Annotated in this window: 30 protein-coding genes, 1 pseudogene and 1 riboswitch (1 of these 32 only partly in view); of the genes and pseudogenes, 15 read left to right on the forward strand and 16 right to left on the reverse strand. The window is 72.0% G+C overall.

All coding sequences use genetic code 11. The features are described 5' to 3' along the window. The 5 genes from IEY56_RS18115 to IEY56_RS18135 all read right to left on the reverse strand — a co-directional run. A protein-coding gene (locus IEY56_RS18115) for a hypothetical protein (protein WP_189038246.1) crosses the window boundary here: on the reverse strand, positions 1-72 show its 5' portion. The gene continues 1,098 nt to the left of window position 1, outside the view; only the first 72 of its 1,170 coding nucleotides appear in the window; the start codon lies at positions 70-72; its stop codon lies beyond the left edge, outside the window. A gap of 100 nt (positions 73-172) precedes the next feature. After that, positions 173-1,030, reverse strand: a complete 858-nt coding sequence (locus tag IEY56_RS18120; RefSeq protein WP_189038247.1) for a hypothetical protein — start codon at positions 1,028-1,030, stop codon at positions 173-175. A gap of 477 nt (positions 1,031-1,507) precedes the next feature. After that, complete coding sequence (locus tag IEY56_RS18125; protein WP_189038248.1) at positions 1,508-2,794, reverse strand: VWA domain-containing protein; 1,287 nt, start codon at positions 2,792-2,794, stop codon at positions 1,508-1,510. After that, positions 2,791-5,445 carry a DUF5682 family protein gene (locus IEY56_RS18130; protein WP_229711982.1) on the reverse strand — a complete coding sequence of 885 codons (2,655 nt, stop codon included), beginning with the start codon at positions 5,443-5,445 and terminating at the stop codon, positions 2,791-2,793. Before IEY56_RS18130 ends, IEY56_RS18125 begins: the two co-directional genes overlap by 4 nt. Beyond that, on the reverse strand, positions 5,424-6,542 hold the full coding sequence (locus IEY56_RS18135) for an ATP-binding protein (RefSeq protein ID WP_189038249.1): 1,119 nt from the start codon (positions 6,540-6,542) through the stop codon (positions 5,424-5,426). Before IEY56_RS18135 ends, IEY56_RS18130 begins: the two co-directional genes overlap by 22 nt. Positions 6,543-6,675: 133 nt before the next feature. Here IEY56_RS18135 and IEY56_RS18140 point away from each other — a divergent pair, with 133 nt between their 5' ends. Together IEY56_RS18140 and IEY56_RS18145 are read left to right on the forward strand one after the other, a co-directional pair. Continuing rightward, the gene (locus tag IEY56_RS18140; protein WP_189038250.1) at positions 6,676-8,133 is read left to right on the forward strand and encodes an SWIM zinc finger family protein; all 1,458 of its coding nucleotides are present in this window, start codon (positions 6,676-6,678) and stop codon (positions 8,131-8,133) included. A 73-nt stretch (positions 8,134-8,206) separates the two neighbouring features. Continuing rightward, the gene (locus tag IEY56_RS18145; protein ID WP_229711984.1) at positions 8,207-9,916 is read left to right on the forward strand and encodes a DUF5691 domain-containing protein; all 1,710 of its coding nucleotides are present in this window, start codon (positions 8,207-8,209) and stop codon (positions 9,914-9,916) included. Between the two features lie 191 nt (positions 9,917-10,107). Here the strand turns inward: IEY56_RS18145 and icmB are convergent, their stop codons facing one another. Then, a complete protein-coding gene (gene icmB / locus IEY56_RS18150; RefSeq protein WP_045863122.1) occupies positions 10,108-10,518 on the reverse strand; it encodes a coenzyme B12-dependent isobutyryl CoA mutase small subunit in 411 nt (136 codons plus the stop codon). 840 nt (positions 10,519-11,358) lie between these two features. Between icmB and IEY56_RS18155 the strand changes: the two genes are divergently transcribed. After that, entirely contained in the window at positions 11,359-13,011 is a 1,653-nt protein-coding gene (locus IEY56_RS18155) for a M23 family metallopeptidase (protein WP_229711997.1), read from the forward strand. Positions 13,012-13,190: 179 nt separating this feature from the next. On the opposite strand, the gene pcrA is transcribed toward IEY56_RS18155, so the two are convergent. Continuing rightward, on the reverse strand, positions 13,191-15,800 hold the full coding sequence (pcrA, locus tag IEY56_RS18160) for a DNA helicase PcrA (protein WP_189038251.1): 2,610 nt from the start codon (positions 15,798-15,800) through the stop codon (positions 13,191-13,193). 232 nt (positions 15,801-16,032) lie between these two features. After that, positions 16,033-16,224, forward strand: a riboswitch (cyclic di-AMP (ydaO/yuaA leader). Positions 16,225-16,231: 7 nt separating this feature from the next. Here pcrA and IEY56_RS18165 point away from each other — a divergent pair. Then, entirely contained in the window at positions 16,232-17,317 is a 1,086-nt protein-coding gene (locus IEY56_RS18165) for a C40 family peptidase (protein ID WP_189038252.1), read from the forward strand. Positions 17,318-17,489: 172 nt separating this feature from the next. Here IEY56_RS18165 and IEY56_RS18170 read toward each other — a convergent pair whose 3' ends face one another. Further along, the gene (locus IEY56_RS18170; RefSeq protein WP_189038253.1) at positions 17,490-17,843 is read right to left on the reverse strand and encodes a hypothetical protein; all 354 of its coding nucleotides are present in this window, start codon (positions 17,841-17,843) and stop codon (positions 17,490-17,492) included. Positions 17,844-18,456: 613 nt separating this feature from the next. On the opposite strand from IEY56_RS18170, the gene IEY56_RS18175 reads away from it, so the two are divergent. Beyond that, positions 18,457-19,731 carry a hypothetical protein gene (locus IEY56_RS18175; RefSeq protein ID WP_189038305.1) on the forward strand — a complete coding sequence of 425 codons (1,275 nt, stop codon included), beginning with the start codon at positions 18,457-18,459 and terminating at the stop codon, positions 19,729-19,731. A 259-nt stretch (positions 19,732-19,990) separates the two neighbouring features. Continuing rightward, positions 19,991-20,530, forward strand: a complete 540-nt coding sequence (locus IEY56_RS18180) for a DoxX family protein (protein WP_189038254.1) — start codon at positions 19,991-19,993, stop codon at positions 20,528-20,530. Positions 20,531-20,588: 58 nt separating this feature from the next. On the opposite strand, the gene IEY56_RS18185 is transcribed toward IEY56_RS18180, so the two are convergent. Together IEY56_RS18185 and IEY56_RS18190 are read right to left on the reverse strand one after the other, a co-directional pair. After that, positions 20,589-20,927: a hypothetical protein gene (locus tag IEY56_RS18185; RefSeq protein ID WP_189038255.1), complete on the reverse strand. Its 339-nt coding sequence runs from the start codon at positions 20,925-20,927 to the stop codon at positions 20,589-20,591. Further along, complete coding sequence (locus IEY56_RS18190; protein ID WP_189038256.1) at positions 20,924-22,390, reverse strand: PspC domain-containing protein; 1,467 nt, start codon at positions 22,388-22,390, stop codon at positions 20,924-20,926. The genes IEY56_RS18185 and IEY56_RS18190 overlap by 4 nt, the downstream gene beginning before the upstream one ends. Positions 22,391-22,631: 241 nt before the next feature. On the opposite strand from IEY56_RS18190, the gene IEY56_RS18195 reads away from it, so the two are divergent. The 5 genes from IEY56_RS18195 to IEY56_RS18215 all read left to right on the forward strand — a co-directional run bounded on the left by IEY56_RS18195 (position 22,632) and on the right by IEY56_RS18215 (position 27,334). After that, positions 22,632-23,999 (forward strand): ATP-binding protein, encoded by a 1,368-nt coding sequence (locus IEY56_RS18195; protein ID WP_189038257.1) that lies wholly within the window; start codon positions 22,632-22,634, stop codon positions 23,997-23,999. Next, on the forward strand, positions 23,996-24,724 hold the full coding sequence (locus IEY56_RS18200; RefSeq protein ID WP_189038258.1) for a LuxR C-terminal-related transcriptional regulator: 729 nt from the start codon (positions 23,996-23,998) through the stop codon (positions 24,722-24,724). The genes IEY56_RS18195 and IEY56_RS18200 overlap by 4 nt, the downstream gene beginning before the upstream one ends. 117 nt (positions 24,725-24,841) lie before the next feature. After that, on the forward strand, positions 24,842-25,483 hold the full coding sequence (locus tag IEY56_RS18205) for a hypothetical protein (RefSeq protein WP_189038259.1): 642 nt from the start codon (positions 24,842-24,844) through the stop codon (positions 25,481-25,483). 185 nt (positions 25,484-25,668) lie between these two features. Then, a complete protein-coding gene (locus IEY56_RS18210) occupies positions 25,669-26,655 on the forward strand; it encodes a slipin family protein (RefSeq protein ID WP_189038260.1) in 987 nt (328 codons plus the stop codon). Positions 26,656-26,806: 151 nt separating this feature from the next. Next, a complete protein-coding gene (locus IEY56_RS18215; protein WP_189038261.1) occupies positions 26,807-27,334 on the forward strand; it encodes a DinB family protein in 528 nt (175 codons plus the stop codon). A 55-nt stretch (positions 27,335-27,389) separates the two neighbouring features. Here the strand turns inward: IEY56_RS18215 and IEY56_RS18220 are convergent, their stop codons facing one another. Both IEY56_RS18220 and guaA read right to left on the reverse strand, forming a co-directional pair. Further along, positions 27,390-27,983 carry a Uma2 family endonuclease gene (locus IEY56_RS18220; RefSeq protein WP_189038262.1) on the reverse strand — a complete coding sequence of 198 codons (594 nt, stop codon included), beginning with the start codon at positions 27,981-27,983 and terminating at the stop codon, positions 27,390-27,392. Positions 27,984-28,125: 142 nt separating this feature from the next. Continuing rightward, positions 28,126-29,670 (reverse strand): glutamine-hydrolyzing GMP synthase, encoded by a 1,545-nt coding sequence (gene guaA / locus IEY56_RS18225; protein WP_229711999.1) that lies wholly within the window; start codon positions 29,668-29,670, stop codon positions 28,126-28,128. A gap of 470 nt (positions 29,671-30,140) precedes the next feature. Here guaA and IEY56_RS18230 point away from each other — a divergent pair, with 470 nt between their 5' ends. Next, complete coding sequence (locus IEY56_RS18230) at positions 30,141-30,572, forward strand: chorismate mutase family protein (RefSeq protein ID WP_229711985.1); 432 nt, start codon at positions 30,141-30,143, stop codon at positions 30,570-30,572. 913 nt (positions 30,573-31,485) lie between these two features. Here IEY56_RS18230 and IEY56_RS18235 read toward each other — a convergent pair. From IEY56_RS18235 to IEY56_RS18250, 4 genes are all read right to left on the reverse strand, one after another. Beyond that, positions 31,486-33,333 (reverse strand): GMC oxidoreductase, encoded by a 1,848-nt coding sequence (locus tag IEY56_RS18235; RefSeq protein WP_189038264.1) that lies wholly within the window; start codon positions 33,331-33,333, stop codon positions 31,486-31,488. 117 nt (positions 33,334-33,450) lie between these two features. Then, positions 33,451-35,094: a succinic semialdehyde dehydrogenase gene (locus tag IEY56_RS18240; protein WP_189038265.1), complete on the reverse strand. Its 1,644-nt coding sequence runs from the start codon at positions 35,092-35,094 to the stop codon at positions 33,451-33,453. Positions 35,095-35,294: 200 nt separating this feature from the next. After that, positions 35,295-38,324, reverse strand: coding sequence for a serine/threonine kinase C-terminal domain-containing protein (locus IEY56_RS18245; RefSeq protein WP_189038266.1), 3,030 nt, complete (start codon positions 38,322-38,324; stop codon positions 35,295-35,297). A gap of 237 nt (positions 38,325-38,561) precedes the next feature. Next, on the reverse strand, positions 38,562-40,568 hold the full coding sequence (locus IEY56_RS18250; protein WP_189038267.1) for a serine/threonine-protein kinase: 2,007 nt from the start codon (positions 40,566-40,568) through the stop codon (positions 38,562-38,564). A gap of 460 nt (positions 40,569-41,028) precedes the next feature. Between IEY56_RS18250 and IEY56_RS28870 the strand changes: the two are divergent. The 3 genes and pseudogenes from IEY56_RS28870 to IEY56_RS18265 all read left to right on the forward strand — a co-directional run. Beyond that, positions 41,029-41,256, forward strand: a pseudogene (locus tag IEY56_RS28870) (hypothetical protein); the annotation flags it as partial. A gap of 62 nt (positions 41,257-41,318) precedes the next feature. After that, the gene (locus IEY56_RS18260) at positions 41,319-43,475 is read left to right on the forward strand and encodes a hypothetical protein (protein WP_189038268.1); all 2,157 of its coding nucleotides are present in this window, start codon (positions 41,319-41,321) and stop codon (positions 43,473-43,475) included. Beyond that, on the forward strand, positions 43,475-43,981 hold the full coding sequence (locus tag IEY56_RS18265; RefSeq protein WP_189038269.1) for a hypothetical protein: 507 nt from the start codon (positions 43,475-43,477) through the stop codon (positions 43,979-43,981). Before IEY56_RS18260 ends, IEY56_RS18265 begins: the two co-directional genes overlap by 1 nt. Positions 43,982-44,314: the final 333 nt, after the last annotated feature.

The raw sequence follows: 44,314 nt of genomic DNA on the forward strand, positions 1-44,314 counted from the left end.
GGTGGTGCCGAGGGCCCAGATGCCCGAGGCGGCGGCAGCGACCATGAGGGAACGCCGGATGTTCTTGTGCATGGGGAGAGTCCTTCGAATTCAGGAGATCTAGCGGCTTGGGCAGACCTGTCCACCCCCGCGTGGCAGGTCGCGGGTACTGCAGACGGGGTGGAGGTCTGCCCTAGCCGGGGAATTCGAGGACTTCGGAGGCGCGGTCGCGGGTCGGCGCACCGGCCGCCACGCTCACTGCTCCGGGCTGCGGGCGCCCGAAGAGTTCGACGTCGGTCAGATGACCGGCGAGCTTCTGGAGTCCGCCGCGCGGACCGTTGCCGTCGCTCGCGAAGTGCGAGGCGCCGGCGGACGGAGCGAGAGGGACCTGCTGGAAGGGGCTCTGGACGGGAAGGCCGTCACCCTCGCGGGGCATGCCGTCATGGGCCTCGGCATGGCGGACGGCGCTGTGCGCGGAGTCCGCGGCGCTACCACCGATGGGGGTGCGCTGGGCCAGCTTGCGGCCGGCGTCGCTCGACGCGTGGTCGGCGTCGCCGGCGGACGAACCACCGCCTCCGTTAACCGCCTCGTCGTCGCCGTCGTCCTCCGGGGTGCCGTCGCCCCCGCCGTTGCCGAGCTGCAGGCCCAGCCGATCGGTGAGGTCGCCCAGGCCCACGGCGTCACTGACGCCCCCGACGGCTTCACCGACGGGGCGGGTGACGTGCCCGGCGCCTTCGGCACCTTCGGCGACAGGGTCGATGACGTGGGAAGCCGCCTCGTCGGCGGCCTCCTTGGCCTCCTGCTGCTTCTCGGCCATCTCCTTCTCGGAGAGGGAGCCGCCGACAGGCTTCTCCGGCGTCAGCAGATCAGCGGACTGCCCCGGAGACTCGCCCTTCCCGCCGTCCAGCGCGGTGGCGGCACGGGCGTCGCTTCCGAAGAGGAAGGCGAGAGCCAGGAAACCGCCGAGGAAGAGCAGTGTCACCACGGCCCGCCGTGCGGCGGCCGAGCGCGGCGAGCGCGCAGCGGCAGGCACAGCGGAGACAGCTGACAAGGCAGGAACCTTCCCGGGGAGATTCGGAGAACGCCGGACACGGGCGGCTCAGAAGACGCTCATCGCGTCCTGGGCCCGGAGATCCGGACAGGAGAGATCTTTGCACGCCGCCCGGCCCCCGCCGCAACTGCCGTCACAAAGTGTTCACTTCTCCTTTCGCTCTCGCGCGGGAACGCTGCGGGACCTCCGTTTCCGAGGGGCTATGCCGTTCAACTCGCTTACAGCGGACGGGAGTTGCGACGCAGGCGGAGGATGGCGCCGTCTGAACGGGTGAGCGGGACTTGTGCAGGTGGGCTCCGGCGCGACCCGGTCCCCTCGCGCGTGCGGCCGCGTCGCTGTACTCCTCGATCGGCGTGCTGTCAGGTGCCCGTACGGACCGGCGCCGGCATCCCGGACGGGCGGCCCCGGCCTCCGCCCGTCCGGACAGCTCCGTGCGAGGGCCGGGGCCGGAGGCCGTCCAGCCGGGGTGATGTGGAGTCACGTCGCGGGCGGCACCGGCAGCGGCCGCTTCTCGATCGCGGCCGCCATCACCTCGGGGAAGTGGTCCGGGGTGCAGGCGAAGGCCGGGGCACCCAGCTCCGCGAGCGCGGTCGCGTGCCCGCGGTCGTAAGCGGGCGCGCCCTCGTCGGACAGCGCGAGCAGGCTGACGAACTGCACGCCCGCGCCCTTCATCTGGGCCACGCGCTTCAGCATCTCGTCGCGTATGCCGCCCTCGTACAGATCGCTGATGAGCACGACGATCGTCTCCGCGGGACGCGAGATCTGGGTCTGGCAGTACGCCAGGGCCCGGTTGATGTCCGTGCCGCCACCCAGCTGCGTACCGAACAGGACGTCGACCGGATCGTCGAGATCGTCCGTCAGGTCCACGACGTTGGTGTCGAAGACCACCAGCCGCGTCCGCAGCGAGCGCATCGAGGCGAGCACCGCGCCGAAGACGGACGCGTAGACGACGGACGCCGCCATCGAGCCCGACTGGTCGATGCAGAGGATGACGTCCTTCTTCACCGACTGCGAGGCGCGGCCGAACCCTATGAGGCGCTCGGGCACGACTGTCCGGTACTCCGGCAGATAGTTCTTGAGGTTGGCGCGGACCGTGCGGTCCCAGTCGATGTCCCGGTGGCGCGGACGCGTGACCTTCGCCGAGCGGTCGAGCGCGCCGGTGAGCGTCGACCGGGTGCGGGTGGCGAGCTTCTTCTCCAGCTCGGCGACCACCTTGCGCACCACGGCGCGGGCCGTCTCCTTGCTCGTCTCCGGCATGGCCCGGTTCAGGGACAGCAGCGTGCCGACGAGGTGGACGTCCGCCTCGACCGCCTCCAGCATCTCCGGTTCGAGCAGCATGGCGGACAGGCCGAGCCGGTCGATGGCGTCCCGCTGCATGACCTGGACGACGGACGAAGGGAAGTACGTCCTGATGTCCCCCAGCCAGCGCGCCACCTGCGGCGCCGACCCGCCGAGACCGCCGGACCGCTCACCCCGTCCCCGGCCGCGGCCGGCCGGGGTGCCGTAGAGCGCCTGGAGCGTGCGGTCCATGGCCGAGTCGGAGCCTTCGAGGGAGCAGCCCGTGCCGTCCGAGCCGTTCGCGTCGCCCAGGACGAGGCGCCAGCGGCGCAACCGCTCCTCCGCCGTGGAGCTCCCTCCGGGGCTCGTGTCCTCGGTCGTTTCCACAGCCGTGTCCTCGATCGTGTCTCCGGCCGTTTCCCCAGTCGTGTCCTCGGCCGTTTCCCCAGCCGTGCGGGTCTGCTCTCGTGTCGGGGTCCGGTTCATACGGCCGCCTCCTCACGCTCGGTGTGCGGCACACGGTCCGCCGGTGCGCCTTCGGTTCCGGTCCCGGGCCCGCCCTCGCCGCCCGTCTCCGCCTGGGGAAGCCCGCCCGGCAGCAGCAGCCGCAGCGTCGGCAGCACGGCGTCCGCGCGGGACACGTCCAGACCGGGGCCGAACCCGGACAGGCCCGCCGCCGTTCCGCCGGCTCCCTCACCTGTGCCGGTGTCCGCACGGGGCGCGTCCGGCAAGGTCCCCCGCCGGACGAGTTCGCCCACCGTCCGCCGCACACCCGGCTCGTACTCCGCGAACGTCCTGCGCAGCAGCGGCAGTACGTCCGTGAACGCCTCCGCCGGCACCTGGGCCAGCCAGCGGTCGACCAGGGCGAGCAGGCGCTCGTCGTGCACGAGCAGCATGCCGCCGCCCGCGAGGAAGCCCTCGATCCACGCCGCCGCATCGGCCGGAGCGGTGCCCGGAGAGAGCGCGAGGCCCATCAGCCTCGCCGCCTCCTCCTCCGCCAGCCGGCCGTCGTCCAGCAGCAGCCGGGCGCACCGGCCGCGGATCACGCCCGGTATCCGGTCACGGACGGCGAGCCGGTGAAGTACGGCGCGCCAGCGAGAATGCACCCCCGTCGCACTCTCGCCGCGCGCCTGTCCGAGAAGGGCCATCGACTGGTGCACCTCGTCGACATGGCCCCGCATCCGCGCCGCGCCGTCCGCGTCCAGACCCGCGCACGCCGGCGGAAGGCCCACGCACACGCGTTCCGCCAGCCCTTCGGCGACCCCCGCCAGCGCCTCCGCATCCGTACCGCGGACGTCGCCGTACCGCACCGAGCGCACCAGCGCGGGCAGCGCCTGCGCGAGGTGCCCGACGTCGGCGTCCAGCGCGGCCCGGTCGGCCAGGACCCGCATGACCACCGGCAGCGCGTCCGGCAGTTCCGCGAGGAGGCAGCGCTCGGCGAGCGCCGTGACATCGGCGAGGGCGGCCGCGTCGGCGGCCCGGGAGACGGCCTTCGCCGTCGCCGCGCCCAGGACCGTCGTGCCCCACACCCCGGCCTCCGCGATCTGCACCGACAGCTCCGGCTCCCAGCGCAGCCGCCAGCTCTCGCGGAACGTGCCGGTGCTCCCCGTACGGGACGCCGAGGGCAGGCCCCAGTCGACGCCGAGGAGACGCAGCCTGTGCAGCAGGCGGCTGCGCGCGGAGTCGGTCTCCTTGCGCAGGTCGAGCTCCAACTCCCGTTCCGCCGCCTCCGGTTTGAGCCTCAGCGAGCGCTGCAGGCGTGCGAGGTCCCGCTGGAGCGGCACGGCCGGGGCGCCCTCCGGCACCTCGCCCAGCACGTCCCCGATGACCAGCCGGTCCCGGACCAGGGCGAGCGGTACGTCCGACCCCTCGCACATCACGGCCTGAACGGCGTCGAGCGTCTCGCTCAGCCCCGCCAAGGGCCGGCCGCGCATCACGGCCAGCGACTCCGCCAGGCGGACGGCCTCTATGACGTGCGCCGAGGAGACCCCGTAGTCCTCCTCGCGCAGCAGCCTCGCCACCTTCGTCATCCAGCGCGCGACGGGGCGGTCCGGGGCGGAGAAGAGATGGCCGTACCAGCCGGGGGAGGCGATGCCCGCCCCGTACCCGCTGCGCCGCGCCAGGCGGCGGTGCGTCCAGGGAACCCAGGTGATCTCGGTCTTCACCTTCGGCAGGCCCTTGAGAAGCTGCCTGTCGTCGGAGACCTTCGCCTTCACGGTCAGCGCGGGGACGTGCCAGGCACCGCACACCACGGCGACGGAACCGGCACCGAACTCCCGGCACGCCTCGCGCAGTCGCAGCCGCATGTGCGCCTCGCGCACCCGGTCACGCCAGACCTCGCCGCCCGGCCCTCCCCCCGCACCGCTCTCGCCCCCGGCGTCACCGCTTCCCCCGGAGCCGCCCTCACCGCCGTCGCTCTCGTGCTCGCGGAGTACCGCCATGGCTTCGCCGAGGACCGCGAACGGCGCCTCGGGGCCGTCCGCGGAGACACCGCCCCCGCGGTGCTCCACCACGTCCTCCCACCAGCGCTCCGCGTCGTCGTATCCCGCGGCGTCGGCGAGCGCCGCCAGAGGGTCGATACGCAGGGCCGCGGCTGACTCCTGCGCGGGCCCTCCGTCCGGTTCGGAGTCCGGTGCCGCGCCGGGTGGGAGGCCGGTCGCGCCGTCCGGGGCCTCGCCACGCCCGTCAGCACCGTCGTGGTCCTCCGGGGCCTCTGGACCGCCGCCGTCCGCTCCCCGGCCGAGCGCCAGCGAATGCGCCGCCGGGAGGTCGATGAAGCGCACCAGAACACCCCGGCTCAGCGCCCAGCGGATCGCCACCCACTCCGGCGAGAACTCGGCGAGCGGCCAGAACCCGGCCCGTCCCGGATCGTCCAGCACGTGCGCGAGCAGGGCGACCGGGGGCCGCATCTCCTCGTCGCCCGCCAGCTCGACGATGCCGTCCGCCTCCGGCGGCCCTTCGACGAGCAGCACCGCCGGCTGCCGCGCCTCCAGCGCCGCCCGCACCGCGCGGGCGGAGCCCGGCCCGTGGTGCCGGACGCCCAGCAGAAGCGGCTGCGCGCCGCGATCTCCGGCTCCCGCCCCCGCGGGCGCCCCCGTACGCCGGGAGGCCGTCGTCACGCCGAGACCTCCCGGCATGCCCGGTAGAAGTCCTTCCAGCCGTCGCGCTCACGCACCACAGCTTCGAGGTACTCCTGCCAGACGACGCCGTCGGTCGACGGGTCGCGGACGACCGCGCCCAGCACGCCCGCCGCCACGTCGCCCGCGCTGAGCACGCCGTCCCCGAAGTGCGCGGCGAGCGCCATGCCGCCCGTCACGACGGAGATCGCCTCCGCCGTGGAGAGCGTCCCCGACGGGGACTTGAGCTTCGTACGGCCGTCCGCGGTCACCCCGTCGCGCAGCTCGCGGAAGACCGTCACCACGCGGCGTATCTCCGCGGCGCCCTCCGGAGCCGGCGGGAGATCGAGGGACCGGCCGATCTGGTCGACGCGGCGGGAGACGATGTCGACCTCGGCCTCGGCGGACTCCGGCAGCGGCAGCACCACCGTGTTGAAGCGGCGGCGGAGCGCGCTCGACAGCTCGTTGACGCCGCGGTCGCGGTCGTTGGCCGTCGCGATCAGGTTGAAGCCGCGGACCGCCTGCACCTCCTCGCCGAGCTCCGGCACGGGCAGCGTCTTCTCGGAGAGGATCGTGATGAGGCTGTCCTGCACGTCGGCCGGGATACGCGTCAGCTCCTCCACCCGCGCCGTCATGCCCTCCGACATGGCCCGCATGAGCGGACTGGGCACCAGCGCCTCGCGGCTAGGCCCGTTGGCCAGCAGCTGCGCGTAGTTCCAGCCGTAGCGCACCGCTTCCTCGGCCGTGCCCGCGGTGCCCTGCACCAGCAGCGTCGAGTCGCCGCTGACCGCTGCCGCGAGGTGCTCCGACACCCATGTCTTCGCCGTGCCGGGAACGCCGAGGAGCAGCAGCGCCCGGTCCGTCGCCAGCGTGCTGACGGCGACCTCCACGATGCGGCGCGGCCCCACGTACTTCGGCGTGATGACCGTGCCGCCGGGCAGCTCGCCGCCGAGCAGGTACAGCGAGACCGCCCAGGGCGAGAGCCGCCAGCGCTCCGGGCGCGGCCTGTCGTCCGCTGCCGCAAGGGCCTGAAGCTCTTCCGCGAACGCCTCTTCGGCATGCGGACGCAGTGCCTGCTTTCCGGCACGGGTATCCGTCACGAGTCCCCCTTCGCACATGGCGGGTCGATGTGCGTCACAGCCTGCACCGAACCACTGACAATCGCGGCCACAACGCCTCTGACCTGCACTGACTCGGAGTCCGAGAGTCGGCGGCCGGGGATTGTCAGTGCCTGCTCCTACCGTTTCGGTCATGACTGAGGTGGGGGCCCGCTGGACGGCGGAACAAGTGATGGAGCTCGCTCCTGACGCGGCGTCGGGCAGAGCCGGCAACAAGCTCGCCGGGGCCGGCCGCTGGCCGGAGTCGGGATCGGGGGGCGGCGCCGTCTGGGGCCTGTGCAAAGGCAGCGGCAGCAAGCCGTACCAGACGGTCGTGGACCTCCGCACCGAGGGCGAGCCGGGGTTCAAGTGCAGCTGCCCGAGCCGCAAGTTCCCGTGCAAGCACGCGCTGGGGCTGCTGCTCCTGTGGGCGGGCGGCCAGTCCGGCGAGGACGGGCAGGAAGCGCCCGATTGGGCGGGCAAGTGGCTCGAAGGGCGGAGTGCGCGGGCCGCGCGCAAGGCCGGAGGCGGCCGGGGCGCGCCGCAGGACGGTGAACGCGCCGCGGCGGACGGCACCGGCGCGGCCGCCGGAGGCCCGAGCGATCCGGAGGCCGCGCGGCGCCGGTCCGAGCGCCGCGTCGCCCGCATCGCCGCGGGCGCCACGGAGCTGGAGGAGCGCCTCGCGGACCTTCTGCGCGGCGGCCTCGCGGAGGCGGACAGGCGCGGGCGTGCGGTGTGGGAGGAGACGGCGGCACGGATGGTGGACGCCCAGGCGCCCGGCCTCGCCGCGCGCACGCGGGAACTCGGCGCCCTGCCCGCGTCGGGCGGTGGCGTCCGGCCCGAGGACCCCGGCGGGGGCTGGCCGGGAAGGCTGCTCTCCGAGTGCGCCCTGCTCCATCTGCTGAACAGGGGTTTCCTCGCTCTCGAGAGCCTGCCCGAACCGCTGGCCGCGACGGTGCGTACCCGGGTGGGCCTGACCGTCGACACCGCCGAACTGCTGGCGGACGAGAAGGCCCGCGTCAGGGACGAGTGGCTGGTGCTCTCCCAACGGGACACGGACGAGGGGCGTCTGACCGCCCGTCGCACGTGGTTGTCCGGCCGTTCCACGGGGCGTCCCGCCCTGCTGCTGTCCTTCGCGCCGTCGGGCCGCCGCCACGAGACCTCACTGCGGGTCGGCACGTCGGTGGACGCGGAGCTGGCCTACCACCCCGGGGCGCGTCCGCTGCGCGCCACTCTCGGCGAGCGGTTCGGCACCGCGTCCCCGCACGGCGCGGCGTGCGCGCCGGCGGGCGGCACGGTGACGGACGCGCTGGCCGGTTACAGCGCGGCACTGTGCGACGACCCGTGGCTGGACGCGTGGCCGTCGGTGCTGACGGACGTGGTCCCGATACCGGACGAGAACGGCAGCGTCGTCCAACTGGCCGACGCCGCAAGAGAGTTCGCGCTTCCGGTGGCTCCGGGCACGTCGGCCGCGGCGCTGTGGCGGCTGACGGCGGTCTCGGGCGGCCGCCCGGTCACGGTCTTCGGGGAGTGCGGTCACCGGGGCTTCGCCCCCTACACCGTCTGGGGCGGCGGCGAGGCCGGAGAGGCCGTCGAGGCGGTGCCGCTGTGACACACCGGTTCCGCAGTCCCGCTTCCGCACAGCCAGACCCGGCTCCGACGAACACCCCGGCGAAGGGGAGGGCATGACCACCACCGCACAGCAAGCGCAGCGCTCCGCGGGAGAAGTGCAGGAAGCGGAGATCCCCGCCTCGGGACGGAACTCCGCCCGCCCGCACGGCCCGGCGTGGAAGGAGCTCGTCGCCGCCGCGCTTCTCGGCACCGAACGCCGCACCCCGCCAGGGGGAGGAGGAGCCACCGAACTGCTGGACGCCGCGGCCGTCGAGACGGTACGCCGCCGAGCCGGGCTGCGGCCCGCCCGCGCCGGTTCGCGCCGCCCGCCCGCCCCGCTGGACACCCGGCCGCCCCTTCCTCCCGCCGCGTCCCGGCGCCTGGCGTCGCTGCTCGCCGCCCGCCCGGAGAGCAACGGCTCCGGCAGCGCCCGGCGCCGCGGACCGGACCCGGACCTGGCCGAGCTCCTCCCCCAGTGGCTGGCCCTCGCCTACGAGCAGGGGTACCGCGCTCCGGCCGCGCAGCTCCCCGCGCTGCTCGACGCGGCACGCTCCCGCACAGACCTGCGGACGAGGACGCTGGAGTTCGCCGGTCCCCGTGCCCTCTGGCTTGCCGAGACGAACCCGGACTGGAGGTTCGCGCTGCGCCACGGCGTGCGGACGGGCACGGCGGGCACGTCCGGGGCGGAGACCGGCGGTGAGGCGGCTGCCTCCCAGGAGACCGAGGAGACTCGACAGCTCTGGGAGGAGGGGCTGTTCGCCGAGCGCGTCGCCCTGCTCGCCTCGATACGCCGCCGCGACGCCGCGTCCGGGCTCGCCCTGCTGCAGTCCACGTGGTCCCAGGAGCGTGCCGAGGACCGGCTGATGTTCCTCGACTCCCTGCGCGAGGGCCTGTGCCCGTCGGACGAGGAGTTCCTGGAGCGAGCCCTCGGAGACCGCAGCCGCACGGTGCGGGCGACGGCGGCCGAACTGCTCAGCGGCCTCCCCGAGTCGGCGCTGGCGGTGCGGATGGCGGCGCGCGCCCGTACCTGCGTGGCGCTCGACCCGCTCTCGGACGCCCCCCGGGCGGTGGTCGAGGCCCCGCACGAGTGCGATGCGGACATGCAGCGGGACGGCGTGGTTCTGAAGCCGCCCGCCGGGCGGGGCGAGCGCGCCTGGTGGCTCGGCCAGCTCGTCGAGTCCGCGCCGCTGTCGACGTGGCACGCGCAGTTCGGCGGGCGTTCCGCCGCCGAGATCGTCGCGCTGCCCGTGGCCGACGGCTGGCGCCAGGACCTGCACGCCGCCTGGTGCCGGGCCGCGGTGCGTCAGCGGAACGTGGAGTGGGCGCGGGCGTTGGCGGGTTCGCCCGGCACACGGCTCACCGAGGGCCACAGTGATCCGGCCGGGCTCCTCCTGGTCCTCCCCGAGGCCGAAAGGGCGGAGTGGGCAGCGCGTTTCATCGAGGCCCACGGGCTCACGGAGGCGTTCCGCGTGCTGGAAGTGTGCGCGGTGCCGTGGACGGAGCAACTGGGACGCGCCGTCGTCGACGCCCTGGAGATCGCCCGCGACCAAGGGACGTACCCGTGGCGGTTCAGCGGCGCGATGGGGCTGGCCGAGCGCTGCCTTCCCCCGTCGGACGCCGCACGGCTGGAACCGCTGGCGGCCGTCCCGGACGAGCCGGAGGGCGGTTCACCGGGGGCGGGCGCCTACTGGGCGGAAGCGTTCATGCGGCTTGTCGCGACGCTCAAGCTCCGTGCGGTGATGCAGGCGGAGCTGCGCGGGGAGGCCGCCTGGCCGCAGGAGTGAACGCGGAACGCCCCCTGCCGCGTGGATACGCAGGGGGCGCCGCACGGCAGACGCGGGCGGTGCCGCGGGAAGCCGCAGGATCGCGTGCCCTTCGCCAAGATCGCATGGCACCGCAGGAAAGTGCGGCACCGCGGGAACGCCGGCCGTCCGTGCGCCGGCGGGCCAGGCAGAGCAGTGTCGCGCGGAGACCTTCAGGCGGCGAGACGTTGCACGTTCCCCTGGATCCACTCGACGACCTCGCGCGTCGTGGCACCGGGAGTGAAGATCTCCGCGACGCCGTTCTCCTTCAGCGGGGCGATGTCGTCCTCGGGGATGATGCCGCCGCCGAAGACCTTGATGTCCTCGGCGTCACGGTCGCGCAGGAGCTCCAGGACCTTGGCGAAGAGGGTGTTGTGCGCCCCGGAGAGGATGGAGAGGCCGATCGCGTCGGCGTCCTCCTGGATCGCGGTGTCGACGATCTGCTCGGGGGTCTGGTGGAGGCCGGTGTAGACGACCTCCATCCCCGCGTCGCGCAGCGCTCGCGCGATGACCTTGGCCCCGCGGTCGTGCCCGTCGAGACCAGGCTTGGCGATCACGACGCGGATCGGACCTGATACACCCATCACTGCCTCCATCTCGAGGGCCTTCCGGCCTCCGGCACTCTCACCGCTTCTCCACGCGCGTCCGTCCGCCGGCGCCTCTCGGCTTGCGAGCCACATCGGACGCCGCCGGGACATGCCTTCCGGCCTGCCGGAGTGAACGAACGTTATCGACAGCATCTCTCACGGGGCCGCCCCCGGAGAGCAAAGCGAGGGAGAAATCACACCGGGCACGGGCCCAGCCCCGCCAGTACCGTCGCGTCCGGCCCACGGTTCGGCAGCCCGCCGCCATCACATCCGCCGCGGGCCCTCCGGCCCCGCGGGGTTCACCGCTCACGCGGCCGCCCCACCGACGCCCTTCGGCCGCTCCCGCGCCGCGCGTCCCTTTGCCGAGCGTCCTGTGCCACACCTCTCCTCGTCGCGCGCGCCCGCGACGCGCCACCTGTGCCGCACCGCGCACATCCGGCCACCTTGCTTTCGCATCGCGATTCGCTCGGGCTCGCCCTACGGGGGCCCGCCGCCCCAACCAAGCTCCTTTTCCGCCGCTTTGTTATATGGAGACGCCATTAGGTCCCGTATCACGAGCTCTTGGCGCATCGGCGTACGTACGGCCCGAGTTGGGGACCGTCCCGCGTTCCCCGGAACCGGTTCGACGACACCCTCGACTCGCCTTACCCGCGGTACGAACTGCTCGAACAGCTCTCGAACGCAAGACCAAATACCCGTACGTAGAGCGGCGAAAGGAGGCCGAATGCCCGTTTCTCCCGGCCCTGAAACCTGTTGAAGATTGTCGAGCTCGCATACCGCCGGGTACAGTCACCGAGCTGTTCCGCCCTTGTTGTCGAGGCGAAAGTGAAGTTGGTGGTGAACGACCGTCACCCGTCGGGAAGCTCCCTCCCGGCTGATACCTCCTCCGACTTCTCGTACGGGGCCCACGACGGCTACTACGAGCAGGCGGTCTTCGACATCCACGCGCAGCAGCACGGCACTTCGCAGGGCCACCCGGGCGCGTACGACGGTTACAGCGCCGTCGCCCAGGGCGGCTCGGCCGCCTCCTTCGGCGACGGCGACCCGCTCTTCGGCTCGATGCCCGGCACCGACACGGGTGCGGCCGACGCCGGTTACGCGACCGGCTCCCACGACGTCGCCTACGCGGGCCAGGGCACCGGCGCCTACGACGTCGGCGGCTACGACAACGGCGCGGCCTGGGGCCAGTACGGACAGGCCTCCGGCCAGTGGGACTCCACGCAGTGGAACGCGGGCACCGGCCAATGGGACGCGACGCAATGGGAAGGCCAGTGGAACTCCCAGGCCGAGACCGGCAGTTGGGACACCGGCCAGCAGGAGGCGCAGGCGGCCGAGCACGCCGGCCAGTACGCCGAAGCGGCCTACGACGGTTACGCGTACGGGTACGACGCCACGGCCCAGGGCCTCGCTCACCAGGACCAGCACGACTCCTACGACAGTCTCGAACCCGAGGCCGCTGCGGCCTACGGCACCTACGAACAGCAGCCGTCGCAGGGCGAGTTCTTCGCGACCGACGGCGAGCCGGACGCCACGGCGGCCTTCCCCGCCTTCGACAGCTTCCACAGCGTCGACGCGGTGCCGGACGCCCCCGCGGGCCAGGTCTACGACGAGAACCAGGCATACGACGGACACGGCACCGGATGGGGCCACGGCGCCCCCGGCCCCGACGGCCGTGAACACCCCGGCACGGGCCCCGACTTCACGCCCGGGACATCCGCCGCCTCCGAGGCCACGACGATCGGTCCCCCTCCCCACCTGCGGAGCCGCCGGCGCGCTGCGGCGAGGCCACGGCGCTCCGCGATGCTCACCGTCGCCGTCCCGTCGGTCGCCGTGATGGGCGTGGCCGGAATCGCCGCGGCCTCCGTCGCGGGCAACAGCCCGGACGACTCCACGACCACCCAGGCTTCCGCACCGGACTCGGCCGTCCAGCCCGCCAACAGCAAGCTCGACACCCAGCTGGCCGGACTCTCCGCCGACGCGGACGACTTCGCCGACCGGGCGAGCCGCACCCAGGAGCGCATCGACCTCAAGGAGCGGCAGGAGGCGGAGCGTGAGCGCAAGGCCCGGGAGGCCGCGCGCAAGGAGGCGCTGCGCCCGAAGTTCGCCCTGCCGGTCAAGGAGAACGGCCTGAGCGCGCAGTACGGTCAGGCGGGCCTCAACTGGATGTCCGTGCACACGGGCATCGACTTCCCCGTCAGCGAAGGCACTCCCGTGATGGCCGCCACCGACGGCACCGTCACGACCAAGTACGACGTGTCCTTCGGCAACATGGCGGTCGTGACCGCTCCCGACGGCACCGAGACGTGGTACTGCCACCTCAGCAGCACCAAGATCCGCTCCGGTGAGGTCAAGGCGGGAGACACCATCGGCTACTCGGGCAGCTCCGGCAACTCGACGGGCCCGCACCTGCACTTCGAGGTGCACCCCGGCGGCGGCGCGGCGATAGACCCGCTTCCGTGGCTGCGCTCCAAGGGCCTCGACCCGAGCTGATCCTCCCGGCCGTCACAACACCGGCCGCTACGCCCGGGCTGCCCTCAACTCCCCGGCGGCCCACCGGTCTTCGTCCCCGGCGCAGACCGCCGCGTGCCGCAGCACGGGCGCACGCGACGCGCGTGCGCCCGCTCCCCCACCGGGCCGGGCTCGCCGCCCGGCCCCTTCACGTCCCGCCGCTACAGCTTCTGCACCGGCGCGTACCGCAGCAGCAGCCGCTTCGGTTTCTCGCCGCCGAAGTCGATCGTCGCCTCGGAGTTGTCGCCGCTTCCCTTGACGGCCAGGACCCTTCCGAGGCCGAAGCTGTCGTGCGTCACCCGGTCCCCGACCGACAGGCTGACCACCGGACGGTCCGACGTACGGCGCGTGGCGAAGCCGCTCGGACCGCCTCGGCCGGCGGACCTCGACGCCGTCGACGACAGCGACGCGCCCGCCCCGAAGCCCGTACCGATCCCCCCGCGGCCCCCGCCGGACCCGGCGGAGGCACCCGTGCGCCTCCAGTCCACGTACTGGTCCGGGATCTCCTCCAGGAAGCGGGACGGCGGGTTGTACGACGGCTGGCCCCACGCGCTGCGCAGCACCGACCGCGTCAGGTAGAGGCGCCTGCGGGCGCGCGTGATGCCCACGTACGCCAGACGCCGCTCCTCCTCCAGCTCCTTCGTCTGGCCCAGGGCGCGCATGTGCGGGAAGACGCCGTCCTCCATGCCCGTGAGGAAGACGACGGGAAACTCGAGTCCCTTGGCGGTGTGGAGGGTCATCAGCGTGATGACGCCGTTCTCCTCGCCGTCCTGCTCGTCGGGGATCTGGTCGGAGTCCGCCACGAGCGCGACCTGCTCCAGGAAGTCGGCGAGCGTGCCCGGCTCGTCCTCGCCGCGCTCCTGCTCGAACTCCAGGGCGACGGCGGCCAGTTCCTGGAGGTTCTCGATCCGCGTCTCGTCCTGGGGGTCGTTGGACGACTGGAGTTCGGCGAGGTAGCCGGTCTGCTCCAGCACCGCCTCCAGGACGGTGGCGGGGCCCGCTCCCGATTCGACGACCGTGCGCAGCTCCTCCATCAAAACGTTGAACCTGCGCACGGCGTTCGCCGAGCGGGCGGCCATTCCGTACGCCTCGTCCACCCGTGCGAGCGCCTGCGGGAAGGTGATCTTCTCGCGCAGGGCGAGCGCCTCGATCATCGCTTCCGCCCTGTCGCCGATGCCGCGCTTGGGCACGTTGAGGATCCGGCGCAGCGGCACCGCGTCCTCGGGGTTGGCCAGCACCCGCAGGTAGGCCAGTACGTCCCGGACCTCGCGCCGTTCGTAGAAGCGCACCCCGCCGACGACCTTGTAGGGCAGGCCGACGCGGATGAAGACCTCCTCGAAGACACGGGACTGCGCGTTGGTGCGGTAGAAGACCGCGACGTCCCCCGCTTTCGCCTCGCCCGCGTCCGTGAGGCGGTCGATCTCGTCGGCGACGAACTGCGCCTCGTCGTGCTCGGTGTCGGAGACGTAGCCGGTGATCCGCTCGCCCGCACCGGAGTCCGTCCACAGGTTCTTGGGGCGGCGGTTCTCGTTCCGCTCGATGACCGCGTTGGCGGCGCTGAGGATCGTCTGCGTGGACCGGTAGTTCTGCTCCAGCAGGATCGTCGTCGCGTCCGGGTAGTCCTCCTCGAACTGGAGGATGTTGCGGATCGTTGCCCCGCGGAAGGCGTAGATGGACTGGTCCGCGTCCCCGACGACGCACAGTTCGGCACGCTCGGGGGCCGGGCCCTCCGCCTCGTGTTCCTCCCCGGCGCCCTCCCCGCCGCGCGCCGTTCCGGCCTCGGCGGGGCCCGTGCCGACGAGTTCGCGCACCAGCGTGTACTGCGCGTGGTTGGTGTCCTGGTACTCGTCCACCAGCACGTGCCGGAAGCGGCGCCGGTAGTGGTCGGCGACGTCGGGGAACGCCTGCAGCAGGTGGACGGTCGTCATGATGATGTCGTCGAAGTCCAGGGCGTTGGCCTCGCGCAGCCGCGCCTGGTACATCGTGTACGCCTCGGCGAGCGTCCTCTCGTACGCCGCCCCAGCGCCTGCGGCCTGGGTGGTGCCCCCGGAGGCCTGCGCCGCGAAGTCCTCCTCGTCGATGAGCTCGTTCTTGAGGTTGGAGACCTTCGCGCTGAAGGCCTTCGGCGGATACCGCTTCGGGTCCAGCTCCAGGTCCCGGCAGACGAGCGCCATCAGGCGCTTGGAGTCGGCCGCGTCGTAGATCGAGAACGACGAGGTGAAGCCGAGCTTCTTGCTCTCCCTGCGCAGGATGCGCACGCACGCGCTGTGGAACGTCGAGACCCACATCGACTGGGCCCTGGGGCCCACGAGCTCCTCGACGCGCTCCTTCATCTCGCCCGCGGCCTTGTTGGTGAAGGTGATGGCGAGGATCTGGCCCGGGTGGACACCGCGGGCGGCCAGCAGATACGCGATGCGATGAGTCAGCACGCGGGTCTTGCCGGAGCCGGCGCCGGCGACGATCAGCAGCGGCGAGCCGCTGTGCACCACGGCGTCGCGCTGCGAGGGGTTCATCTCCTCCAGCAGCGCGTCGGCGTCCACGACGGTGCGGCGGGAGCCGCCCCGGTGGTACGAGCCGCCGCCCGCACCGTGGCCTCCCCGGCCCTCGAAGGTGCCCGCGAAGAGGTGGTGCGGGATCTCGCCGCCGTGGTCGTCCCCCTCCTCGTCGGGGGGCGGTGGCAGGGGCTCCTCGCCCTGCCCGGCAGGGGGCCCGTCCTGTGCGCGCACCGGGGCGAGGCTGTTCAGGAAGCTGTCGTCGAAGAGGCTGCTCATCGTCGGACGAGTCTAGGCCGTCCCGCTGACAGGGCGGCCGGGGTCCGTCCGGGCCGGGGCCCTGCGCCGGCCCGCGCGGCGGACTCCCGGACCAGGCCCCTTTCCGTCCGCCCGCATTGAATAACGAACAGATATCGGACGTATCACCGTTCGGCCTTCACAGCGGTCCCACAACTCCGCTACCGTGCCGTGCCGGACGGCTCGCACCGCTCGCCGGCGAAAGCGCCGGCACGGGCCGTCCCCGCCGAGTCCGGCCGGCTTCACGCCGGAGCCGGGGACCCACCGCGTAGGCGCAGGGCCGCGTACGCACCAGGGGTGAATCGGGACGTACGCGCCGCCGGAAAGCGGGCGCACACCCCGTAGGGCAGCCTTCCGAACGCCCGAACCCGTCAGCTAACCCGGTAGGCGGCACACGGAAGGAGTTGCCGGCCTTGGCGTCCCATCGCAAGCCGCGCACACGGATACGTCACTCCGCCGCGACGAAGCGCGGAGCGCTCGGCGTCACCACCGCCGCGCTCGCCGCCGTCTCGCTCCTCACCCAGAGCGCGCAGGCGGCCCCGGACGACGGCAAACCGTCGCTCTCGGAAGTCAAGGAGAAAGTCGACAAGCTCTACCAGCAGGCGGAGAGCTCGACGCAGAAGTACAACGCGGCCAAGGAGAGGACGGACGCCCAGCGGGCCAAGGCGGACAAGTCCCTCGACGAGGCCGCCGAGCGGACCGCGGAGCTGAACGAGGCGCGGCGCACGCTCGGCAACTACGCCACCGCGCAGTATCGTTCCGGCGGCATGTCCGAGACGGCGACGCTGCTCCTCACCGAGGACCCTCAGCAGTTCTTCCAGCAGTCCCACGTCCTGGACCGGATGTCGGGCCGCCAGAAGGAAGCGGTCTCCGACTTCGAGAAGCAGCAGAGGGCGGCGGACCGCGAACGCAAGGCCGCCACGAAGGAACTCTCCTCGCTCACTTCCGCGCAGAAGGAGCTGAAGAAGAACAAGCAGGAGGTCCAGGCGAAGCTCGCCGAGGCCCGCGAACTGCTGTCGGAGCTGACCGCCGAGCAGAAGGCCCGGATGGCCGCGGCGGAGAAGAAGAAGCAGGAGGCCGCCCGCAAGGCCGCCGAACGCGCGGAGGCGGAGCGCGAGAAGGGCTCCGGCGGCAGCCCGGGGTCGAACGCCTCCCAGGCGGAGAAGGTCATCGGCTTCGCGAAGAAGCAGCTGGGCAAGCCGTACGTCTGGGGAGCGACCGGGCCGAGTTCGTTCGACTGCTCGGGACTGACCGTGGGGGCCTGGAAGGCCGCGGGCGTCTCGCTGCCCCGTACGACCTGGGACCAGGTCGAGGTGGGCACCAAGGTCTCCAAGTCCCAGATGAAGCCCGGGGACTTGATCTTCTTCTACGACGACATCAGCCACGTGGGCATCTACGTGGGCAACGGCCAGATGATCCACGCTCCGAAGCCCGGCGCCGAGGTGCGGTACGAGTCGATCGACACGATGCCGTTCCACTCGGCCAACCGCCCCGGCTGAAGCGGAACCGGGGCGCCGGAGCCGGGGCAGGACCGGCTGGCGGCAGACTGAAGTGGCGCGCGGCGGGCGCGTGTCGAGCGCCCGCCGCGCACCGCAGCACGTTCAGCCGGCCGCGGTCCTGGCCCGTGCGGCCGGCCCCGCCTCAGGCGCACGACGCCTCCGGTCCGGCGCCTCATGTCCACAGCACCGCGATGAAGATGTTCGCCGTCGTCAGGGCGCCCACCGTGCCGAACAGCGGGGTGGCGACCTTCTCCTCGTCCCGTTTGACGTAGACCAGCCCGAGGATCACGACGAGCAGCGCCAGCTTCACACCGATCTTGACGTGGTCGACCGGATCGTCCGCCGCCTGGTTGAGGCCGACCAGCGCCATACCGGTCACCAGCATGGTGAACGCTCCGTGCAGCATCCCGGGGACGAAGCGCGCCCCGCCCGTGCGCATCGCCTTCATCTGGAAGAAGAAGCCGCCCAGCAGCGCGGCGATGCCGATGATGTGCAGCCCGACGAAGACGTTGATGAGTATGCCCATGCCGGGAGCGTAGCCAAGTTCCCCGCCCGGCAGACGTGCGGCCCGGAATCCCCGCCGCCTCGCCGTCCGGAGGACCAACTCCACTGTTGCGCCGTGGAGTTGGGCACGGGGTGGAGGGCTGGTCCCCGTCTTCGCCTTCCCCTGTATTCGTCCGGGCGTGGGACGAGGCCCGCGGATCACGTACGGAGTCCGGGCCGAGCCGGTGGAATTCGACGGCGGACCTCATGATCATTTACGTTCTCCCCGCACACGGAGTCCCTCCGCGGCAAAGCCGGCCGGGCCGCCGCCGCGGCCAGGCCGCTTCCCCGCGCCTTCTCCCTCGGCAACTCCCCTCCCGCGTACCGGGATCCGGGAGATCGGCCAACCCCCCGGTGGCCATCCTGTGCCGGGCGGGGGGAGATGCCGTGAGGGCTCCGGACGGCCCGGCGTCCACACCTGCGGCGACCTCACACGGACGGGCTACGAAGCCTCCCCTGCCGCGTGAACAAGCCCCGCCGTAGGGCACAATGCGCCTTTCACGAACGGTGTTTGAGAGGCGGGGTGCACAGTGGCCGTGGACACGGCACGGGACGGCACGACAGGCAGCGGCAGCACGAGCGGTGAGACCGTCTCCATGCGCAAGTCCACGTCCGCCGAGGCTCCCTCCGGCAAGCACTCCACCCGCTGCACGTGCGGCGACTGCCCGCACGGTGCGCGCGAGGGCCACCGGCACGCGCTCTCCGGCTTCCGGCAGCGGCGCGACGAACTCGCCGCCGGCGAAGGGCTTCCCGCCGCGCTCGCCCACTCCCCCGGCGCCTCACGCCAGTGGGTCTCCGACGAGTTGACGCGCGCCGCCCGTACGGTCGCCGAACGCAGTCGCGAAGAGGGCGCCGTACGTCTGGCCGCACTGTGGCGCCACACCGTCGTCGCCGTGTGGGGGGCCGTACTGGCCCTGCTGCTCGGGCAGTTGCTCACCGCGATCGCCGTGGGCTGGTCCGCGGCGCGTACGGCCTCGCTCGTCGCCGCGTTCGTCTGCGCCGGGCTGCTCTCCGGCGCCGCCTACCTGCACCGGGCACGCGGCGGGGCGCTCGCGCCGCTCATCGGCGAGGACAACCGTCTCTCCACCTCGCGGACGGTCGCAGCCGCCTGGATCTTCTTCGCCGTGTACGACGTCCTCGTGCTCGCGCTCGAACTCGCGGGGCGCTCCGGGCAGGCCGAGCGCCGGGAGCTGCTGGCAGGCCTCGAACTCTCCCAGGGTGCCGGGCTGCTGACCGTGCTGGCGCTGAGCTGTGCCATAGCTGTATTCGTCCGCCGGACCGTCGCCGTGCGCGTCCAGCACCAGCGGCTGCAGAAGGTGCGCGCCGACCGCCCCCGCGCCTCGGACCTGCTGACCGACGACGCGGGCCGCGGCTCGTTCTGCGACGTGCAGTTCGTGCTCATCAGCGGCGTCGCGGTGATCTTCGCGGCGGTACGGCTGGCGCGTCAGCCCGACCAGCTGCCGGACCTGCCCTGGAGCCTGGCCGTTCTCGTCGTGGTCTCCGCCGCCACCTACCTCGCGGGCAAGTACGCCGAGGGCGGCCGTCCCGTGGTGCTTTCGGTGGTGCGGGCCCGCGAGATCGGCGACCTGCACGCCCCAATCCGCACCGGCGACGACATCGAGATCCGCGGAGCCGGCTTCGTGCCCCCGGGCTCGGACGAGCCCGACCGGCTGGCCCGGATGGTGGTCCGCGTGGGCGCCGTCCACGTCCCGGTGCCGCTCATCCCGGTCGGCGGCGGGTTCGCCAACCCCACCGACTCGACTCTGACCGTCCCGGTCCCCGTGGAGGTCGAGCCCGGGAAGGTCGAGGTCCAGGTCGTCACCGCCGCCGGAGTCGAGACCAACCGCTACCCCATCGACGTCGCCGACTGACGCGCTCCCGCGTAGGGGACCGGAACAACCGGCTGCGCGTAGGGGACCGGAGCTGCGGGCCGGTTGGTCCGCTCTGTCGCGAATCACCGGGCCCGGAACCGCGTCCGGAACCCCGGTTGTGCTCCTGACCGTGCATAACGGGTGTGCGAGAGACCTCGGCCGCGTAGCGTGTCCACTCCTGCCCGGCCGAACAGGCTTGCGGCAGAGGCAGTGGAGTAGCTGCGAGAGCGGCAGCACCTGACGGAGGCGGGGACGCGAGATGGCTCTGACGGACAGCACACCCGGCAGCCACGACGTTGCGGTCAGCGGACCGCCCGGCAGCCTGAGGGCCAGAGCGTCGAAGTACGCGCTGCTCCCCCTCCGCCTCTTCCTCGCCGGCACCTTCATCTACGCCGGACTGGACAAGATCCTCGACCCGGCCTTCCTCGCCTCCAGCGGCCCCGGTTCGATGGCGGAGACCCTCGAGTCCGCACGCTCGTCCGCAGCGATCCCCGCACTGATCGACCTCGCCCAGAACGACCCCCGCGCCTTCGGCATAGCCATGGCGGCCGGTGAACTCGCCGTGGGCCTCGGCACGCTGGTCGGTCTGTGGACGCGCCTCGCCGCGTTCGGCGGCATGCTGATCTCGCTGAGCCTGTGGCTGACGGTCAGCTGGGCGAGCGACCCGTACTACTTCGGCAACGACCTGCCGTACATGATGGCCTGGACCCCGCTCATCTTCGCCGGGGCACCGCAGTTCTCGCTCGACATGGCGATCTCCCGCAAGCGGCGGCGCAGGGGCAGGCACATCTTCGGATAGCGGGGCGGGCGGGTAGCGCCGGGCCTGTAACCGCCCGGCCGAGCCCGCTCGTGCCGGATCAGCCGGTGCCGCCGCCTCCGCTCCCCTCTCCGTCCGCGGACCGCGCGTACCCGGCCCGCAGATCATCGACGGGCATCGCGCCCAGCGCCCGGCCGTCCGCAGGCTCCTCTCCCAACTCCAGCGGCGACCGGGCGCGCTTCCTGCGCAGGTGACGTCGGACGGCGAACGTCGTCCACGCCGTGAACGCCGCGAGCGTCAGTGCGACGGGCATCGCCGCCAGCCGGGCCCACAGGGGCGCCTCCCACTCGCCGACGGCGTCCAGTCCGAACATCGCGGCACCCGCGATCAGCAGAAGTCCCAGCAGCAGTCGGGCGGGTTCGAAGCGGTGCCGGTTCACCGGGCCTCCTCGGCAGCCGGCTGCGGGGCTCTCCCGCCGCGCTCCGTGAACGCCTCTCCGTCGGCGGGTCCTCCGGAGGGCAGCGCACGCACGATCTCCAGCCGACCCGCCTCCGTCTCCACCGACAGCTCCAGCGTGCCCGCGGGTCTGCCGCGGCCCTCCGGCGTGAGCTCCACCCGCTGCTGCCTGTCGAAGCCGCTGAGCCCGCGAACCACGCTGCCCCCGCCGGGGTCGCTCTCGCTGTACTCGCGGACCTCCCCGACACCGATCCGGGCATCCAGCGCGACGGTCACGTCCTCCGGAACGACCACCTTCAGGGTTCCGACGCCGAGCCGCGCGCTCGTCTCCACGGCCTTCCGGCCCTCACCGAACCGCACGCCGCGCAGGTCGAGTTCGCCCATGCCCGCGTCCAGGCGGTACGCGTTCCTGACGTCCGCTGCGGACGCGGGGGTCCACACGACGTTGCGCCAGTCCGTGCCGATGCTCTTCGGGATCAGGGAAGCCCCCGTCAGCAGCACGGCCGTGACGACCACCATGAAGACGGTGCCGAAGCCGACCCGTCCCGCGAAGGCGCTGCCCACCAGCCCCAGCCCGTAGACGGCGAGAGCGCAGGCGAGCCCGACGGTCAGGCTGGTGCCGAGCGGGCGCGATTCCCAGCCCGCGAAGGTGCCGACCGCTCCGGCAGCGGAAGCCAGCATCGCGATCAGGCCGCCGAGCGGCCGCCCGCGGCGCTCGCCCCGCCACCGCACCGCCGCGCCCTTCAGCCCCCGGGGAGGACCGGGCGCCCCCTCGTCGGCCGGGCCCCACAGATAGCCGGAGTCCCCTGAGCCGTCCTTCGTCAGCGGCTCCCGCCACCACGACGGCGTGCCCGGCACGGGCGGCGCCTGCGCTTCGGGGGGAGCGTCGGCGACGGCGTGCGCCGTCGCCGGGTCGACCGGCGCGCCGACGGCCTCTGCGGCCTCCACCTCACGGCGGTGCTTCGACCAGTGCGCGGCGCCGAAGACCGCTCCGACGATGAGCAGCGAGAAGGGGGTGCTGCTGCTGCCGAGCGAGGCGAGGAAGAGCCCGCACCCGACGAGCGCGACGAGGATGGCGGAGAGCGTCGTCCCCTCCACACGCCCCGACAGCAGCCAGCGGGCCTCGTTCTGCTGCTCGCCCTCGGCGGGGATGAGCAGCCAGGCGAAGCCGTAGAAGATCAGGCCCAGCCCGCCGACGACGGAGAGGACGGCCAGCGGAACGCGGAAGACGACGGGGTCCAGGTCGAAGTAGCGGCCCAGCCCCGCGCACACGCCCCCGGCCACCTTGGGGCGCCTGCTCCGGGTGAGCCTGCGCTCGGGGTGCCCCGGAGGCTCGGGCTGCCGCGTCCCGGACCCCGCATCCGCACCCTGCGGCGGCGGCTGCCGCCGGGACTGCTGGTGTGGCTGCTGCTCAGGCTGCGACGAAGCGTGCTCGTCCTCGGTCATGCGCCCCATGGTGGCCTGTGCTCCGGCCCGGCACATCGGGGCCCGTCCCCCACGGGTCCCTGATTTCCGGCGGCATACGGGCTGGACGCGGGGGCACGGCGCGGCGCGGCCCGACCTGAGCGGGACGGCCCGCCGCGGGACGACCTGAGCGAGACGGCCCGACCCGGGCCGCGAAGCCACAGGGTCGGATCAGGGAACAACCCTGATGACCCCCGCCCCTACCCCGTGTGACGATCGGGGCATGACCCCCGCCTCGTCGACTGCGAGCGCAGCCCACGCGCCCGGCGGCAGACCCCCGCCCGCCGAGGACCAGGCCTCACCGCCCCCGCTCCGCAAGCTGTACCGCAGCTCCGAGGGCCGCATGCTCGGCGGCGTCGCTCGCGGACTCGCCGGCCACCTGGGGCTCCCGGTCTCGTGGGTGCGCGTCGTCTTCCTCGCGCTGTCCGTGACGCACGGGCTCGGCCTGCTGCTCTACGCGGGCTTCTGGTTCATCGTGCCGCTCGGCACGGGCGGCGTCGACGCCGAGCGCCGGGCCGCCGCGGACGCCGCGTCCCGGGCGGAGCGCGCACGGGGCCGGTCCCGGCTGCGCGTCCGCAAGCCCGACAAGGGTCAACTGCTCGCCGTAATGGTGCTGTTGGTGTGCCTGGCCGTGCTGGCGGACAACCTGCAGTTCGGCCGGATCAACACCTACGTGTGGCCGATCCTGCTGATCGGCCTCGGCGTCGTCCTGGTCTGGCGTCAGGCGGACGACGCACGCCGAGCCCACTGGGCCGCGGTCAGCCGCCGCCGGGGGCTCCTCCCGCTGGCGCGCAGCGCCGCCGGTGTCGTGCTCGTGGCCGCCGGGGTGAGCGGCATCGTCCTCGTCCAGGGTTCGGCCCGCCACCTCGGCCCCGTGCTGCAGGCCGCCCTGGCCGTCCTCGTGGGAGTGGCGCTGCTCGCGGGGCCGTATCTCGTACGGATGATGCAGGACCTCTCCGAGGAGCGCCTCATGCGCATCCGCGCGCAGGAGCGGGCCGAAGTGGCCGCGCACGTCCACGACTCCGTGCTGCACACCCTCACCCTCATCCAGCGCAACGCCGACGACGCCCGCGAAGTCGCCCGCCTCGCCCGCGCCCAGGAGCGCGAGCTGCGCAACTGGCTCTACCGGCCGCAGGGCGACGGCAAGGACGAGGGCGACAGGCCGAAGACCCTGGCCGAGGCCGTCAAGGCGGCGGCCGCCGAGGTGGAGGACCACCACGGCGTCCCCATCGAGGTCGTCTGCGTCGGCGACTGCCCCCTCGACGAGAAGCTGGAGGCCCAACTGCAGGCCGCACGCGAGGCGATGGTCAACGCCGCCAAGTACGGTGGAGGCCCCGCCCATGCCGCGGGCCAGGGGGGAGAGGGAGGGGCCGTTCAGGTCTTCGCGGAGGTGGAGGGCCGTACTGTCTTCGTGTCCGTACGTGACCGGGGCCCCGGCTTCGACCTCGATGCGGTGCCCGCCGACCGCATGGGCGTACGCGAGTCGGTCATCGGGCGCATGCAGCGGCACGGCGGTACGGCCCGGGTCCGCTCGTCGCCGGGCGAGGGGACAGAGGTGGAGCTCGAGATGGAGAGGGCGGCGGAATCGTGACCGACGAGAGCGCAGGAACGCAGGACGGCCAGAGCTCCCAGGGAGCACCGGAGGGCGGTCCGGGACGCGAGGTCAGGGTCGTCCTCGTCGACGACCACCGCATGTTCCGCGCGGGAGTGCAGGCCGAGATCGGCCGCACGGAGACCACCGGTGTCCACGTCGTCGGCGAGGCCGGCGACGTCGATCAGGCCGTCACCGTCATCACCGCCACGCGTCCCGACGTCGTCCTGCTGGACGTCCACCTGCCGGGCGGGGGCGGCGTCGAGGTGCTGCGGCGCTGCTCGTCGCTGATGACGGGCGGCGAGTCCGCCGTGCGCTTCCTCGCCCTGTCCGTCTCCGACGCCGCCGAGGACGTCATCGGCGTCATCCGTGGGGGCGCCCGCGGCTACGTGACGAAGACGATCACCGGCGCCGACCTCGTGGACGCCGTTTTCCGCGTCTCCGAGGGCGACGCGGTCTTCTCGCCACGCCTGGCGGGCTTCGTGCTGGACGCCTTCGCGTCCACCGACGCCCCGCCCGTCGACGAGGACCTGGACCGCCTCACCCAGCGCGAACGCGAGGTGCTGCGCCTGATCGCGCGCGGATACGCCTACAAGGAAGTCGCCAAGCAGCTCTACATCTCGGTGAAGACCGTCGAGTCGCACGTCTCCGCGGTGCTGCGCAAGCTGCAGCTCTCGAACCGCCACGAGCTCACCCGCTGGGCGGCGGCCCGCCGGCTGGTGTGACGTCCGGGGCGCGCCTCGCGCCGCCGGGGAGCCGCACCGGTACGCGGTCCTTTCGCTTCTGTGACGTCCGCGCCGGCGGCCCGCCACCGGCGCCCCGCCGCGCCTACCATCACGGGCATGCCCGGACCTCAGTGGAAGCACGTCACTCGCGACACCGCACTCGTCGCCGCCGCACCGCTGGTGCTGGCGGCCTTCGGGCTCTGGCATCCGGGCGGGCTGCGGCCCCACAACGCCGCGCTCTGGGCCGAGCTGCACATCTGGCTGCTTCCCGTGTGGCCGCTGCTGGCGCTGGGCCTGGTCGTACCGCTGTGGGGGCGGCCTCAGCGCGGGGCCGCCGGAGCCGCCACGGTCGCGGCGTGGATCGCCGGCTTCGGGTTCGCGGTCTTCTACACGGGGCTCGACGCCGTGGCGGGCATCGCGGCGGGCGTCGCGGAGCAGCACGGAGGCGCCGACCGGCGGGAGGTCGTCAACCCGCTCTTCCACACCGGGGACGCTCTCGGGCAGGCCGGCGTGTGGTGCCTGGCGGCGGGAGTGGCCGCGGCGTCCGTCGCACTGTTCGTGCGGTACGGGCCGCGCGTACTGCCCGGGACGGCGCTGCTGCTCGTGTGCTGCTGGTCGTTCTTCGACAGCCACATCTTCCATCCGCGCGGCGTCGTGACGATGCTGGGCTTCGCGCTGGGCTTCGCCCTCTGGGTGTGGGCGGCGGCGGGCCGTGCGGCGCGGGGCGCCGGCGAGCCGGGGAGCACGCCCCGCGCGTGACAGAGGCCGGGCGGGCGAGCGCCACGGCGGCCCCGACGAGCGGCAGAGCCGCCGGCCTCGCGGCCGGGCTCCCGGCCGGATCGGGTCTCGCCGGACGGGCCGGGCGTCCGCCGCAGAGCTACCGTGGAAGAGGGGTTCATGCCTGATTGCCGCTTCTGTGGCGGCAGAAGTTCAGGGAGGCCACCGTGGTGGACGTCATAGTCGGCGTGATCGTGGCAGTGGCTGTGGTGGGCGCGTTGCTGCTCATGTCCGCGGCCCGCGTGGTCCGCCAGTACGAGCGGGGGCTGATCTTCCGGCTGGGGCGGTTGCGGCCCGGGATCAAGGAACCCGGATTCACGATGATCGTTCCCGGCGTGGACCGGATGCAGAAGGTCAACCTCCAGGTCGTCACGCTGCCCGTGCCCGCGCAGGAGGGCATCACCAGGGACAACGTGACCGTGCGGGTCGACGCGGTGGTCTATTTCAAGGTCGTGCACCCCGCCGACGCGATCATCCGCGTCGAGGACTACCGGTTCGCCGTCTCGCAGATGGCGCAGACGTCGCTCCGCTCGATCATCGGCAAGAGCGAGCTCGACGACCTGCTCTCCAACCGCGAGAAGCTCAACCAGGGGCTCGAGCTGATGATCGACAGCCCGGCGGTGGAGTGGGGTGTCACCGTCGACCGCGTCGAGATCAAGGACGTGTCGCTGCCCGAGACGATGAAGCGCTCGATGGCCCGCCAGGCGGAGGCGCAGCGCGACCGCAGGGCGCGGGTCATCAACGCGGACGCCGAGCTGGAGGCGTCCAAGAAGCTCGCGCAGGCCGCCGAGCAGATGTCGGAGACTCCGTCGGCGTTGCAGCTGCGGCTGCTGCAGACCGTCGCGTCCGTCGCCACGGAGAAGAACTCCACTCTCGTACTGCCCTTCCCCGTCGAACTGCTGCGGTTCCTCGAGACACCGCACGACGGAGCGGCGGCACACGACGGCGACGGCGGGCCCAAGGGCCCCTCGCGGGAGACGCCGCGGCAGCCCGTCCCGGAGGTGACCCTCCCGCCCGAGGCGGCAGTGCCGGAGGGTCCCGCGCCCGGAGCGATCTCGCCGGACGACGTCGGGGCGAGCGGCGACGGGACGGACGACTTCGCGGCGCCCGCCCCGGAGGAGGAGGATCTGGCCAGGCGCCGGTCGAGAAGGTAGCGAGCGCACAGCCGGGAGGCCCAACGGCCCGGGACGTCCGGGCACGGGCCGTCCTCCGGCGGGCGGCCCGAACTCGACGGCGTAGCAGGGGAATCGGGCCGAAGCGCGGAAGCGGCCCCGGCACCGCCGGGGAACGTGCGACGCTGACGGCATGACGACGACACCGGACGGGCGTGAGATCCCTCCCGTGCACGCCGGCGAACGGGCCATGCTGGAGAGCTGGCTGGACTTCCACCGCGCCACGCTCGCCCTCAAGTGCGAGGGCCTGGACGACGCCCAGCTCCGTACGGCCTCCGTCGAGCCGTCGCCGATGACGCTGCTCGGCCTCGTGCAGCACATGGCGGAGGTCGAACGCAGCTGGTTCCAGCGGGTGTTCGCGGGGCAGGACGTCCCCAAGGTCCACGAAGCGTGCGGCGACGACGGGTTCACCCTCTCCCCCGGCCGGGGCATCGGGGAGGCGCTGGCCGACTGGCGCCAGGAGATCGAGCGGGGGCGGCAGTTGACCGCGGACGCCGCACTCGACGACTCGGGCGCCCTCCCGGACGAGGACGCCGCGTACATGGGCGAGAAGAGCGTCTCGCTGCGCTGGATCCTCCTGCACCTCATCGAGGAGTACGCCCGCCACAACGGCCACGCGGACCTGCTGCGCGAGCGCATCGACGGGGTCACAGGCGCCTGAGGCGGCTCCGGCTCTCCGGAATTCGAGGCAGGCGGCCGTCAGGGACGGGCCACGGCTACATGTGGTCGATCTCGGTGAGGTCGATGTCGACGTCGAACGGCACCGAGATCTTCAGCTGGTCGTGGTGGATACCCGTGACGGCGTAGACCATCGTCGTCTGGTCCAGCTCGTAGACGTACACCACCGGCCGCTCGCCGTCGCCCGACATCTCCACGCGCCAGAAGTGCGGGATGCCCGCCCGCGCGTACTTGTGCGGCTTGGTGTCGCGGTCCCGCTCCTCGGAGTCGGGCGAGACGACCTCGACGGCGAGGACGAGATCCGACGCCTGGTACCTGGTCTGGCGCCGGCTGGTGACGGCCTCGGCCCACACCACCGAGATGTCCGGCTCGGGTGCTGTCCGCGGGCTCAGCACCACCGTCATCTCACGCTTCACCCGCAGCTCGTCGGGAACCGTGCGGCGAAGCCCCTTCTCCAGCAAGTACATGGTCAGCGAATGGAAATCCCGCTGCGGGCTCACGAAAACCAGGCTCCCGTCGATCAGCTCGGTGTGCGGCGGGAGGCCGGGCAGGTTGAACAGGTCGTCCACGGTGTAGCCCTGCCGCGGCGGCACGGGCCACGACGAGCTGGCGGGCACGGGCTCGGCGGTCATGATTCCTCCCATGGACGGGATTCTTGAACCTGAGCCCACAGTAGCGGGCGGGGGCGGCCCTGCCGTCACTCAGACGTATGAGCAGCGGCGGTGCCGTTGACGCGAGGGGGCGGGGAGACTCGCCGCTCCGCGCCCCCTCGCGTCACTCCCACTCGATCGTGCCCGGCGGCTTGCTGGTGATGTCGAGGGCGACGCGGTTGACGCCGGAGACCTCGTTCGTGATGCGGGTCGAGATGCGGGCCAGCACGTCGTAGGGCAGCCGCGACCAGTCGGCCGTCATCGCGTCCTCGGAGGACACCGGGCGCAGCACCACCGGGTGCCCGTACGTGCGCCCGTCCCCCTGGACGCCCACGGAGCGCACGTCGCCGAGCAGCACCACCGGGCACTGCCAGATCTCGCGGTCCAGACCGGCCGCCGTCAGCTCCTCGCGGGCGATGACGTCGGCCTCGCGCAGCAGGTCGAGGCGCTCGCGCGTGACCTCGCCGATGATGCGGATGCCGAGCCCGGGGCCCGGGAAGGGCTGGCGCTGGACGATCTCCTCCGGCAGGCCCAGCTCCTGGCCCACCATGCGGACCTCGTCCTTGAAGAGCTGCCGCAGCGGCTCGACCAGCTCGAACTCCAGGTCCTCGGGAAGCCCGCCGACGTTGTGGTGGGACTTGATGTTCGCCGCGCCCGTACCGCCGCCGGACTCGACGACGTCGGGGTAGAGGGTGCCCTGCACCAGGAAGGCGACGTCCTCGCCGGCCGCTCCGGCCTCCGCCACGAGCTCGGCCTGCGCCTGCTCGAAGACGCGGATGAACTCGCGGCCGATGATCTTCCGCTTCTGCTCCGGGTCGGTCGCGCCGGCGAGCGCGGACAGGAAGCGCTCCGAGGCGTCGACGACCTTCAGCTGCACGCCCGTCGCCGCGACGAAGTCCTTCTCGACCTGCTCCGTCTCCCCCTTGCGCATCAGCCCGTGGTCCACGTACACGCAGGTCAGCTGCGTGCCGATGGCCTTGTGGACCAGGGCCGCGGCGACCGCGGAGTCCACACCGCCCGAGAGCCCGCAGATGGCGCGCTTGCTGCCGACCTGGCGGCGGATGGCCTCGACCTGCTCGTCGACGATGCTCTCGGTCGTCCAGGTCGGCGCCAGCCCGGCGCCCCGGTAGAGGAAGTGCTCCAGCACCTGCTGCCCGTGCGTCGTGTGCATGACCTCGGGGTGGTACTGGACGCCGTACAGCCGCCGCTCGTCGTTCTCGAACGCCGCCACGGGCACCATGTCCGTCGACGCGGTGACAGTGAAACCCGCCGGCGCCTCGGAGCAGGCGTCGCCGTGCGACATCCACACCTGCTGGCGGGACGGAGTGCCCTCGAAGAGCGTCGACCCCGGCTTGGAGACGTTCAGATCCGTGCGGCCGTACTCGCGGCTGCCGGTGTTCGCGACCGAACCGCCGAGGCTCTGCGCCATGAGCTGGAAGCCGTAGCACAGGCCGAGCACGGGGACGCCCGCCTCGAAGAGCGAACCGTCGAGGGAGGGTGCGTCCTCGGCGTACACGGACGAGGGGCCGCCCGAGAGGATGACCGCCTTCGGCTTCTTCGCGAGGATCTCCGCCACCGGCATCGTGCTGGGCACGACCTCGCTGTAGATGCGGGCCTCGCGCACGCGGCGCGCGATGAGCTGCGCGTACTGCGCCCCGAAGTCGACCACGAGGACGGTCTCTGTCCCTGCCCCCGCCGCGGTGTCGGGAGCGGTGACGCCTTCCGGGGACTCGCCTTCCGGCGGGAGGGACGCTGAAGCCACGTGGCGGCTGCCTTTCGGCCTTACGGCGGTGGAGCGGAGAGGTGCGCCGGACGGACGCGATCACACGCGCGTCGCAGGTCGCACCCGGGGTCGTGCGTCCGAGTCTAACGGGGCCGGATGCGGCACCCGACTGGCCTCCGGGAGGCCGCCGGGGCATACTGCCCGCATGTTCGAGCAGACCCCGCGCGACCAGTTCCGCTTCTGGTTCACCTTTGGCACCGGCCCGTCCGGCTGCCGCGGTGGAGCTGCTTGAGCAACCGACAAGCGACCTACCTGGCGCCCCGGGCCGATCAAGGCCCGGGGCGCCGGTCGTTTCCGCTCCCCGGTCCACGGGCCCGGGGCTCCCGGAGGGTACGACCCTGAGAACGGAGAGAGCCATGAGCAGCGGAACGACGACAGGAACCGACGGCGGGAACGGCCCGGCGGCGCACGCCGGCGGCAGCGCGGCCGGCGCCGGGGAGGCCGGCCCCGGCGCGGGCACGGACGTCACCGGCGCGCCAGCCGAGGACGGTGGACTGGCGGACGGCGCTTCCGGAGGCGGCCTGCGGCAGCGCATCGACGACCTGGACCGGCGGATCATCGCCCTCGTGCAGGAGCGCAGAGCCGTCTCCGCGGGCGCGCGGCGGACGCCGAGCGATGGGGGCGCGGCGCGCGGCACGGGCGCGGGGCCGGGCGGGGACGCCTCCACCGCACGCGAAGGCGCCGGCGGGCTCGCCCGGGAGATGGAGATCCTCAACCGCTACCGGAGCGAGCTCGGACGGCCCGGGACGCAGCTTGCGATGACCTTGCTGAGCCTGTCCCGCGGCTGACGCGGAAGCTGCCCGTACGGGCGCGGCTCAAGTCCCGTTCCGCGCAAGGGCTTTGGAAGCCGGCCGGGGCGGGGCCGCGGCCGCGTCGTGCCTGGTCCGCGCGCCCGCCGCGTGGTGGTGCGGTGGGCGCGGCATCCGCTCGCGCCGTGGCAAGGCGACGGCGCGGCGGTCACCCGTACGGTGCGTGACCCGGCCTGTGAAGGCTTCGTTGACCCCGGTGTCCCCGATGTCAGCCGGGCGCCAGGCGGATCGGGGCGGCGCCATCGCAGCGATGAGACGCCCGTTTCTCCCGTGAGGCGGAGGCGGAAGTGTCGTGGGACCTCGTTGCGGCGCGAGTGACCGGTCAGCAGGGGACAGCAGCCCGGTCACGCCCCCTCGCCGCGCAGGCGGGGAGTGGCGGCCGGTCCGGGGGACGCCTGGGACCGGCCGCTCCGCGGTCCCCGTCCCGCTCCCGTACCCGCTCCGGCCGAGGTCCGGCCGGGTCCGGCGTCCGGAGGAGTTCGGAAGATTTCCGGCCGACGGTAAAAGTTCCGGCCAGCCGGTACGGATCAAGTGACGGAGTGGCGCGAACTGCTTGCGCACCGCCCGGCACATCGACCACGATGCACGTGCGAACTCCCTTTGACCACACCGCCGTTGACGAGCACGGGCCGTAATGTGCCCTGCTCAGGACGGCAGCCGTGCGGCACTACCCCCCCGGTGCCGCTCCCTCAGCGCGGACGCTGCCCTGACGTCCGCGCTGACCGAAGGGCCCCGCGGTCGCCGCCCACCACCCACCCGGCCGGCACCACGGGGCCCTTTCGCACTCTTCCGCGCCGAGCCGCACCCGGCCGCCCCGCAGCAACAGCCGCGGTGCCGTACCCCCGGCACGTCACCGGGCGTACGGCACCGCGAGGCCGTCACCGCTTGGCCGTCACCTCTGCGCCGGCTCGGCCCCTGGCGCGCCGTCCGCCTTCACGGCGCGCTTCGGCACCTCCGGCACCGGCAGCACCGTCAGACGGAGCGCCGCGAACGCGCTGTCGGGCACGACCGGCTGGCGCGGCGGCACCGGTTCCAGACGCACGTACTCGCCGCCCGGGGCCGGACGCCCGTCCTCCTCGCCCTTGTTGGGCCACAGCGACATGGCACGCTCCGCCTGCGCGGTGATCGTCAGAGAGGGGTTCACTCCCAGGTTCGCCGAGACGGCGGAGCCGTCGACGACGGAGATGCCGGGATGCCCGTACAGCCGGTGGTAGGGGTCGATGACTCCGCTGCCGGCGTCGGCGCCGATCGGGCAGCCGCCGAGGAAGTGCGCCGTCAGCGGAGTGCCCATCACCTCACCGAGGTTGGCGCCGGGGAAGCCGTTGATCTCCTCCGCGAGCAGCCGTGCCGCTTCCGAACCCTCGGGTATGTGGGCCGGGTTGGGCGCGCCATGACCCTGACGTGCCGTCAGCAGGCCCTTGCCGAGGCCCTTCTGCTTGCGGAACGTCGTCAGGGAGTTGTCGTGGGTCTGCATGACGAGGGCGATGATGACCCGCTCGGACCACTTCCGCCCGGACAGGGAGCGCAGGAAGAGACTGGGGTGCCGCAGGCAGGTGAGCAGGTGGCCGAGCATCTTGGGCAGCTTGGTGTCGTGGTTGACCTGCAGCGTCGTCAGCGCGCTCATCGCGTTCGAGCCGCGCCCGTAGCGGACGGGCTCGATGTGCGTGTGCTCGTCCGGGTGGATGGACGAGGTGATGGCCACGCCGCGGGTGAAGTCGAGCTCCCGGCCGTCCTTCCACTTCTTCTTGTAACGGCGTCCGATGGTCTGCGCGCCCACCAGCGCCTCGGAGTTGGTCCGCGTCAGCTCGCCGAGCCGGTCCGACAGGTGCGGCAGCGTGCCCGCGTCGCGCATGCGGTGCAGGAGGGTCTGCGTCCCGTACGTACCGGCCGCGACGACCACCTTTCCCGCTCGCAATACCTCGGCGGGGCCCTTGCGCTTGTCGGTGGCGACGCAGGTGACCGCGAACCCCGCTCCGTCCGGAAGCTCCTCGACCTCGCGGACGGTGGTCATCGGGTGCACGACGGCACCCGCCTTCTCAGCCAGGTAGAGGTAGTTCTCGTTCAGGGTGTTCTTCGCGCCGCGGCGGCAGCCCGTCATGCACTCCCCGCACTCCTCGCACGCCTTCCGCGAGGGGCCGACGCCGCCGAAGTAGGGGTCGGCCACCTCCTCCCCGGGCTTGGCGGTGGTCTTGCCGTCGGCGTCCTCACCGTCCCCGAAGAAGACCCCGACAGGCGCCATGTGGAAGCTGTCGCCGACCCCCATGCGCTCCGCGGTCCGCTTCAGATGCTCGTCGGACGGGGTCATCGTCGGGTTGAGGCGGACGCCGAGCATCCGCTTCGCCTGCTCGTAGAAGGGGCGCAACTCCTCCTGCCAGTCCGTGATGTGGCCCCACTGCTGGTCCTTGAAGAAGGCCGGCGGAGGCACGTACAGCGTGTTGGCGTAGTTGAGCGAACCTCCGCCGACACCCGCTCCCGCGAGGATCATGACGTTGCTCAGCACGTGGATGCGCTGGATGCCGTAGAGGCCCAGCGCCGGCGCCCAGATGTAGTTCTTGGTGTCCCACGAGTTCTTCGGCAGCGTCTCGGGCGTGAAGCGGCGGCCGGCCTCCAGCACGCCTACGCGGTAACCCTTCTCCGTGAGGCGGAGAGCTGACACGGAACCGCCGAAGCCGGAACCGATGACAATCACGTCGTAGTCGTGCGAATCGCCCTTGTCCCGGGCGGAGTTCTCCTCGGACACGGTGTGCCTCCGGTGCGAGTGGTGCGGCTCGGTGGGTGGGTCTGGCGGTGGTTCGGGGACGTACGGCGTGCTGCCAAGGGCGGGGCGGTGCCGGCCGCGGCGCCGCTCCGGGAGCCGTCAGCGGAAGCGGAACGCCTTGAGGGCCTTGAGCGAGACGCTCATGAACGCCGCGTACTTCTCGTCGTCCATGCCGAACGAGGGCGCCATCGGCATCAGCCGCTGGTGGGCGACGGTCTGCGGATGGGTGAACTTGAGGATGCCCTCCGCGCCGTGCCGTCTGCCGATGCCCGACTCGCCGATGCCGCCCATCGGGGCCTGCACGCTGCCGTACGCGGCGGCGTACCCCTCGTTGACGTTGACGGTGCCCGCGCGCAGCCGCCCCGCGACCTCCCGTGCGGTGCGCCCGTTGCCGCCCCACACGCTCGCGTTCAAGCCGTACGCGGTCGAGTTGACGAGTCCGACGGCCTCGTCCACGTCCGAGTAGCGGTACACGGAGACGACGGGCCCGAAGGTCTCCTCGGAGCACACGGCCATCGGCGCCTCGACACCGTCGAGGATCGTCGGCTCGAAGAACAGCGGGCCGACGTCCGGCCTGGCGCGCCCGCCGGCGAGCACCTTGGCGCCCTTCGCGACGGCCTCCTCGACGTGCCGGGTGACGTTCGCCAGCTGCTTCTGCGAGACGAGTGAGCCCATGTCCGCGCCGAAGGCGAGGGACGATCCGAGCTTCATCCGCTTGGTGCGGGCGACGAAGCGCTCCAGGAAGGCGTCCGCCACCGACTCCTGCACGTACAGCCGCTCGATCGAGATGCACAGCTGCCCGGCGGACGAGAAGCAGGCCCGCACCGCTCCGTCCGCGGCCTTGTCCAGGTCGGCGTCCGGCAGCACGATCATGCCGTTCTTGCCGCCGAGCTCCAGCGAGCAGCCCACCAGCCGGGCGGCGGCGAGCTGCGCGACGCTGCGGCCCGTCTGCGTCGAACCCGTGAACGAGACGTAGTCGCCGCCCTCGACGACCGCGGGCCCCACCACGGGACCGTCCCCGATGACGATCTGCCAGACCTCCTCGGGCAGCCCGGCTTCGATCAGGAGCCGCCGGGCCCACATCGCGCTCAGCGCCGTCTCCGTGTCCGGCTTCATCACGACGGCGTTGCCGGACACGAATGCCGGAAGGGCGTCCCCGACGGACAGTTCGAGGGGGTAGTTCCAGGGGGCGATCTGCCCGACGACGCCGCGGGGGTGGCGCAGTTCGGTCACCTTGGTCAGCACCGGGATCGCCCCCGTGTGCCGCTTCGGCCGCAGGTACGCCGGGGCCTTCCGCCCGTAGTGGCGGGCGGCGACGGACACCGCCAGCACCTCCTCGTGCGCGTGGAGGCGGGTCTTGCCCGTCTGCAACTGGATCAGGTCCAGCACCTCGTTCTGCCGCGCCAGGAGGAGGTCGTGGAAGCGGAGCAGGACGGCGGCGCGCTGCCTCACGGGCGTCGCCGCCCAGGCGCGCTGGGCCTCACGGGCACGGCCGAACGCGGCAGTCACGTCCTCGGGGGTGGCCTCGGGCAGTTCGGCGAGGCGCTCCCCCGTGAAGGGCGAGTGGGTGGGCGTGCTGCCGCTCCCCCTCACTCCCTTCGTGAGGCGGGCGACGAGGTCAGGGGTGACCACCTCGGCAGCGGTGCGCACTCCCGCGGGTGCTGCTGCGACGGGATTGCCCGCACCGCTCCCCTCGGCGGCGCCGGTGCCCTGCTTCTCTCGCGTGTCCTGCGTGTCCGTCATGCGCCAGAGACTACGACCGCCGCAACGCGCTGCATACCCGACGGTAACCACTTTCACCGAATCTGCCAGTGAACGCTGGCACGACGGCCGTTGAGCGGGATGCGGCCGGTTCGCGCGGGCTCGCGCCCGGGCTGTACGGGCTCCTGTCCGGGCTGTGGCGGGCACTCGCGGCCCCCAGGGTCCGCCGATCGGTATGCGCTCTAGCGTCCCGTCGACCGGTAGGTGTCGGCGACGGCCTCGAAGTGACGGTCGATCTCCGCCTTGTTGGTCTTCGAGCCCATCACGAGCAGCAGGTGGTAGCGCCCGTCGAGGATCATCGCCCGGTTGCGGGCGTACACGTCGCGCCCGCCGTCGCGCCAGCTGAACGTGCCCTCGGCCATCGCCGTGGCACCGACGTCGATGCGGCGCAGACCGGACGTCGAGGCCCACTCCGACGCGCGGTACGCCGCCAGCTCCGGCTCGTCGTCGCTCTGGTAGGCCATCGGGTCGCCGCCGTACTTCTTCGTACTGTCCCGGCCGTTGACGACGACCATCTCGACCGCGCCGCCGTTGTACCGGACCTGGCCGCGGCCGGTCGTGGACCGGCGGTCCCACTCGCGGGGCACCGCGATCTGGAAGCCCGCGGGATCGCGGCTCAGCTTGTATCCCTCGGGGACCTTGCCGGCGGGCCCCGGGTTCTGCGGCTTGTCGGCGCCGCCCTTGCCGCCGCCGCTGCCGCCGCCGTCGCCCTTGCCGGAGTCCTCCTGACCGGAGCCGCCGCCCGAGCCGCCGCCGTCCGGCTCCGCGGAGCGGCTGTCGCCGCCCACCGAGCCGCGCTGCTGGTTCGAGGCGCCGGCGCCGCCCTCGGGCATGAACCACATCGCGTACAGCACGGCGCCCGTCATGCCCAGTAAGACCAGCCCCAGGAGCAGGCGCCCCAGCTTGAGCGGACTGCCGCCGGACCGGCCGCTCTTCCTCTCCCGCACGCGGCGGGGCCGCTCCCGGACGGGCGGCGCCGCGGCAGCCGGAGGCGGCACGTCGTACGCGGCCCCCCGAGGCGCGGCGTACGACGCCGCGGGCGGCGGCGCCTCGGGCACCGAGTGGGACGGAGCCACGGGAGGGGCGGGACGCTCGGGTCTCGTGTGCTTCGGCCTGCTCCGCTTCTGCCGCTTCCGCTCCGCCGCCGCGGCACGCCTCTCCGCCCGCCTCCTGCGGACGAGTTCGCCGCGCCTGCGCAGGATCGGCAACCGGCGCGGATCGGACGGGCCGCCCGACTCCAGGGACGGTGCGTAGACGGTGTGCCATCCGGCGTCGGGCTCCGGTGCCGACCGCACCAGGGAACGCAGCCAGCCCCGCAGCTCCTCGAAGTCCGGCCGCTCCGTAGGGTCCTGGCGCATCAGCGACTCGACGACGGGACGCAGCGGCCCGCAGTCCTCCGCGAAGGCAGGCGGCTCGGCGCAGACCATCTGCACCAGCTCGGCGACGTCGTCCTCCGGGTAAGGGGCGTGGCCCTGCACCGCGCGGAAGAGGAGCACGCCCAGCGCCCACAGGTCCGCGGAGGGGCCGACGGGCGGCGCCAGCCGCCAGTTGGCGTGCACAGGCCCGGCCTGCTCGGGGGCCCAGCGCTCGCTGACCGCACCCACGATCGTCATACGGGCGTGCCGCGCCCGCTCGGCCGCCAGCGCGGTGGTGGGGCCGCGGTAGTGCTCAGGGTCGCCGTCCGCCTCGGGGTCTCCCCAGGAGAGGTTCTCCTCGTCCGGCTCGACGGGGTACGCGTCGTCCTCCTGCTCGTACGGGACGAGGTCACCGCTGAACTCGTCCGCGTCACCGGCGTATGGGGACTCCGCATGCTCGGAAGCGGCGTACTCGGAAGCGGCGTACTCGGCAGCGGTGTACTCGGAAGCGGGGCTCGCCGCGGACGGGGGTTCGTCCTGCTCCTGCCCGGGGTGGGCGCGGGGGCTGTCCGACCGCCAGGAGGCCCTGACGGGAAGGCTGTTGGGGGGACGCGAGCCGGGCAGATCACTCGGGCTGACCTCGTCCTCCCCCGAGGGCAGCCAGCGCACGCAGTCGTCCGGTGCGGGATGCGAGCCGTACGGGCTGCCTGTCCGGCCGGCGCCGTCCGTGCCGTGTACGTGCTCCCCGTGGCGATCCCCCTCCGCGCCGGTCGCCCGGGCGGCGACGCCGCGCCGGGTGCCCGCCTGGTAGGCGGCTATCGCGTCACTGCGCGGCCCCCTCGTCCCGCGGTGGTGCCGGCCTGGCCCGGTGCGGCCCGGCTCAGCACTGCCCGGCACAGCACTGTCCGGCGCACTGCGGTCCGGCTGTCCGGCAACCGGGTCCGGAAGGCCGGTTCCCGGTCCCTCCAGGCCGAATATGCCGCGCGGGCCCCGGTCCTCGCCGGAGCGGTGCGTCGGTTCTCCGGCGGGCTGCGGCGTGACGGGATACCCGGCGGATCTCCCGCCGTCCTCGTCCTCCTGCCTCGCGTCGAAACCCTCCGGCAGCGCGGTGTCCGTCCACATCCCGCGGTAGGGGCCGGGCGCACTCCCCGTGCCCCCGGGCTCGCCGCCGGTTCCGTCCGTGCCTCGCAGGGAGGGGTCGCCGGGGATGGCGCCGGTGGGCGGGAGCGGTGCCGGGCCCGCGTCGGGAAGGGGGTTGTAGCCGCAGAGGGCCTCCTCCGCCGCGGCCACGGCGAGGCCCGTGAGCAGAGCGCGCCCGTCGTCGCAGATCAGGACCGTGCGCGCCGTGACGTTGCGGTGCGTCCAGCCGTGCGCGTGCACGGTGCGCAACGCGGTGAGCACGTCCGCGGCGATCTCGGCCGCGCGATGGGCCGTGAGGGTCTGGTCCCGCAGCAGCGCAGCCAGTGGCGTCGCGGGCAGCAGCTCGCTGACGATCCACAGGCCGTCGCCCTCGACGAACACGTCGAAGACCTGGTCGAGCCGCGGATGGTCAGGGATGCGCGCGGCCGCTACGGCCGCCTCGACGGCCCTGCGCACCGCCGGGTCCGCCGGCCTGCGCGTGGCGCGCCCCACGGAACCGCGAAAGCGTCCCTCGCCGGCGGCGCCGCCCGGAGCGCCGTCGCCGACGAACTCCGCGTCCACGACCTCCGGCAACGGGATCTGACGCACCAGCACTTCCTGCCCGCTGGCTGTGTCGTACGCGACCGATTCGGCCAAGTAGTAGGCGTCGGCCGGTGGTTGCGGCAAGCGGTAGCGGTCGGCGAGCAGCCGTCCCGCCTTGCCGGCGTAGTCCTCCACGACACCTCCCCACAACGCGCGAGACCGTCGATTCCCCACTGCATCCGCATCTTTGCGGACGGACACCGGTCTGCGGCCATTCACGATACGTGCCCGCACTGTCAGGCGCGGCCGCTCCGCGAACCTGCCGCTGCCCTCGGCGCCCGCGTCAGGCCGGGCGCGACAGCTCCCCCGGTTCCTGTTGCCCGGAGCGGCCTCTCTCCCAACGTCCCCCGAAACGCTGCGGGGGAACCGCTCTCAGTCGAGCGGCTTGAAGGTCTCGAACGCCGTCTCACGCAGGGTCCGGCACTCCTCGTCGTCCCACTTGTCGGCCCTGCAAGTGATCATTATCGCGAAGCCGTGTGAACTGTCGGCCTTGAAACCGCGGTTGAGGACCCGCACCCTCTTGCCGTCCTCATCGCGTTCGAACTGCCAGTCCGCGACGCTCGGATAGTCCCGCCAGTCCACCTTCTTTATGCCCCTGAGCTTGTAGCCGCTGCTGTTGCTCACGGCGGGCTCGAGGGCGCGCCACGTCGCGGCGGCGTCCGACTTGGGGCTGCCGCTGAAGTCGACCTGGAGCTTCGGCAGGCCTCCACCGGAGTACTTGGCCCCGGAGTTGGTACCGGCGATGCCGACGCGTTCGAAGTCCTTCGGCATGGCGATGCTGAAGTGGAAGCGCTTGTTGGTGACCTGCTCGTAGTCGTCCGGAAGCGAACCGCCCTCGTCTCCGGGCTCCTCGTCGTCGCCCCCCTCACCGGAGGACTCCTCGGGGGCGGGGGACGGCGCGGACTCCTCGCCGCCCTCGTCCTTCCCGTCCTTCTTGTCGCCGGTGCCCTTCTCGCCCTTGGCGCCCTCTCCGGAGCCGCCCGAAGCGGCGGCGTCCTTACCGGACTTGCCACCCTCGCCGCCGTCCCCCGCGTTGACGAAGAGGACGGCCACGAGCGCCAGCACTGCGGCGACGGCCGCGGCAGCGATGCCCCACGTCCGGCGCGGATACCTGTTCGCGAGCGCCGCGAAGGTGGTCGTGCCGCCGCTGGGCGGCGCGGCTCCCGCACCCGAGGCGGCGGGAGCGGCCTTCGCACCCCCGGTGGCCTCTCCGCCGGCCGAGTCGGACTCGCCGACTCCGGCGGAGGGGGACGCCGACGGCTCCCCGGACGCGGTCCCGGCCCCCGCTGCCGCACCAGCCGCACCGGCGGCGGCACCCGCGACGGCGGGCGACTTCGCACCCCTGCGCTTGTCGGAGTTCTTCCTGCCGGCGCCCTTCGCGTCGCGGCCCGCCCTTGGAGCGTCCGTTCCGCTCTCCTTGCCGCCGCCCGGCTCGCCGCCCTCGGGCTTCGACGTCTCGTCGGCCTCGCCGTCCTTGCCCGCACCGTCCGGCGCCGCAGGAAGGACGGCCGTCGAACCGCCGCCGCTCCGGTCCGCTGCCGCGGACGCCGCTCCGCTTCCCGCCGCGACGGGCTGCAGCAGATCGCGGGCGCCCGCGACGTCGAGCCGCTTCTCCGGGTCCTTCGTGAGCAGCCCGAAGATCACTTCTTCCAGTTCCCCGGCCTGCTTCGGCGGCGGCACGGGCTCCGTCATCACCGCCGTCAGAGTCGATATCGCCGACCCCTTGTCATACGGAGGACGGCCCTCGACCGCCGCGTAGAGCAGCGCCCCCAGCGACCACAGGTCGGCGGGCGGACCGGGAGGCTTGCCGCGCGCCCGCTCGGGCGAGATGTAGGACGGAGCACCCACCAGCATTCCCGTGGACGTGACGGACGGGTCGCCCTCCACCTTGGCGATGCCGAAGTCGGTCAGCACGACGCGGTCCGTGACGTCCTCCAGCAGGACGTTCGAAGGCTTCACATCGCGGTGCAGGACGCCTTCGCGGTGGGCGGCGCGCAGCACGTCGAGCACCGCCAGACCGACCTCGGCCGCCCGCTGCGGGGTCAGCGGGCCGTCCCTGCGGATGTGGTCGGCGAGCGAGCTGCCCTCGATCAGCTCCATGACGATCCAGGGCCGGTCGTCCTCGTCCACGACGTCGAAGACGGTCACGGCGCTGCCGCTGCGGATCCGGGCGATCGCCTTGGCCTCGCGGAGGGTGCGGGTGATCAGCCGCTGCTTCTCGTCCTCCTCGACGCTGGAGGGGAAACGCAGCTCCTTCACCGCCACGGAACGGCCGAGGATCTCGTCCTCGCCGCGCCATACGGTGCCCATACCGCCGCGCCCGAGGACATCCCCGAGCCGATAGCGCCCTCCTACCAGCCGCCCCGCGTCCTCGCTCATGAATCCCCTCAAGTCCCTCAGCGACGGGCCCGCCCCAAGTCCCGCTCCATTGTGAACCATCAGGCCGGTACCCCGAATGCGGGGGCGCGCACGTACAGGGCGCTTGACGGTCCGTCACAAGCACCCCTGTTCACACCCTCCGCACCCGGCACACACCGGCCGCGCACCCGCAGTACGCGGTGCCGTCACAGGAGCACGACGGAGAGACGTACCGGTTGACCGGTTTTTGTACGAACAGCAGCCCTTTGTGGATCGCCCTACAACCCGCTGTTACGGTCACTCGGCGAACAAACAGCCAAGGGGGAGGCTTACATGACCGAGTTCCGTATCGATGACCCGGGAAAGCTCGACAGGGCCGGGCAGGCGGAGAAGCAGATGGCGACGCGCGTCTCGGAACAGGGCCGTACGGGGGCAGCCGACGTGCGGGCAGGCGCGAAGGCGATGAGCGGGGGGGCAGTGGGCGGGGCAGCTGGGGGCTGCACTGGACGAGGGCGAAGCCGAGTGGGGACGCAAACTGAACCACCTGCGCAAGGCCCTCGACACCACGGGATCCAACCTGATGCAGACGGCGAAGAACTTCCGCGAAGCCGAGGGTGACAACTCGCGCCGCCTCAGAGTGCAGCAAGAGCAGACGGACGCCACCTGGGAAGCCAAGAAACAGGTCACCGTCCTGCCTGACTTCGGCTGAGCAGATCCGACCGGCCGACCGGCTCTGACCATCTGACCAGAAGCACCGCGGGGGGAACCATCATGGTCACGTACGAGAACCTCTACCACCTCAATCTCAAGCCGCTCGAATCGGCCGCTGAGGCTTGGCAGTTGCGTCACAAGCGCCTTTCGGAGGCAGCGGAGGACTTCGACCGGGACGTCGTCAAAGCCGTCGACAAGGCGGGCTGGGAGGAGAGCTCCCAGACCGAGGAGACGGCCAAGTCCCGTCTCTCCCACGAGCATCAGGAACTGGAGCAGGCCGGGAAGGTCGCCAAAGCGGTCCAGGACAATCTCGAATCAGCCGCCCGCCGGCTCAAGACCAAGAAGCGGGCGTTGGTGGATCTCGTGGAGACGGAGATCCCCAAGAAGTTCCGCGTCACCGACCAGGGGCAGGTCGTACCGGGCGACTCCTTCGCAGCGGACCCGAAACCCGGGGTCACCGCACCGGGATATCCACGGCAGGAGGACGCGCAGGAAGCGGACCAGTGGCAGCGGCGCATCAACAAGCTGCTGGAGGAAGCGGCGACGATCGACGAGAACGCTGCGGCGCGCCTGCGCCAGAACTTCCAGGACGACGATGACGGCTCCCAGTTCCGCAACGACGCATTCGCCGGCGGCAAGGCCGACGCGAGCGCGGACGCCGGCAGGGCCGCCCGGCTCGCCCGCAAGGGCGACGACATGAGCCTCGCGGAGATCAAGCAACTCGACGGGCTCATGAAGGAGCACGGCAAAGACCCCGCTTTCGCGAGCAAGTTCGCCACCTCCATGGGCGGCAAGGGGACCCTCGACTTCTGGTACGGCCTCAGGCCCGGAATCATCAGCAAGGACAACCCCCGCCACAAAGCCATCGAGGCGATGCGCGGGAGCCTCAGCCGGACCCTCGGCACTGCCTCCGGCTCCGGAGCTCCGGGCATGGAGCAGTGGAAGCGCGACGTCATCGCCGCTGGGGACGAACGCCAGGGGAAGGGCGACAGAAACGAGCCGTACGGGTTCCAAGTCATGTCCGACCTGATGCAGGAAGGTGAATGGGACGGCGAGTTCCTCGGTGACTACGGCAGGGAACTCCTCACCTTCGAACGTGAAGCGGTCGAGGACGGCACGTCGCCGAAGTGGCTGTGGCAGGGCCCCGACGCGATGGCAAACGATCCCTACCCGCCGGAACGGTCCTGGGGCAACGACCCCGTCACTGGGCTCCTCAAGGGCGTCTCCAACAACCCCGACGCCGCCACCGACCTGTTCAACGACAAGTCGCTCTTCAAGGACACCAGCGCCTACGCCGACCAAGGCCTCGTCAACATGCCCTTCATCGCCGACGAAAAGGAAAGCTACTCCACTGCCGAGTACCTCCTGCATCATCGCGAGTACTTCGACACCGAAGGGAACGGCAAGAACCCCTCCTTGGACGCGCTCGGCGACGCGATGTTCGCAGCGAGCTCCGGACGTCCCCCCGGAGACACCACTTCCCCGTACCTGCCCCCGACGCCGGACCAGGTGGCAGCCACCAACAACAGCCTTCACGGACTGGCCGAGAACGACAAGTTCCCGCCGGAACTCCGCGACGACGCGGCGAAGATGGTGGCACACCAGGGACGGAACACCTACGACTCGATGGCGCTCCCAAGGACCATGGACGCGCCTTTGGACCGCGCCGATCTCGCAAAGGTGACCACGGAGATCGCCCACGACGGCGCTGCCTACGGAACCCTCGAGAAGCACCTCAACGAAGTCGCCATCAACGACATCGAAACCGAGAATAAGTACCCCGGAAACAGCCTCGACCGAGCTGGCCGAGTCAACGGCTTTCTCGAGTACACGGCCAACTCGGCCCTCAGCGACGACGAGGAAGAGAAGATCGACAAGGGCGAGTGGAGCGCGAGCGCGGCCGGTTCAGTGGCATCTACCGGCCTTGGCTATATCCCCGTCGTCGGCGACGCACTCAGCGGAACCAGCGAACTCGTCATCGAAGGCGCAAAGACGGATCACGAAGACAAGGTAGAGGAGACTGCGGAGGGGAAGCGGCAGGAAGTCTACGAAGGCCGCACCGGAAAAATGGCGGCCCTCGTCGAGAAGTGGGAGGACGAGAACGGAAACTGGGCTGCGGAGCAACCTTCTGGATACAGCACCCAGGAACTACATTCCCGCATCAGCAAAGAGGCAGCAAATGGCAGGGAAGAGGCCAAATTTGCGGAGGGAAAATAATGATAGCAAAGAAGTCCAAAAACGTTCTTTTCTGTCTTCTTCTCGCTCTGATGTCAGGATGTGCGGCCGATAAATCCAAACCTCCACGCGAAATCTGCGACGTTGAGATCCCGGCGTCTGCCGTCACCCCGCTCCTCCCGCGAGAAGGGGGGAAGGTCACCACAGAAAGATTCAAGTCCATCGTCGCGCCGAACGCCTGCTCAGTCTACGTCGAAGACAAGTTCTACTTTTCAGTCCTGCATGATCCAGAGAGGCCAAACTTCAGTTTTCCACCCAACAACTACTCACGTGCACAGCCGAGCACCTTCAAGGGGAAGCTTGGCTTGGACTCTCTAGATGCTATGGCTACCGCGAATTGCTCAGGAGGAAAACCTCCTGTCTTTGCAAAGATCATCCTCTCACTCGATGAGTCCGAAGGCCTCTATTCCAACAGCCGTGACGACTTGGAGAAGTTCATGAACGCCTACATGCCGGCCCTGCAGAAGCACTACGACTGCAAGGGCTGAGCGGCGGACGTCCAGCTCCCTAGCAGGGGCCGGGGTCCGCACATTCCCCGCAGGGAACCTCCCACCTGGGGGCAGAGCCCACCGGCGTAGACGCGTGAGTCACCAGTGGCCGCCAAGGGGACTGGCAGGGAGCCCTCGCCAGCGCCGACACGTGAAACGCGAGTGTTCACAGTTCGTTGATCACTTGCTGGGCCAGCTCGAGCGCCAAATTCGGGTGCTGCCTACGCAGCCGGAGCAGTGCTCGCAACTCTCCGAGCTTAGAGCTCGTCTCATTTGGCGAGTCTGCGGTAGCAGATGAGGGTGCAGGCGATGCTGGTGAAGGCGAGGAAGTGC

The sequence above is a fragment of the Streptomyces daqingensis genome (genome assembly GCF_014645895.1).
GTDB lineage: Bacteria > Actinomycetota > Actinomycetes > Streptomycetales > Streptomycetaceae > Streptomyces > Streptomyces daqingensis.

Bases quoted from the DNA above. Each gene is read 5' to 3' on its own strand.
- IEY56_RS18180 (WP_189038254.1), top strand. From the start codon at position 19,991: ATGGCTCTGACGGACAGCACACCCGGCAGCCACGACGTTGCGGTCAGC.
- IEY56_RS18170 (WP_189038253.1), bottom strand. From the start codon at position 17,843: ATGGGCATACTCATCAACGTCTTCGTCGGGCTGCACATCATCGGCATC.
- IEY56_RS18215 (WP_189038261.1), top strand. From the start codon at position 26,807: ATGACGACGACACCGGACGGGCGTGAGATCCCTCCCGTGCACGCCGGC.
- IEY56_RS18195 (WP_189038257.1), top strand. From the start codon at position 22,632: ATGACCCCCGCCTCGTCGACTGCGAGCGCAGCCCACGCGCCCGGCGGC.
- IEY56_RS18175 (WP_189038305.1), top strand. From the start codon at position 18,457: ATGCGCAAGTCCACGTCCGCCGAGGCTCCCTCCGGCAAGCACTCCACC.
- IEY56_RS18220 (WP_189038262.1), bottom strand. From the start codon at position 27,983: ATGACCGCCGAGCCCGTGCCCGCCAGCTCGTCGTGGCCCGTGCCGCCG.
- pcrA (WP_189038251.1), bottom strand. From the start codon at position 15,800: ATGAGCAGCCTCTTCGACGACAGCTTCCTGAACAGCCTCGCCCCGGTG.
- IEY56_RS18135 (WP_189038249.1), bottom strand. From the start codon at position 6,542: ATGTGCGAAGGGGGACTCGTGACGGATACCCGTGCCGGAAAGCAGGCA.
- icmB (WP_045863122.1), bottom strand. From the start codon at position 10,518: ATGGGTGTATCAGGTCCGATCCGCGTCGTGATCGCCAAGCCTGGTCTC.
- IEY56_RS18125 (WP_189038248.1), bottom strand. From the start codon at position 2,794: ATGAACCGGACCCCGACACGAGAGCAGACCCGCACGGCTGGGGAAACG.
- IEY56_RS18240 (WP_189038265.1), bottom strand. From the start codon at position 35,094: ATGACGGACACGCAGGACACGCGAGAGAAGCAGGGCACCGGCGCCGCC.
- IEY56_RS18260 (WP_189038268.1), top strand. From the start codon at position 41,319: ATGGTCACGTACGAGAACCTCTACCACCTCAATCTCAAGCCGCTCGAA.
- IEY56_RS18265 (WP_189038269.1), top strand. From the start codon at position 43,475: ATGATAGCAAAGAAGTCCAAAAACGTTCTTTTCTGTCTTCTTCTCGCT.
- IEY56_RS18250 (WP_189038267.1), bottom strand. From the start codon at position 40,568: ATGAGCGAGGACGCGGGGCGGCTGGTAGGAGGGCGCTATCGGCTCGGG.
- IEY56_RS18190 (WP_189038256.1), bottom strand. From the start codon at position 22,390: ATGACCGAGGACGAGCACGCTTCGTCGCAGCCTGAGCAGCAGCCACAC.
- IEY56_RS18230 (WP_229711985.1), top strand. From the start codon at position 30,141: ATGAGCAGCGGAACGACGACAGGAACCGACGGCGGGAACGGCCCGGCG.
- IEY56_RS18145 (WP_229711984.1), top strand. From the start codon at position 8,207: ATGACCACCACCGCACAGCAAGCGCAGCGCTCCGCGGGAGAAGTGCAG.
- IEY56_RS18205 (WP_189038259.1), top strand. From the start codon at position 24,842: ATGCCCGGACCTCAGTGGAAGCACGTCACTCGCGACACCGCACTCGTC.
- IEY56_RS18130 (WP_229711982.1), bottom strand. From the start codon at position 5,445: ATGCCGGGAGGTCTCGGCGTGACGACGGCCTCCCGGCGTACGGGGGCG.
- IEY56_RS18140 (WP_189038250.1), top strand. From the start codon at position 6,676: ATGACTGAGGTGGGGGCCCGCTGGACGGCGGAACAAGTGATGGAGCTC.